Source organism: Blastococcus sp. MG754426 (genome assembly GCF_021699055.1).
GTDB lineage: Bacteria > Actinomycetota > Actinomycetes > Mycobacteriales > Geodermatophilaceae > Blastococcus.
In genome coordinates this window covers 1-57,671 of the sequence record NZ_SSXC01000011.1, presented here as the reverse complement: position 1 = coordinate 57,671, position 57,671 = coordinate 1, and the positions used below count along the sequence as shown (strand labels likewise).

The following is a 57,671-nucleotide window of genomic DNA, read 5'->3' as shown; positions in this document are numbered from 1 at the left end:
GACGTGCTGCCCGGCCCGCTGGCCCCGGTGGGGCGCCGGCTCCTCGGCCGGCCGCGGCGGCTGCCGGTCCCCGTGCCGCTGCTGGTGCCGCAGCACCCGCTGCAGTTCGTGCACCAGGACGACGTCGGGCAGGCGCTGCTCCTGTGCGTGCTCGGCGCCGGCCCGCCCGGCGCCTACAACATCGCCGGCGAGGGCGTCCTGACCGCCGCCGACGTCGCCCGGGAGTTCGGCGCGCTGGCCATCCCGCTGCCGGCCGCGCCGGCGCAGGCCGCCGCCCGCGCCTTCTCCCGGCTGCCGTTCCTGCCGCCCGCGGCGGAGTGGGTGGAGGCGGCGAGCCGGCCGGCGATCATGGACACCACCCGGGCCCGCGAGGAGCTCGGCTGGCGTCCGCGCTACACCGGGCTGGAGGCGCTGCGCGACACGCTCAGGCCCGGGAACCGGTGAGCTCCGCGTCCCGCATCCAGTCGCCCACCTCCGCGACCAGCCGCTCCGGCTCCTGCAGCTGCGGCACGTGCCCGACGCCGGACCACTCCGCGTAGCGCCAGTCCGGGTGCCGCCGGGCGATGTCGCGGGCGGCCGCCACGGGCACCAGCCGGTCGCGGTCGCCGTGGACCAGCAGCACCGGGACGTCGATCGAGGCCATCGCGGCCCGGTACCGGCGCGGATCGGCGAGCACGCGCAGCAGCGAGCGGGCGGCGGCGAGGAACGCGCGGTCCATGCCCTGGACGTCGCGCCGCTCCTCCAGCAGGGACACCGACCGGTCGATGACGTCGGCGGGCACCCGCCCGGGGTCGACGCCGACGAGCTCCAGCATCTCCCGCACGCGGGCCAGGGCCGACGTCCGCTGCCGCCGCCACCACAGGAAGCGCTCGCCGACGAAGGGGATCGCGTACAGCGCGAACATCACCGCGACGCGGGGGTCGAGCGCCCGGCGGGCGCCGGGGACGGCGGGGTCGAGCAGCACCAGACCGCGGACCGCCTCGGGGTGCTCACCGGTCTCGAGGATCGAGATCATGCCGCCCATCGAGTTGCCGACGAGCACCGCCGGCTCCCCCACCACCTCGGTGAGGAAGCGGTGCAGCACCGCGACGTTGGCCGGCACGCTGGCCGTGCGCCCACCGGGCTCGCTGCGGCCGAAACCGGGCAGGTCCAGCGCCAGCACCCGGCCGTGCTCCCGCAGCGCCGGGGCCACGAGGTCCCAGTTGAGGTGCGAACCACCCAGCCCGTGCACCAGCACCACCGGCGGTCCGTCGTCGGCTCCCCCGAAGTCCAGGTAGTGCACCGGGCCCCCGAGGTCGACCGTGCAGCTCCGCCCCGGCGTCGCGTCCTCGCGCATCCTGCTCCCTCCGTCGTCGTCCGTACGGTGGCACGTGGTGCCGGCGGCCGCAGCGCCGCCCCGGCCCGGCAGATCCGGACGAAGGCGTCCGCTATGACCCAGGACACAGTTCGGCAACATGTGCCTGCGCGTCCTGGCCGCCAGGTGTGAGCCGGACCGCATCTTGGTAGTGCCCTTCCACGAACGGACGGCAGCCAGGAGGACGACGTGGCACGACTGCAGGGTGATGGTCCGGCGCTCCCGCTCTACCTGAGCGAGCCGACGCGGGCGTTCGCGGACTACGGCCTCTACCTGGCGGCCCGCCCGCTCGCCCAGCGGCTGCCGAAGGGCGACGGCCACCCCGTGCTGGTCCTCCCCGGCCTGCTCGCCGACGACACCTCGACCCGCGTGCTCCGGGCCACGCTGCGGCGGCTGGGCTACCGGGTGCACGGGTGGGGGCTGGGGCGCAACATCGGCCCCACCGCGGTCTGCGTCAACGGGATGCGCGACAAGCTGGACTACCTGCACAACCGCTACCGCCGCGAGCTCACGGTCATCGGCTGGAGCCTGGGCGGCATCTTCGCCCGCGACCTCGCCCGCCAGTGCCCCGACGCGGTGCGTCAGGTGATCACGCTGGGCAGCCCGTTCCGCATCGAGCGGCACACCCAGACCCGCGCCTCGAAGGCGTTCGACCGGTACGCACACCTGCACGTGGAGCAGCGGGAGTTCCCGCTGGAGCCCGAGGGGTGCCCGCTGCCGGTGCCGGCGACCTCGATCTACTCGCACTACGACGGGATCGTGCACTGGCAGACCTGCCTGAACACCCCGGGCGAGCGCTGCGAGAACATCGCGGTCACCGCGAGCCACCTGGGCATCGGGCACCACCCGGCGGCGCTGTGGGCGATCGCCGACCGGCTGGCCCAGCCCGAGGGCGAGTGGGCCCCGTTCAAGGCGCCGGCGTTCCTGCGCCCGGCCTTCCCGAAGCCCGCCGAGCCCGCCGCGACGGGCCCGGTCGACGCCGCCGCGGCCTGACCGGCGACGGCACGGGTGGGCGCGACAGGGTTCGAACCTGCGACCGCTCGGTTGTAAGCCGAGAGCTCTACCGCTGAGCTACACGCCCCGCGCGCCCTAGGGTAGGAGCCCCGGGCGCCCCGTCTCAGCCCGCGAGGGCAGCGACGGCGTCCTTCCAGCCGGACTGCTCGCGGGCGTCGCCGGGGCCGTTGACCTCGGCGAAGGCGATCGCACCCTCGGCGTCGACCAGGAACGTGCCGCGCAGCGCCATGCCGGCCTTCTCGTTGAACACTCCGTAGGCCTGGGCCACGGTGCCGTGCGGCCAGAAGTCCGAGAGCAGCGGGAAGTCGAAGCCCTCCTGCGCCTTGAACGCCTTGAGGCTGAAGACCGGGTCGGTGCTGATGGCCAGCACCGTCACGCCCGCGTCCGTGTAGTTGGCCAGCTCGTCGCGCAGCTGGCAGAGCTCGCCGGTGCAGATACCGGAGAAGGCGAAGGGGTAGAAGACCAGCAGCACGGGGGTGCCGCGGAGATCGGCCAGGGACACCACCTGCTTGTCCTGGTCCGGGAGGCTGAACTCGGGCGCGCGGTCACCGACGGAGAGGCTCATGCCCCCGATCGTGCCTCAGCGCCGGCTGCGGGCCGCCTTGGGGGTGACCAGCCGGATGCCCGACCAGTCCTTGGCCGCGGAGATGCTGCTGGTCTGCGAGAGCCCGGCCGTGGGGGCGACCTCGGTGACGTCACCCGGCTCGACGTGCCCGGGCCGGCCCGACTTGGGCACCAGCAGCCAGACGACGCCCTCGTCGGCCAGCGAGGTCAGCGCGTCGGTGAGGGCGTCGAACAGGTCGCCGTCGTCCTCCCGCCACCAGAGGACGACGACGTCGGCCACCTCGTCGGTGTCCTCGTCCACCATCTCGCTGCCGGAGGCCTCGACGATCGAGTCGCGCAGGTCCTCGTCGGCGTCCTCGCTCCAGCCGAGCTCCTGCACGACCATGCCCGGCTTGATGCCCAACCGGGCCGCCATGCCGGTGCTGTCGACGCTCATCCCTGCTGCTCCTCCATGGGTCGGCCTGCTGCTGGCCTGGTGTGGGGTGGACGGTGCCCGGCCGGGCCGGCGACCACGCGGGGCCGCGTCACGGACGGACCGTGCGGGCGGTGGACCGACACGCGGCGGCGATCGACACGACCAGCGGGAGAACCACCCGCACCCCGGTCATGTCACCCCTCTCGCTGTCGTCGAGCGCCCGTCGCCCGGCCCTCGCGGCCGTACATCCGGACGGCGCCGTCCTGTCGAGGCACCGCAGGCGGAAGCGTAGGGCATAGCGGGCGGGGCGCAAGCCTGCGCGCACCGAGTGCACCGGTGCGCGGCGCGCGTGTCCGCCCGACACGACTTCGCCCGCAGATGGGGTCGGGACGTGACGCGGACGACGTCGTCGGGAGACGATGGGGGCATGAGCGCACCGCAGCAGCCGGACGGCGACCCCGCCCGCGCAGGACAGGCCCGCGCGGTCATCACCGACGGGCTCCCCAGCCAGCTGGTCGACACCGACCCCGACGAGACGCAGGAGTGGCTGGAGTCCCTCGACGCCGTCGTCGACCACGCCGGCCGCGGACGGGCCCGGTACCTGATGCTCCGGATGCTGCAGCGCAGCCGCGAGCAGCAGGTCGGCGTGCCCGCCCTGCGCAGCACCGACTACATCAACACCATCCCGCCCGAGCGCGAGCCCTGGTTCCCGGGTGACGAGCACGTCGAGCGGCGGATCCGCGCCTACATCCGGTGGAACGCCGCGATCATGGTCCACCGCGCGCAGCGGCCGGGCATCGGCGTCGGCGGGCACATCTCCTCCTACGCGTCGTCGGCCTCGCTCTACGAGGTCGGCTTCAACCACTTCTTCCGCGGCAAGGACCACCCCGGCGGCGGCGACCAGATCTGGTTCCAGGGGCACGCCTCCCCCGGCATCTACGCCCGCGCGTTCCTCGAGGGCCGGCTCAGCGAGGACCAGCTCGACGGTTTCCGCCAGGAGGTCAGCCACCCCGGCGGCGGGCTGTCGTCCTACCCGCACCCGCGGCTGATGCCCGACTTCTGGGAGTTCCCCACCGTCTCGATGGGGCTCGGCCCGCTCAACGCCATCTACCAGGCGCGGTTCAACCGCTACCTGCACGCGCGCGGCATCAAGGACACCTCCGACCAGCACGTGTGGGCGTTCCTCGGCGACGGCGAGATGGACGAGCCCGAGTCGCTGGGCGTCATCGGGCTGGCCGCCCGCGAGGAGCTGGACAACCTCACGTTCGTCGTCAACTGCAACCTGCAGCGGCTCGACGGCCCGGTCCGGGGCAACGGCAAGGTGATCCAGGAGCTGGAGTCGTTCTTCCGCGGGGCCGGCTGGAACGTCGTCAAGGTGATCTGGGGCCGGGAGTGGGACCCGCTGCTGGCCGCCGACCGCGACGGCGCGCTGGTCAACATCATGAACTCCACGCCCGACGGCGACTACCAGACCTACAAGGCCGAGGACGGCGCCTTCGTCCGCGAGCACTTCTTCGGCAAGGACGCGCGCACCCGCAAGCTCGTGGAGAACATGAGCGACAAGGAGATCTGGAACCTCTCCCGGGGTGGGCACGACTACCGCAAGGTCTACGCGGCGTTCAAGGCGGCGGTGGAGCACAAGGGCCAGCCGACCGTCATCCTCGCCAAGACCATCAAGGGCTGGACCCTGGGCAGCCACTTCGAGGGCCGCAACTCCACCCACCAGATGAAGAAGCTGACCGCCGAGGACCTCGCCGCCTTCCGCGACCGGCTCTACCTGGACATCCCCGACTCGGCGCTGGACAAGACCCTGCCGCCGTACTACCGGCCCGACCCGGACTCCGACGAGATGCAGTACATGCTCGAGCGGCGCCGGGCCCTCGGTGGGGCCGTCCCGCGCCGCCGCTCGGAGTTCAAGACGCTCAAGGCGCCCGACGACAAGGCGCTCGACGTCCTGCGCCGCGGCTCGGGCAAGCAGGAGGTGGCGACGACGATGGCGTTCGTCCGCCTGCTCAAGGAGCTGCTCAAGGACAAGGAGCTCGGCCCGCGGTTCGTGCCGATCATCCCCGACGAGGCGCGCACCTTCGGGATGGACTCCCTCTTCCCGACCCAGAAGATCTACAACCCGGCCGGCCAGCGCTACACCTCGGTCGACCGCGAGCTCATGCTCACCTACAAGGAGTCCGAGCAGGGGCAGATCCTGCACGAGGGCATCAACGAGGCCGGTTCGACGGCGTCGTTCACCGCCGTCGGCACCTCGTACGCGACGCACGGCGAGCCGATGATCCCGATCTACATCTTCTACTCGATGTTCGGGTTCCAGCGGACCGGCGACTCGATCTGGGCCGCCGCCGACCAGATGACCCGCGGCTTCATGCTGGGTGCCACGGCCGGGCGGACGACGCTCAACGGCGAGGGGCTGCAGCACGAGGACGGGCACTCGCTGCTGCTCGCGCAGACCAACCCCGCGGTGGTCTCCTACGACCCGGCGTTCTCCTACGAGGTCGCGCACATCACCCGGGACGCGCTGGCCCGCATGTACGGCGAGGACCCGGGCGCCCCGCTGGGCGGCTCCCGCTCCCCCGACGTCATGTACTACCTGACGGTCTACAACGAGCCGTTCAACCAGCCGGCCGAGCCCGAGGACCTCGACGTCCAGGGCCTGCTCGCCGGCATGTACCGCTACGCCGCGGGTCCGGGCACCGAGGGGCCCAAGGCCCAGGTGCTGGCCTCCGGCGTCGCCGTGCCGTGGGCACTGCGGGCGCAGGAGCTGCTGGCGCAGGACTGGGGGGTGAGCGCCGACGTCTGGTCGGTCACCTCGTGGAACGAGCTGCGCCGGCAGGCCGACGAGTGCCAGGAGCACAACCTCCTGCACCCGGAGGAGGAGCCCCGCACCCCGTACGTGACCTCCCGGCTGCAGGAGACGGTCGGCCCGGTGGTCGCGGTGTCGGACTGGATGCGGGCGGTGCCCGACCTGATCGCGCCGTTCGTGCCCGGCGGCATGGCGACCCTCGGCACCGACGGCTTCGGCCTCTCCGACACCCGCCCGGCGCTGCGGCGGCACTTCCACGTCGACGCCGAGTCGATCGTGGTGCGCACGCTCGCCTCGCTGGCCGACGAGGGGCAGGTCGACCGCGCCAAGGTGCGCGAGGCCGTGGAGAAGTACCGGATCCGGGACGTGCAGGCCGCGCCGGCCGACGAGCGGTCCGACCCCAGCCCGGCGACCTGAGACGGGGAGCGGGGCCCGTGACGGGCCCCGCTCCCCGTCTCAGCCCTGCTCGCGGTGGCGGCGGATGACGTCGGCGTAGACCCGGCCGCTGTCCTTGACGGTGCGGCGCTGGGTGTCGTAGTCCACGTGCACGAGCCCGAACCGCTGGGCGTACCCCCGGGCCCACTCGTAGTTGTCCAGCAGCGACCACGCGAAGTAGCCGCGGACGTCGACGCCGTCGTCCATGGCGGTGCGCAGCGCCGCGAGGTGCCGCAGCAGGAAGTCGGTCCGCTCGGGGTCGTGCACGGCCCCGTCGGGCGACACCTCGTCCGCCCATGCCGACCCGTTCTCGGTGATGACCAGCGGCAGTCCGGGCGCCTGCTCCCCGATCCACCGCAGCAGCCGGGTGAACGCCTCGGGGCTCACCCCCCAGCCCATCGTGGTCGTGACGCCCTCGGGGTCCAGCTCGACGACGTCCTCCCCGCCGATGAACGACGTCGGCGGCATGCCCTCGGGGCGGACCCCGGCCCGCACGGTCTCCTCGAAGTAGTAGTTGACGCCCAGCCAGTCCAGCGGCGCACCGATGACCTCGAGGTCGCCGTCCTCCACCGGCAGGGGCGCGCCGGCGGCCGCGAGGTCGGCGACGACGTCCTCGGGGTAGGCGCCGGTGACCAGCGGCACCAGGAACATGCGGTTCTGCTGGCCGTCGAGCCGCCGCGCGGCGTCGACGTCCTCGGGCCGGTCGCTGGCCGGGGACATCGGCGTGAAGTTCAGCGTGATGCCCAGGTGGTCGACGCCGCGCCCGCGCAGGACGCCGGCGGCCAGGCCGTGGCCGAGCAGCAGGTGGTGCACCGCCCGCGAGGCCGAGACGGCGTCCCGGACGCCCGGCGCGTGCGCCCCGGACTGGTGGCCCAGGAGCGCGCTGACCATCGGCTCGTTCAGCGTCGACCAGTGCCGCACCCGGTCACCGAGCGCGTCGTGGACGATCCCGGCGTAGTCGGCGAAGCGGGCCGAGGTGTCTCGGGAGGTCCAGCCGCCGCGGTCCTGCAGCGCCTGGGGCAGGTCCCAGTGGTAGAGCGTCAGCCACGGGTCGATGCCCTGCTCGAGCAGCTCGTCGACCAGGCGGCGGTAGAAGTCCAGGCCCCGCTGCTCCACCCGGCCGGCCCCCTCGGGCAGCACCCGCGGCCAGGCGACGGAGAACCGGTAGGCCGACAGGCCCAGCTCCCTCATCAGCGCGACGTCCTCGGGGTACCGGGTGTAGTGCTCGACGGCGACGTCGCCGGTGTGGCCCTGGAAGGTTCGGCCCGGGGTGTGGCTGAAGGTGTCCCAGATCGAGGGGCCCCGGCCGTCGACGTCGACGGCGCCCTCGATCTGGTAGGCGGCCGTGGCGGCGCCGAAGAAGAACCCGGGCGGGAAGGTGAGCCCTCCGGCGAGCTCCGGACGGCTGTCGGTCCAGGACATGGGCGCGCTGCTCCTTGGCGGTCGATCGGTCCGGGGCGCCGGCCGGCGCGAGTCCGTCCGGGCGTGGTGAGAACGCTCTCACACCTCGTGCGGTGGCCGCACCGGCACTACGGTGACCACCCGGCGGTCGCGAGCCGTCGCCGCCCGTCACCGTGAGGAGCTGACATGACCACCACCGGTCCGCGCCCTCCGACGCCCACGCTCGAGCAGGTGGCCGCGCTCGCCGGGGTCTCGCGCGCCACGGTGTCGCGGGTCATCAACGACTCGCCGCGCGTCAGCCCCGAGGCCCGGGACGCCGTGCACGCCGCGGTCGAGGCGCTGCGCTACGTGCCCAACCGGATGGCCCGCAGCCTCGTCACCCGGCGCACCGACACCATCGCCCTGGTCCTCTCGGAGTCGAACACCCAGATCTTCGCCGACCCCTTCTTCGCGCGGATCGTGCGCGGGCTGTCCGCCCGGCTGGCCGACACCGAGCAGAACCTGGTCCTCCTGGCCGCCCGGGGGCGCCGGGAGCAGGAGAAGGTGGCCCGGTACGTCCGGCAGGGGCACGTCGACGGCGTCATCCTCATCTCCCTGCACCGCGACGACCTCCTGCCCGACCTGCTCGCCCGTTCCCCCGTGCCGCTCGTGCTCTCCGGGCGCCCCTTCGACGGCCGGCCGGTGCCGTACGTCGACGCCGACAACGTCGGCGGGGCCCGGGCCGCCACCAGCCACCTGCTGCGGCTGGGCCGCTCCCGCATCGGCACCGTCTCCGGCCCGCTGGACATGGTGGTCGGCCTCGACCGGCTGACCGGGTACCGCGCCGCCCTGGCCGCCGCCGGCGCGCCGGCCAGTCCCGAACTGGTCGCCGAGGGCGACTTCACCGAGGCGGGGGGCTCCCGCGCCATGACCCGGCTGCTCGGCGACGTGCCCGACCTCGACGCCGTCTTCGTCGCCTCCGACCCGATGGCGGTCGGCGCGCTGCGCGTGCTGCGGGCGGCCGGGCGGCGGGTGCCCGAGGACGTCGCGGTGGTGGGTTTCGACGACGCCGAGGTCGCCGCCACCTGCGACCCGCCGCTCACCACCGTGGCCCAGCCCCTGGACGAGATGACCGGGGGGCTGGTCGACCTGCTGCTCGAGCAGATCGGCTCGGGCGGGTCAGCGGCCGCCGGGTCCCGCGTCTGCGGCACCGCCCTGGTCCGGCGCGCCTCGGCCTAGCCGCGGAGGGCCTGCAGCGCCATCTGCGCGTAGAGGGCGACGCCGGCCGGCAGCGGCTCCTCGTCGAACACGACGAGGTTGGAGTGGTTCGGGGGCGCCGTGGCGGGGTCCACGCCGTGCGGGCGGGCGCCGAGCCACGCCATCACGCCCGGCACCCGCTGCAGCACGTAGGAGAAGTCCTCGGCACCCATGAGCGGCGCCGGCATCAGCACGGCCGCCTCCGGGCCCAGCAGCTCGGCCGCCGTCGTCAGCACGTGCGCGGCCATGCCGGGGTCGTTCATGGTGACCGGGTAGCCCTCGATGTGCTCCCAGTGCAGCTCCATCTCGTGCGCGGCGGCGACGTGCGCGGCCACCCGCTGCACGGAGGTGACGACGTCGGCCCGCCGCTCGGCGGAGAGCGTCCGGATCGTCCCCTCCAGGAACGCGGTGTCGGGGATGACGTTGTTCGTGCTGCCCGCCTCGATGTGCGCGACGGTCACCACCGCCGGGTCGAAGACGTCGACGCGGCGGGTGACCATCGACTGCAGGGCGAGCACGATCTCGGCCGCCACCGGGACCGGGTCGGCGGCCGCGTGCGGCTCGGAGGCGTGCCCCCCGCGGCCGCGCAGCGTCATGCGCCACTGGTCGGCCGCGGCCATCACCGGGCCGGGCCGGAGGTTCACCGTGCCGCTGGGCAGCGTCGACGAGACGTGCAGCGCGAACGCGCCGCTCACCGGCGCCTCGGGGACGGCGTCGAGCAGCCCCTCGTCCAGCATGTAGCGGGCGCCGTGGAAGCCCTCCTCCCCCGGCTGCGCCATGAACACCACCTGACCGGCGAGCTCCTCGCGGCGGTCGGCGAGCAGCCGGGCCGCCCCGACCAGCATCGCGACGTGGGTGTCGTGCCCGCAGGCGTGCATCACCCCGGGCACCTCCGAGGCGAACGGCAGGGCGCTGTCCTCCTGCACCGGCAGCGCGTCCATGTCGCCGCGGAGCAGGAAGGTCGGCCCCGGCCGGGCGCCGCGCAGCACGCCGACGACCGAGCTGGTCGTGGTGCCGGTGCTGACCTCCAGCGGCAGCTCGGCGAACGCATCCAGCACCGCCGCCTGCGTCCTCGGCAGGTGCAGCCCGATCTCCGGGTGCCGGTGCAGCCGCCGGCGCAGCTCGATCGTGCGGTCGGCGTCGGAGTACGCGGCGGCGAGGACCTCGGCGGGGCTGATCGGCATGCCCCCACTCTCACCCACGGGGTCCGGGTCGCGCCCATCGCCCGGTCAGCCCGGTCACCCCGCCCAGCTCGGCCGGCCGGCGTCGAGCCGCCAGGCCAGCACGGTCACCGCACCGGGGGCGCGCACCGGGCCGCCCTCGTGCGGCCGGACACCGTCGTGGCCGGCGACGAGCACCAGGCCGGCGGGTGGCACGAGCTCCTCCCCCGGCGCCGCGCGGCCCACCCACAGCCGCGCGTCGGCCCGCCCGAGCTCCACCCAGCCACCGGGCGACCGGTGGACCGCGTGCGTCGCCGGCTCCGCCGGCGCGGCGCTGCGCAGGTAGCACTGCAGCACCCGGGCCCCCCGGCCGCCGGCCACCTCGTCGTGGGCCAGCCCGGCCCCCGCGCGCAGCACGGCGACGTCGCCGGCGGCCAGGTCCGCACCGGCCCCCCACCGGTGGTGCAGCTCCCCCGCCAGGACGACGGCGACGACGTCGACGGCGCGGTGGTCGTGCCGGCCGTAGCCCTGACCGGGGGCGAGCCGGTCGTCGGCGACCCGCAGCAGCGGGCCCAGCGAGCCGTCGCCGGGGGCGAGCACCACCCGGGACACCGGGTCGCCGGGGCCCTCCGCGGGAACCCCGGCCGGGGGAACGTCCACGGGGCCACTCTCCCCGAAGCCGGGCGGCGTGACACGCTGACCCGGTGAGCCGGGTGAGCAACCACCCGCCGAGCGACGCGACGCTCCGGCGGCTGGAGCGCGCGTCGGGGTCGTTGGCCACGCAGGCCGTCGCGCGCATGGACGAGGACCTGCCCTGGTTCCGGGCCATGCCCGCCGACCAGCGCTCCTGGGTCACCCTCGTGGCCCAGGCGGGGATCGCCTCCCTCGTCGAGTGGTGCCGCCACCCCGGCCGGCCGCCGCGGCTGACCGGCGAGGTGTTCGGCGCGGCACCCCGCGAGCTGGTCCGGGCGGTGGCGCTGAAGCAGACCGTGGACCTGATCAAGGTCACCGTCGAGGTCATGGAGGAGCGGGTCACCTCCGTCGCCGAGCCCGGGGACGAGGAGACGCTGCGGCTGGCCGTGCTGCAGTTCAGCCGCGAGGTCGCCTTCGCCACCGCGCACGTCTACGCGAGCTTCGCGGAGAGCCGGGGCGCGTGGGACGCCCGGCTCGAGGCCCTGGTGGTCGACGCGCTGGTCCGCGGCGAGCGCTCGGAGGAGCTCTCGGGCCGGGCCGCGGCGCTGGGCTGGGCCGCCGGCACCCCGGCGCTGGTCGTGGTCGGCGCGACGCCGACCGGGGTCGACGACCCGCACGGCGCCGTGCGCCGGGCCGCCCGCTCGCTCGACTGCGACGTGCTGGTCGGCGTGCACGCCGACCAGCTGGTGGTCGTCCTGGGCGGCACCGGCGACCTGGAGGCGGTCGCGGAGCGGGTCGCCGACGAGTGCGGGGAGGGCCCGGTCGTCACCGGGCCGGTGGTCGACGGGCTGGGGCGGGCGGCCCACTCCGCCGCGGCGGCGCTCGCCGGCCTGCGGGCGGCGGGCGCGTGGCCCGAGGCGCCGCGCCCCGTCGCCGCCGACGCCCTGCTGGCCGAGCGCGCCCTCGCCGGCGACCCGCTGGCCCGCACCGCGCTGCACGACCAGGTCGCCGCACCGCTGCGCTCGGCCGGCGGTGGCGTGCTCGAGACCGTGCGGGCCGTGCTGAGCACCGGCGGCAACCTGGAGGCGAGCGCCCGGGCGATCTTCGTGCACCCCAACACGGTGCGGTACCGGCTGCGCCGCGCGGCCGAGCTGACCGGGCTCTCGGCGACCGACCCGCGGGGCAGCTGGACGCTCCAGGTGGCCCTCGCGCTCGCCGCGTTGGACCGCGACCGATCCCTCTGGCACTGACCCGGACGTACGGTTCCCACCACGGATCGCCGGACACAGGCCCCCAGAGGGCGCGGGTTTTGGAGGAATCCTACAAAGATCACCGGTGTCCTTTCGTGCCCGGTCGCCGCGCGCGGGACCGGTGATCACTGGCACGGTGAGCAGGTGCTCGCCGTCCTCGCCCCGGGTCAGGGTGCGCAGAAGCCCGGGATGCTGACCGACTGGCTCGACCTCCCCGGCGCCGAACCCTTCTTCCGCTGGGCCGGCGCCATCGCCGGCGCCGACCTGCTGTCGCTGGGCACCACGGGTGACGCCGAGGCGATCAAGGACACCGCGGTCACCCAGCCGCTGGTGGTCGCGATGAGCCTGTTCGTGGCCCGCGAGCTCGGCGGGCTGCCGGGCCCGGTGGCGCACACCCCGCACACCGGGCGCGACGTCGTCATCACCGGCCACAGCGTCGGCGAGCTCACCGCCGCCGCGCTGGCGGGCGTGCTGAGCGTCGAGGCGGCGATCGCGCTGACCGCCGTCCGCGGCCGGGCCATGGCCGCCGCCTGCGCGCAGACGCCCACCGGCATGTCCGCCGTTCTGGGCGGCGACCCCGGCGAGGTGCTCGCCGCCCTGGAGCGGCACGGGCTCACCCCGGCCAACATGAACGGCGGCGGCCAGGTCGTCGCCGCCGGCCCCCTCGACGGGCTGGCCGCGCTCAAGGCCGAGCCGCCGGCCAGGGCGCGGATCATGCCGCTGCCGGTCGCCGGCGCCTTCCACACCGCGTACATGGCGTCGGCCCGCGAGGAGCTCGAGGGCCTCGTCGGCGGGCTCCGCCCGGCCGATCCCAGCCGGCTGCTGCTCTCCAACGCCGACGGCGCGGCCGTCGACTCCGGCACGGAGGTCCTGGCCCGCCTGGTCAGCCAGGTCACCAGCCCGGTGCGCTTCGACTCCTGCCTGGCGACGATGCGCGAGCTCGGCGTCACGGCCGTCATCGAGCTGCCGCCGGCCGGGGCCCTCGCCGGGCTGGCCAAGCGGGAGTGGAAGGGCGCGGGCATCGAGGTGCTCGCCGTCAGCACGCCCGCCGACCTCGACCGCGCCCGCAAGCTGATCGAGGCCGAGCGCGGCCGCAGCGAGGCCGAGCACCTGCCCGACTGGCGCATGGTCGTGGCCCCCGCCCGCGGGACGGTCAGCCCCGCGGAGATCGCCGAGGGCACGCACCTGCCGGCCGGCACCCCGCTGGGCTGCATCCGCGGCCGCCGCGAGGAGGTCAACGTCTCCGCGGGTTACGACGGCGTGCTCGCCGAGTGGCTCGTGCACGACGGGGACCTCGTCGACGCGGGCGACCCCATCGCCCGGCTCTACCCGGAGGTGACCGCGTGACCACGCTGAAGCTCGACCGGGGCGCCCCGGGCGCCCGGATCCTCGGGTTCGGCAGCTACCGCCCCCGTCGACGGGTGACCAACGACGAGCTCGCCGAACGCATGGACACCAACGACGAGTGGATCCAGGCACGGGTCGGCATCGCCGAGCGCCGGTGGGCCGAGCCCGACGAGACGCTGGTGGAGATGTCGGTGGCCGCGGGCGGGAAGGCGCTGGCGGCCAGCGGCCTGGACGCCGGCGAGATCGACCTGGTGCTCCTGGCGACCACCAGCCCGCCGAAGGCGATCCCCGGGCTCGCCCCGCGGATCGCCCACCAGCTCGGGGTGCCCCGCCCCGGCGCCTTCGACGTCAACGCCGGCTGCGCCGGCTGGTGCTACGCGCTGAGCGCCGCCTCCGACGCGATCCGCAGCGGCACCGCCCGCAACGCCCTGGTCATCGGCGGGGAGCGGCTCACCGACTACACCAACCTCGAGGACCGGGCGACGGCGGTGATCTTCGCCGACGGCGCCGGCGCCGCCGTCGTCACCGCGTCCGAGGAGCCCACCATCGGCCCGGCGGTCTGGGGCAGCGACGGCGACCTGCACGAGGCGATCGCGATCCCCCCGGACGAGACCGGCATGAGCATGGCCGGCCAGGCGGTGTACCGGTGGGCGACGACGAAGCTCACCGACACCCTGGTCGAGGCCATGCGCCGCGCCGGCGTCGGGCCCGAGGACATCGACGTGTTCGCGCCGCACCAGGCCAACCTGCGGATCATCGAGCTGATGGCCAAGCGGCTGAAGCTGCCCGAGGGGACCGTCATCGCCCGCGACATCGTGCGCTCCGGCAACACCTCCTCGGCCTCGGTCCCGCTGGCCCTGGACGCCCTGCTGGAGAGCGGCGAGGCGAAGAGCGGTGATGTCGCGCTCCTGCTGGGGTACGGGGCGGGCCTGACCTTCGCCGGGCAGGTCGTCGTGCTGCCGTGACGCCTCCGGCCGGGAGCGCCACCGCTCCCCCCAGAACCCCGGGACACCCGTCCCGGACGTCGACGGCGCCCCCGCCCGGGGACGCCGTCCCATCCGAGAGAGAGGACCCCGCGTTGGCCAGCACCCAGGAGATCCAGGCCGGACTCGCCGAGATCCTGGAGGAGGTGGCGGGCGTGACCCCCGCCGACGCCACTCCGGAGAAGTCCTTCACCGAGGACCTCGACGTCGACTCCCTGTCGATGGTCGAGATCGCGACCGCCGTCGAGGACAAGTTCGGCGTCGCCATCCCCGACGACCAGCTCGCCAACATCAAGACCGTCGGCGACGCCATCAGCTTCATCGAGAGCAACCAGGGCTGAGCCCCGGGTCCCGCCGGCCGGCCGCCGGCGGGACCCGACCCCCGATCCGGCCCGACCGGGCCGTCGTCCGCACGAGGAGAGACCCATGAGCCCGTCCACCACCGACGTCGTCGTCACCGGCCTCGGGGCCACCACGCCCCTCGGCGGGGACGTGGCCGGCACCTGGGACGCCCTGCTCGCCGGCCGCTCGGGCGTCAGCCGGATCACCGAGGAGTGGGTGCAGGAGTTCCCGGCCCAGCTGGTCGCCCGCCTCGCCACCGACCCCGCGGAGCAGATCGACCGCGTCCGCGCCCGCCGCCTGGACCGCAGCCAGCAGGTGGCGGTCGTCGCCGCCGAGCAGGCCTGGGCCGAGTCCGGCGTGGCCGGGTCCGGCGTCGCCCCCGAGCGCATCGCCGTCGTCTTCGGCACCGGCATCGGTGGTGCGCTCACGCTGCTCGGGCAGGACGACGTGCTCGAGCAGAAGGGTCCCAAGCGGGTCTCCCCCTTCACCATCCCGATGCTCATGCCCAACGGGCCCGCCGCCGCCGTCGGCCTGGCCGTCGGGGCCAAGGGTGGCGTGCACGCCCCCGTGAGCGCCTGCGCCTCCGGCGCCGAGGCGATCCGCTGGGGCCTGGACCTGCTGCGCTTCGACCGCGCGGACGTCGTGCTCGTGGGCGGGGCCGAGGCCTGCGTCCACCCGCTCCCCATGGCCGGCTTCGCGGCCATGCGCGCCATGTCCACCCGCAACGACGAGCCCGAGCGCGCCTCCCGCCCGTTCGACAAGGGCCGTGACGGCTTCGTGCTCGGCGAGGGCGCGGCCGCGCTGGTCCTGGAGCGCGCCGACTCGGCCGCCGCCCGCGGTGCCCGGGTGCACGCCCGGCTCGCCGGCGCCGGCGCGACCGCCGACGGCTACGACCTGGTCGCCCCGCACCCCGAGGGCGAGGGCGCCGGCCGCGCCATCGCCGCCGCGCTGCGCGACGCCGGGCTCTCCCCCACCGACATCGGGCACGTCAACGCCCACGCGACCTCCACCCCGGTCGGCGACACCGCCGAGGCCGCCGCGATCCGCTCGTCGCTCGGTGAGCACGTGCTGGTCACCGCCACCAAGAGCCAGACCGGGCACCTGCTCGGCGCTGCCGGGGCGCTGGAGTCGGTGTTCACCATCCTGGCGTTGCGCGAGCAGGTCGTGCCGGCCACGGCGAACCTCGACGACCCCGACGACGACGCCGCCGTCCAGGCCCTCGACATCGTGCGCCGCGAGCCGCGCAAGGCCCAGCTCACCGCGGCCGTCAACGACTCGTTCGGCTTCGGCGGGCACAACATCGCGCTCGTGTTCACCACCGCCTGAACACCGACCCGGAGGTACCCGTGACGACAGTCCAGGCCGCGCCCACCGTGACCGCGCCCGACCCCCGCGATCCGGAGGACCGGCTCCGGCGGTTCTTCGACGCGGGCTCGGTGCAGCTGCTCGGCACGCGCGACACCTCGGGGGTGCTGGCCGCCCGCGGCACGGTCTCGGGGAGCCCCGCCATCGCCTTCTGCACCGACGCCACGGTGATGGGCGGGGCGATGGGCGTCGACGGCTGCCGGCACATCGTCGACGCCATCGACGCCGCCCTGCGCGAGCGGGTGCCGGTCATCGGCATCTGGCACTCCGGCGGAGCGCGGCTGGCCGAGGGCGTCACCGCCCTGCACGCCGTCGGCGAGGTGTTCGCGGCCATGGTGCGGGCCTCCGGCCGGATCCCGCAGATCTCGGTGGTGCTGGGCCCGGCCGCGGGAGGTGCGGCCTACGGTCCGGCGCTGACCGACCTGGTGGTCATGGGGCCGGCCGGCCGGGTGTTCGTCACCGGGCCGGAGGTGGTCCGCTCGGTCACGGGCGAGAACGTCGACATGGAGAGCCTGGGCGGGCCGGACACCCACGGCCGGCGCAGCGGCGTCGTCCACGTGGTCACCGACTCCGAGCCCGCGGCGCTGGAGACCGCGCGGCTGGCCGTCGACCTGCTCGCCGCCCAGGGCAGCTTCGGCCCGGCCGGCGACCAGCCGGGCACCGACCTGGCGGCCCTGCTGCCCGAGCAGACCAACCGGGCCTACGACGTGAAGCCGCTGGTCTCCTCCCTGCTCGACGAGCCGGGGCTGGAGCTGCACCCGCGGTTCGCGCCCAACGTCGTGACCACGCTGGGCCGGCTGGCCGGGCGCACCGTCGGCGTCATCGCGAACAACCCGCTGCGGCTGGGCGGGTGCCTGGACTCGGCGTCCGCGGAGAAGGCGGCGCGGTTCGTGCGGATGTGCGACGCCTTCGGCGTCCCCCTGGTGGTGCTGGTCGACGTGCCCGGCTACCTCCCCGGCGTCGGCCAGGAGTGGGACGGCGTCGTCCGGAGGGGGGCCAAGCTGCTGCACGCCTTCGCCGAGGCGGTGGTGCCGCGCGTGACGCTGGTGACCCGCAAGTCCTACGGCGGCGCCTACATCGCGATGAACTCGCGCTCGCTGGGCGCGACCGCGGTGTTCGCGTGGCCCGGCGCCGAGGTCGCCGTCATGGGCGCCAAGGCGGCCGTCGGCATCCTGCACCGCAAGAAGCTGGCCGCGGCCCCTCCCGGCGAGCGCGAGGCGCTGCACGCCCAGCTGGCCGAGGAGCACGAGCGCATCGCCGGCGGGGTGAACCGGGCACTGCAGATCGGGGTCGTCGACGAGGTGGTGGAGCCGGTGCGCACCCGGCAGCGGCTGGTCGAGGCGCTCGCGACCGCCCCGCACGGTCGCGGGGCCCACGGCAACATCCCGCTCTGACGTGGAAAGGCCGTCCCGGCGCCGCTTCCCCGACGGCGCCCGGACGGCCCGCTCCAGGCTACGACGACCGCACCGCCGGGGCGGGGGTGTCGTGCCCCGATCGTGACCTTCAGACCACCTGGTGCAGCCAGGTCACCGGGCTGCCGTCGCCGGCGTGCCGGTAGACCTCCAGGTCGGCGTCCCACGCCGCGCCGAGCAGCTCGTCGACGCCGTGGCGGAACGCCTCGATCGAGGTGGCCGTGGCGGCCAGGTGCCGCAACTGCTGCTCGGTGACGATGAGGTCGCCGTTGGCGCTGGTGGGCGCGCGGAAGACCCCGTGCCCGGGCACGTAGGACATGCGCTCGCCGTCGTTGCCGTGGCTGGCCTCCTCGGTGACCTCGAACCGCAGCATCGGCCACGCCCGCAGGGCAGCGACGAGCTTGGCGCCGGTGCCGGGCGATCCCGTCCACGCCACTTCGGCACGGTAGGCACCGTGCGCCGCGGGCTGCTCAGCCCACGACAGGGAGACCGGCGCGCCGACGACGCGTTCCAGCGCCCACTCGACGTGCTGGCAGAGCGCCTTCGGGCACGAGTGCACGAAGACGACACCCTGGGTTGACCGTCGCTGCACCGGGCACCTCCATCGACTCGATCGGTCTCGTCTTCCCCTACGGACCCATCGATTCGGTGACGCGCCGTCATCGGCAGTGGCGGAGCAGGGCTCCCGCGACAAGTTTGCACGATGGGGACCCGATCGCGCCAGCCCGGGTGCGACTCCTGGGACGAAAGTGGCGATCCCGCGTCCACCCGGCGTCTTGCTGCTGGTCAGCGGCCAATACCATCCGTCACCGGGCACGTCCAGCGGTGTCAGCGTATTCACAGGTCCGCCCGATCGACGGGTGCCGCTCCGGCCCGGATCGATCCGGAACCGGTCAGGCGGCGTGCGAGGTTCGGTGACGCTGTGTGACCGGCGCCCCGGCTGCGGCGTGGCGCCGGAGGGTGCGACCAGCGCATCCAGCTGACCAGCTGCTCACCCTGCGTCGCCCCTGGGCCACGCGGCGTCGACGGCCAGGCTCAGGCGTCCAGCGCGCACGGGAGGCGATGCCTGCCCGGGGAGCCCACCGGGTAGGGCCGCGGCGTGGGTGCACACCAGGGGATGGCCGAGGCGGGGCGGGACGTCGTCGCCCCGATGGTGCTGGAGGCGTGGGACGTCTTCCTGGCGCAGGCCGAGTCGGTGGAGCTGGACCGCCCCTCACGCCTGCCGGGGTGGCGGGCCCGCGAGATCTGCGTGCACCTGGGCTGCTGGGACGACCACGCCGCCCTGCACGACCTCGTCACGTCGGCGCGCTCCGGTGGCACGGGAACCCCACCGGACCCCGACGCGGTCAACGCCCGGGTCGTCGCCGCCCACCGCGACGCCTCCCGCGAGGAGGTGCTGGCCGGGCTGCGCCGCAACCGTGACGCGACCGCCCGCTACCTGGCCGACGAGCCCGTGGCGCTGGACACCGCGCCGGCGGTCTCCGTCGTGGGCCGGCTGCCGCTGCTCAGCGTCGTCCTCGGGCAGGCCTACGAGCTCGCCGTCCACGGGCTGGACCTGGTCTCCTGCGGTGCGGAGCCGCCACCGGCCTCCGTGCTGCAGTCCGGGCTGGCCGCGCTGACCGACGTCACGGGCGCGCTGGCCGCCTCGAGCGGCATCCCCGGGCGGGTCAGCCTGGTCACCCCGGACGGCGGGTGGGGGTTCACCTCGGCCGGCGGCGGCTGGCAGGTGCGCCGGGTGCCCGCGGGGGTCGTGGAGGGGCCGGCCGTCGAGGCCGCGGCGGACCTGCTGCTCGACGCCGCGTCGGGCCGGGTCAACCCCGTCCCGGCGGCCGCCCGGCGCAGGCTGAAGGTGCACGACGTGCCCGGCCTGCTGCAGCTGGCACCGATCGTGCAGCAGGTGCCGGGCATCCCGGGGGGACCGATCCTCCAGCTCGCCGCGCGCACCGTCGGCGGCGCCGGCGGGGTGCTCGGCCGGCTGTTCGGCCGGGGTTAGGCCCTCGCGCGCGCCGCCCGCCCCCGGCACCACCACGCGGCTCCGGCCGCGACCACGAGGAGCGCGACCGCGAGGAGAGGGACGAGGACGGAGGTGTCGAGCTGGGCGAGCAGCGCGCCGGCCGAGGCGCCCACGCCCACCTGCACCACCGTGCTGGGGACCAGCCCCACGGCGGTGGCCGCGGCGAAGGGCGCCGGCCGCAGGCCCGCGAGGCCCGCCCCGTAGTTGACGGCGACGAAGGGCACGACCGGCACCAGCCGGCTCCCCAGCACCACGACGAACGTCCGGCCATCGGCCAGCCGGTCCAGGCGCGGACCGGCCAGCCGGGCGACCGCCGGCCGCCCCAGCCAGCGGGCGAGCCCGAACGCGAGGAGGGCGGCCAGCAGCCCGCCGGCGAAGGACACCGCCAGCCCCGCGGTGAACCCGAGGACCCCGCCGAGGAGGGCGGAGACCACCGACCGCGGCACCGGCGCCAGCAGCACCAGTGCGACGGCGACCACCAGCACCGGCCAGGCGGCGGCGCCGGCGCCGGCCACGACCGCCCGCAGCTGCTCCGCCGACGGCAGGTCCGACGTCAGCGCCGCCGCCCCGCCGCCGAGCAGCAGGGCGCCGAGCGCCGCTGCCCGCAGCCCTGTCCGATCCGCCGTCCGCACGCCCTGATCCTGCCCCAGGGCGCGCGCCGGACGGGTCAGCTGCAGCTGCCGCCCAGGGAGATGCCGCGCTGCGCCAGCCACGGGACCGGGTTGGCCCGGTCGGCGTAGAGGCCACCCCGGTGGGTCTCGAAGTGCAGGTGCGGCCCGGTCGACTGGCCGCGGTTGCCGACCTCGGCGATCTGCTGCCCGCCGCTGACCACCTGGCCCGGCGACACGAAGAACTGGTTGACGTGGCCGTAGACGGTGATGACCCCGTCGGGGTGCTGGATCGCGACGGCGAGCCCGAAGCCGCTGGCCGGCCCCGCCTGGAGCACCACGCCCGGCTCCGGCGTGTAGATCGGGGTGCCGATCGGCGCGGCGATGTCGACGCCGAGGTGCATGGTGCCCCAGCGCGCGCCGTAGCAGGAGGTGACCCGGCCCTGGGTGAGCGCGGCGCCGCTGCCACCCGGGGCGGCGGCCACCGTCATGACGGCGCGCTCGGCGGCCTGCGCCTCGTCGTACGCGCGGGCGGCGTCCTCGGCGCCCTTCACCTCGAGCAGCCGGATCTCGGCGTCGCGGAGCTGCTGGTCGAGCCCCGCCTTCTCCGCCGTGAGGGCGTCGAACTCGGCCTGCGCCTCACCGAGGAGGCGGTCGGCCTCCGCCTGGGCTTCGCGCGCCTTGCCCGCCGCGGCGTCGCGCTCGGCGACGGCGGCCTTGGCCTCCCGGTCCAGCCGCGCCTCGCGCGCCTCGGCGACCCGCAGCTCCTCGAGCACCCGGGCGCGGTCCTCGCCGAGCAGGTCCAGCGTCGCCGCCTGCTGCAGCAGCTCCCCCGGCCCCTCGGCGTGCAGCACCATCTCGAGCTCGGTGAACGCCTCGTCGCTGCCCATGTAGGCCTCCCGGCCCAGGGTGGCGACGTCCTCCTGGGTGCGCCCGACGGCCTCCCGGACGGCGGCGAGCTCGGCGGCGATCGCGTCGGCGTGCTCCCGGGCGCGGTCCAGCTCGGCCTGCGTGGCGAGGACGGCACCGCTGGCCTCCTCGGCCCGCAGCGTCATCTGCTGCAGCCGCTCCTCGGCCTCGCGGACGCGCTGCTCCAGGCCCTGGACCTCGGCGGCGACGCGGTCGTGCTCGCTCTGGGCCGCGCTGGGGGCCGCCGACGAGGCCGGCGCGCCGAGCAGGGACAGCGACAGCAGTGCGGTGAGGGCGATGGCCGCCCGGCCGGCTGCCCGGCGTGGGCGCCGCAGGACGCCCGTCAGGTGGTGCGTGGTCGCCAAGGCGACGGTCTCCGTTCCTCGGTCCGCCTACCAGGTCAGCTGACGGGTTCGGGCCGGAACGTGCCCTACCTGCCTGCCCGTGGAGGCGCAGGCGGGATTCACCCCAGAGAACGTGGGTCCCCGGTCCCCGCGGCGGTCAGACCGCGGAGTTCGGCGGGGCCCGCCCGAGCCCCCGGGTCGGGGGCGGCATCGGGTGGGCCGCGAGAGACGGTACAAGCCAAACCTGCAGATGTCACAGGGTGGTAACGAACCTTCTCGGTCCACCACTCGGGTACCGGGTCGCGACGCTGCTGGTGGGGTCCCGTCTGGCAGGCTGGTACGTCCGGGGCGGTAGCTCAGCTGGTCAGAGCATGGGACTCATAATCCCTGGGTCGTGGGTTCGAGCCCCACCCGCCCCACCGATATAAGTGCAGGTCAGGGGGTCGGTGCTTGATCGTCGAGCTTGACGACGGGCTCCCGTGCCCACACGGTGCCCACACTACGCACCGTGACGTCTCGTGACTGACGCCTCATGGGCCAGATCCATGCGGTCAGCGAGGGCGCCGAGGTCGTCGTCGAAGAGCCCGGAGTAGACGTCGAGGGTCATCGCTGCCGAGGCGTGACCGAGCATTCGCTGGACCGCCTTGACGTTCGCGCCGCTGGCCACCAGCAAGCTCGCGGCGGTGTGCCGGAGGTCGTGCGGGCTGAGGTCCTCGAGCCCGGCGGCCATGGCCGCCGGGTCGAAGAACCGCCGCCGGAAGTTGCCCGAGCGCAGCACCGCGCCGCCCGGCGAAGTCAGGACGAGGTCGTCCGGGCCCTTGCCCTGACAGCGGCGGGACAGGGGCTCGACGAGGATGCTCGGGATCGGCACGGTGCGCTGCTGGTGCGTCTTGGGCGCTCCGTACTCGACGCTGCCGCCGACCTCCGTGGCGCTCTCGGCGACGGTGAGCCGCTTGCGGAGGAAATCGACCCGGCGGACCCGCAGGGCGGCCATCTCGCCGAACCGTAGGCCGGTGTACGCCAGCAGGCGGACGACGTCGCCGTACTCCCCCGCTGCGTCCGCCAACCGCTCCACCTCCGTGCGGGTGAGGAACCGGGGATCGGCGCGCCGGGCCCTGGGCAGCGGCACGCCCGATGCCGGGTTGCGCGGGATGCGCCCATCACGGACGGCGAGGGTCAGGACGAGTGCGAGGACGCGGTGCGCCTGCCGCACCGTCGCCGGCGCGAGGCCGCCGGCGACGAGTTGGGCCACCCACGCGGCGACCTCGGCATGGGTGACGTCGGCCAGCCGGTGCCGACCCCAGCGCGGCAGGATCTGGACGCGCAGCAGCGACCGGTAGCGGTAGAGCGTGCTGGGCTTCAGCCCGCTCTGTGCGGCGAGCCACTGCTCTGCCCAGACATCGACGGTGACCCGGCCACGCTCCGGCGCCGTCCAGGTCTGCGTGACGATCGCCGACGTCTGCTCGTCGAGCCATCGTTGGGCGTCGACCTTGCGCGTGAATCGCTTCTCGTGCTGCCGCCCACGAGCATCGCGGTACCGCGACCGGTACCGCTTGCTGCCGTCGCTGAGCACGTCCACGGTGATGCTGCCGGCCATCAAATGACCGTGCCCACGACGGCTCCCCGGGTCAACGTCGTCTCGAGTTTCTGGGGAGGCCGGCACGCCTGTGGATGACGCCCGCTCATCGACGGTCGAGGGCCTGGGCGCGCTGTTGCGCGATCCAGGCGTGGAGGTCGTCGGTGCGGTACAGGACGCGGCGGCCGAGGCGGAAGCTGCGGGGGCCGGTGCCCAGGTGGCGCCAGTACCGCAGGGTGGCGACCGGCGCACGGAGGAGGTCGGCCGCTTCGGTGATGGTGAGCAGCTCGGGTTCGCGGCCGGCGGGATGGTAGGTCATGGTCGGCTCCGGTCGTGGTCGGATGGGCTGGGCCCCGTCACCTGTAGAAGGCGCCAAACGAAGCCCATTGGTGACAGCCGACCGCAAGATCCTGCCGGGATTCTCCAGTTGGTCTGCAGTCGTCCGGTGCGACTCATCGCCCGAGGCCGGGGGCGGCGCTGCCCCGGGTGAGGGAGGGCCCGCGGCGCTCGGACTCCGGCCGCGGTACGCCGGGGTCGACGGCGGCCGGTCGCAGGGCTGCCGGGAACTGGCGGCGGCCGGCGTCTCGGGCGCGCCACGCGTTGCGTTCTGCGATGAGCCGATCGGCGGGCTGGTCCAGCAGGGTCGGGTCGGCCAACAGCGCGGCGATGCGTTCCCGCGCGCCGGCCAGCTCGTGTTCGGCGGCCGCGATGTCCCGGTCGACGTCGACCAGCCGCTCGGCGGGGCCCGGAGTGCGGCCGAGCGCACCGACCCGAGTGAACTTGTGGGCGGTCTGGAGCGCGGCGGCTGCGCGCAGCGTGTCGTGCTGTGGCTGCAGGATGTTCACCTGGTCCAGGCAGCGCTGCTCGACCGTCCACGCCTCGCGCAGCTCGGTGAGCACCTGGTCGAGCGGGCGGGGTTGGGCGTAGCGGGCGGCTTCGGCGGCGGCGAGCTGCGCGGCGTGGCCGGGTCCGAGGTCGGCGCGGTCGCGCCCGAACACTGCCATCCACTGCTCCCGCGCCTCGTCGGCGTCGGCGGCGACGAGGTGGGCAGTGTTCGCCGTTCGGCCGCGGGTCATCCCGACGTAGCAGGAGGAGGCGCCGGTCTGGTCGCCGACCACCACGTGCGCTGCCCTGACAGTGTCGCCCTGCACGCCGTACGCGGTCGACGCGTAGGCGAGCTCGACGTGCTCGGTGACGTAGTCCGCGGGCAGTACCCGGGTCCCTGGGCCGGCAGGGGTGACACCGCCGGACCCGTCACCGGGAACGGTGCCGGTGGGGGTGACAGCGGGGGTGACGAGCAGCCCGCCGCGGCGGCCGACGGCGGTGACCAGCCAGACATCGCGGTTGGCGACGTCGAGGTGGCGGTCGTTTCGCCGGGTGGCGATTCGGTCCCCGGCGCCGATCCGTTCCCCGGCACCGGTGACGGCCACCGTTCGGTCGTCGACCCGGCCGGCGGCGACCAGCCGTTCGCGGATGGCGTTGTTGAACTCGGCGGTCTGTTGGCGGGTGTCCACCACCACGGCCACCTGGCGGGCTTCGGCATAGGACTCGGCGGCGGTGGCGGCCAGTTCCTCCTGCAGCGCGGCGGCGTCGGGGTGCAGCTGGATGTGGCCGCGGGCGAGGAGGGCGTCGAAGACGGCGCCGGGGTCCTCGCCGGTGCGCATGGCCAGTGTCAGGTCGGCGTAGCCGGTGTCGGGTGTTGTGTGGCCCTCCTGGTCGGTGCGGGTGAAGCGGTGCACCGCGTCGAGTGTCAGGTGCGCCGCCGGGTCGGCCTGGCCGAGGGCGAGGTCCAGGACGCCGCCGCGGCCGACCGCGGGTAGCTGGTGGCGGTCGCCGAGCAGCGCCACCCGGACCTGGCACTCGTCGGCGACGGTGAGCAGGGCGCGGGCCGTGTCCTGATCGAGCATCCCGGCCTCGTCCACCAGCAGCAGATCCCCGGGCCGCAGCCGTGCCGCCTCGCTCGGCCCGGCGTAGACCCGGCCGGTCGCCGGGTCGACCTCGCCCACGGTGAGCCGGGTCCAACGCCCCTCGTCGTTCCAGCGCCAGCCGTGCCCGAAGGCCAGGGACGCAGCCGAACCGGCGACCGCACCCACCTCGCCGGCGGCCACCTTGGCCGCCTTCCGCGTGGGGGTCACGACCACGAGCCGGCGGCCCTGCGCCTCGAGCAGGTCGCGGGTGGCGGCAAGCGTGGTGGTCTTGCCCGCCCCCGCGGCGCCCTCGACCACCACCAGGGGCCGGTCGCCGGCGAGCGCGGCGACCGCCGCGGCTTGGCCGGCATCCAGCCGGCCGGTGGTGGCCGCGCGCTCGACCGGGAGCGACAGGGCGGTGTCCGGCACGCCGTGCGCGGCGCGGGCGGCGAGCCGGGTGGTCAGGTCGGCCTCGACGTCCAGGACCGCCTGCGAGGTCCAAGCGCGGATGTGCTCGGGCACCCCGTCGCGGTCCAGCAACGGCACGCAGCGGTCCATCGCGCGGGCGGTGAGGTCCTCGGCCAGCTCGATGCGCACCCCGGCCTCGGCGACGACACCCGCGGCGGCGATCAGCCGCTCCACCTCGCCGCGGATGTCGGCGGCGTTCCACGCCGACCGAACCGCCGCCAGCCGGGCCAGCGCGCGCTGCACCAGCTCGTCTCGATCGAGGGCGCCGATCGGGGTGGGCGTCAGGTCAACGGGACCGGCCGGGTCGCGGTAGCCGAGCCCGGACAGCTGCCTCCGCCACCGTTCCTTCTGGTTCGTCCCCGGCTGTGGGGTGACCTTGTCCGGGCGGCCGTCGGCCCAGGCGCGGGCGTCCCACGCGCGGCGCAGCGCTGGGCCGGGGCGTTCACCGGGGTGCGCGGTTGCCCATTCCCGTTCGTAGCGGTCCACATTCCCGGCGATCTGCGCGTTCCGCGCGCTGAACGGGCCGACATAGTCGGCGAGCTCCAGTATTTCTCCAGTAGCGTCCTTCGTGTAGCCGTGCGCGGCGAACGCGGCGTTCAATTCCGGGTCACACGCCATCGCCGCGTGCCCGATGCCGTTGATCGCCCCGAGCGAGTCGCGGACCCCGACGGTGTGCAGGCCACGCCATTTCCCCGCGGCGAACACCCGGGACAGCAGCTGCAGGTGCAGATGCCAGTGCGGATCCTCCGCCCGGGAGGTGTAGTGCCGCACCGTCACCGCCTCCAGCACCTCCAGCGGCACCTGCACCTGCCCGCCCCGCGGCCCGACCCGGGTGGTGGCGTGCTGCGAGAGCCAGGTGATGATCTCCTCGGCGGCGCGGTCCTGCGCCGCCTCGTACGCCCTCGCGATGTCCGGATGCAACGCGGCGGCAAGCGACCAGGTCTTCGGGCCGTTGACCACCACCTCCACGAACCGCACCGCCCGGTCGTCATCGCGCAGCCGCCCCCGCGGCTGGCCGGTCTCAGGGTCGCGGCCGGCGACCCAGGTCTCGTAGGTGTCGCCGGTCAGCGGGACCAGCTCGGCCACGCGGCCGTCGGTGGCCGTGAACCGGCGGGCGAACCCGGTGCCCTCGGCCAGGTAGTAGTCGTCGACCCGACCCCGGTCGGCTTCCACATAGGCGCGGGCCGCCGCCGGGTCACCGACGTACACCTTCATTCCCCCATGCATTTTCAACGCCACCCAATAATGGCCAACACGTCACCCCTAGAAACGCCACTGGGCCCCGCGAAGCGGGGCCCGAGCTACCTCCGAAGGTAGCATTCGTGCCGTCTCTTAGTGAAGACTCAGGGAGCGTGAAAAAGCTTGGGTCGTCGACTTTTCGACAGTAGATGCCAAGTGGTTGAATAACGATGGAAAACGGAGCTGAATCTCGTTATCCATCGTCGGCTCCCGAAGCGTGGGCAGGGAAGTAGTCAGTGGTTGTGGGCCGCTCAAGATGTACGAGTTAGCGCACAGGTGTGCGGATGTCCTACGAACAGCGGCACATGCCCAGAACGCTCACGCGCATTCCGCACGAGCCGCACAGCGGTGTCGCCGGGGCTGGGCGCGGAGTCTTGCAGGGACCGGCGTCTCGTGGCGCCCGCCTTGCGCGTGCCGCCGGCGATGCCCCGTTGCTCTGGGCGGCCAGATCGCGCAGGACTGCGGCGACCTGAGCCTTGGTCACCTCCGCCCCCGCGGCGCGCAATGCTGCAGCCACCCGTCGCGCCCCCTGGCCAGGGTGGAGCCGGATGGCCACCGTGATCCGCTCGCGCAACGCGCGGGGCAGGACCGGCTCGGAGCCGGCGGACTTGGTTACGGGCGTCGCGACGGGCACCGTGGTTGGTGCCCGGCCCCGACCCATGGCGGTCCTTTTGGCCACGCCAGCGACGACTCGCCGGGAAGGGGTGCGGCGGCGCTCCGTAGCCCGCGGTGGGGCGCCGCGGAGGGCCGCAACATCCCAGGGGGCCTGCCGCTCGACGACCTCGTCGTCCAGGGCGTCATCGAGTGACCCCGACTCGCGGTCGGCGAACCACTCACGGATTGATCTGGCCATAGCCACCTTCTGACGGTCTCTGCGCATCCGCTCCGATGTCGCCCGCCTGCAGCACGGCGCTGAGCCCGGATACAGCGGTGTGCCAGGTCCGTAGTTCGGCGGCCGTCGGTGCCAGCTCGTAGGGGTGGTGATGGCAGGCCCGGCTCAGGGCGTGCCAGGTCGCCGCGGCGTCCCGCGCCGTCTCGGCTCCGGGCGATGCCGTCGTGGCGAGCACGAGCAGTTGCGCCCGCATCGACGCCTCTGCCGTGCCCGGCTCGGTGCGGTCCCAGAAGTCACGGAGCTCCTCCTCCAGGGCGGCGCGGATCAGAAAGGCGGCAGTCCGCGGCCACCAGCCGCGGGCGGCCGGGCCCCCGGTGACCAGCAGGTGGTCGGCCTGGGCGAGCAAGTCCTCCGCTTCGCTCACGGGACGGCCGCGGCGGGGCTGGCGGCAAGGAGGTAATCGGCCATCCGCTGCGTCTTCTCCACCAGGTCGACGGCGTCGAACGCTCCCCCACCATGCACGCCCTTGTTGCAGGCCTGGTGCACGTCGCCCGCCCACCGGCCCAGACGCTTGTTGTAGTGCCCCAGGACCTCGCCGCCCCTGCCGGAATCGTCGAAGACGGCGAGCGCCGTGATAGCCGTCAGCGTGCTCACGCCGGTCAGTGCGGCCTCGACGTCGGCGTGCCGGTCGCCGCGGCCGAGCCGCCGCCGTCGCACGGCGTCGTGACAGGCGGCCTCCAGGGCACTCCGGCAGAAGCCGGCGACCACCCGGTTCTTCGCCGCATCGGTGAGGCTGTCGGTACGGGCGACGGCTCGGGCGTCGTCGAGGTAGCGGGTCACGGGGTGGTCGGACTGCGCCAGCTCGACGACGCTGCGTTCGCGGCGAACGACCTCCCAGATGGTCGCCGGGAGTTGGAGCCGGCGGACTGCGTCCGGGAGCCGGTCGTCGTGGGTGAAGACGACGACCTGGTGGGTGCGCGCGGCGCCGGCCAGCACGCGGGCGAGCCCGTCGACCTTCGACGGGTCCATGGCCTGCACGGGGTCGTCGATCACGACGAAGCGGAACGGGCTCTGGTCGAGCATGGCCCGGGGTAGGAAGAGCGCGAGGCCAAGGGCGTGCAGCTCGCCCTGGCTCATCACCCCGAGAGCCGCGCCCGGGTCGCCGTCGACGGTGACGTCGAGCTCGACCCGCCGCCGAGTCTTCGCGCCCTCCAGCCGCACGGGCCCCAGGTCGACGTTGCTCTCCTGGCGCAGCTGCTGCCAGACGTCGGCGGCATGGTCGGCGATCGGCCGTAGGCCCTCATCGCGGAGGTCGTCGGCCTGGCCCTTCAGCCAGTCGCGGGCGGCTTTCAGGTCGGCCCGCAGCTGCGCCTGCGCGGACACCTCGCGGGCCCGCGGCAGGTGCGCGCTCAATCGCTCGGCCAGGGGCTGCCAGGCGTCCTGGCGGCGCCGGAGTTCCGCACCGGCAGCCGCGGCAGCTGCGTTCACCAGCTCGGCAAGGGCTGCGGTGTCGTTGCGCAGGGCGGTCACCGCGGTCGCCGGGTCGTCGGCCCGGGTGGCCGCGGTCCACGCAGACCAGCGGACGTGCAGGTCGGCCCCATCGAGGTCGGGCGGGGACGCCTGTAGCAGCACTGCGGGTGCGGTAGCCGCGAGCGCCTGGACCGCGGCGCGGGCGGTGCGGAGCGTGGCGTAGGCCCGCTCGGCGGCCGCCGCCTGCTCGCGCAGGCGGGTGAGCTGCTCGGCGGTGGCCGCACGCCAGGCGTCGTCGATCCGACCCGGCGCGCCACACACCGGGCAGTCGGCGTCCGCGGTGTGGTCGGCGTGGTCGAGCGCCTGCTGGAGCAGCCCGACCAGACGCCGCGCCTGTTCGCTGTCGCCGCCGGATAGATCCTGTACGGCGCCATTGGCGGCGTCGAGGTCCTCGGCCGCACGGAGGGCCGCGGCAGGGTCCGGAGGGGTCAGGTCGGCCCATCCCTTCAGCACGGCCAGGTCGCCGGCCGGTGCCGGCTCACCTCGGAGCACGTCGGCGACGACGTCGACGTCCGGCATCCGCCCGCCGAGTGCTTCGGCAGCTCGCGCGGCGCGCTCATCGTCGGTAGCGCGCAGCGCGGCCAGCAACTCCTTGCCTTCGGTGGCGCACTCCTTGCGCCGGTTATCCAGCTCGGTGAACGCGCGGTGCAGCCGCTCCTGGGCGTCGGACACCTTCTGCAGCCCGAGGATGCGGAAGAGCGCGTCGTAGAGGTCCGACGGGCGGCCCAGCACGGAGCCCAACTCGGAGTAGGAGAGGAACGGCCGGTAGGCAGTCAATGCGTCGTCCCAGCCCAGCTCGCCGTACTCCCGGCGTGCCCCCTGCCGCTGCGCCCACACCCTCGAGGCGTCCACGTCGTCGGAGTCCCACTCCCGGGCTACCCGCGTCGTGCCGGGCTCGCCGTCCACGTGCAGGTCCACCTGCACCGAGGGCTGCGCGTCGCCGCGATGCAGGTTGCGCCAGCCCTCACGCCACACCGACGAGCGGTCCCGCCAGCGCGCGTTGGTGCCGGTCAGGGCAATCTCGGCCGCCTCGGCGAAGCTCGACTTGCCCGATCCGTTGCGGCCCACGACGAGGGTGAGGCCCGGGCCGGGCTGCAGCTCCAAGCTCGTCTGCGGTCCGATTCCGCGAAAGCCGGTGACGGTGACCGACCGGAGGTAGGTCCCCGGGACGTCGGCCGGCTCGACCGTGCCCACCGCGGCCTTCTCGCCGACCGCCCCGTCGAGGGCCGCCCGGAACTCGTCATCCCCCCAGAACGCGCTGAGGACCAGGAGCTTGGCCGCCTCGGACAGCACGGACTGGTCGACCCGTTGCGAGAGCCGCTCGTGCAGCCCGTCGTCCCCCGTGCTCACGGACATGCTGATCCCTTCCATGTGCGGGTCAACCCGGGTGGCCGACGGACTCCCAGAACGCCGCCTCGCCGATCACCCGCACGCCCAGCGCGCGGGCCTTTCGCGCCTTCCCGGATTGCGACTCGGGATCGGCGCACACAAGCACATCGGTCCTGCCCGAGACCGCGTTCATCGGCTCGAGGCCGGCGGCGCGCGCGGCTTCCACGAACGCTGACCGCGGGCGGGACATCTCTCCGGTGAAGACGATCGTGTCGCCCGGCGACAGGCCCCGCACACTGCGCGGAAGCGACACCCGCGCACCGGACCGGACCATGGTCAGCGCCGTGTCGACGTCGTCGGGCCGCATCCCCAGCAGGACGGCGACCCGGTCGAGGTCGGAACGCTCGGCCTCGGTAACTACGTCGTCGGCGAGCGCGACAGTAGCCAAAGCGTCGAGGTACAACCGGTGTGCGGCCTGTACGTGGCCGGGCCCGCAGCCGAGCTCACCGGCCAGCGTCAGGAGCTGATCCGCCTCGCTCACGCTCACCAGGCGGTCTTCGAGGACCTGATCGAGCACTGCCAGGTATGGCGCCATGGTCGCCGGAGCGGCGGCCAGGTCGGGCAGCGCCGAGACGAGGTTGGGCAGGTAGCTGTCCCGCTCGGAACGCGCCGCCGCCGCTCGGGATCGGGTCACGCTGCGGCAGGGATCCAGGAACGGTCGTCGGCTCACCGACACCTCGGCCAGCAGAGTCGCCCACTCCCGTGTGGACACCCCACCGGAGCGCACGTAGCTGCCGTCGACATCGAAGTCCACCGCCAGGGCGGCGTCGGTCAGCACCTCGTCACCGAGCAGCTCGCGCAGGCGGCAGAGGGCGGTCGCGGTCACGCGGGCGTCCTCCAGTGCCGCGTGCGCGTGCTCGTGCGCGATGGACAGCGCCTCGCAGACGGACGCCAGCGAGCGCATCGAGCGGTCGAAGAACCCGGCGAGCCGCATGGTGCACAGCGCGGGTGACAGCTCGATCGGCAGACCGGCGCGGCCGAACTCACGCGCAAGGAAGCGCAGGTCGAACAGCGCGTTGTGGGCCACGACCACTCGGCCGGACAGCAACGCAGCGAGGTAGGGCGCCACCTCGGCGAACGGAGGAGCGCCGACGACGTCGGAGGCGCGGATACCGTGGATCGAGGTGGCGCCGACGTCCCGGCCCGGGTCGACCACGGTGCAGAACTCGTGCTCCACGCCGCCGGCGTCGTCGAGCAGGACGACGCCGATCTCCACGACGCGATCGACGCTCGGGTACACCCCGGTGGTTTCCAGGTCGACGACGGCGACGCTCATACCGCAGCACCCGGCGTCGCGGCCCCGTCTTGCGGCCAGCCGGGTGGGTAGGCACGGGGCGCCTCACCACCATGCTGGAGCAGGAAGGGGCGTGCCAGACGCAGACCCTCGGTCTTGCCCCAGGCGATGAGCACGTCCGACACCCAGCGGGCAACGGTCAGCGCTCCAGAGGCGACCGGATCCCCGGCGGTCACTGGAGTGGCTGTGGTCGGGACACGTGGCCACCTTGGCCGGACGAGTTGACGACGGGACGACGGCAGCGTCGCCAGGTGTGCGGTGAAGGCTCGATCGAGCGCATCCACCTCGCTCCGCACGGCCGCGGCCAATGCCGCCGCATCAGCCCGCACGCCGAATCGGCCGGCCGCCGCCTCCGTGATCACCAGGAGCCGCCCGGCGATGAGCCCATCGATCCGGTCGTCGTCGGCCGGCAGCACCCAGGCGCCGGCCATCGTCGACTCCAGGCCGTCCCCGACGCTGACGTGCCACACGACCACCCGGTCCTCCACGGGCTGGTCAACTACCGCGATACCGCTCATCCGTCCCCCGTTCAGCGCTACCCGGGCACCGTGTCACACGGAACCGACAAGAAACGAGACCGATCGGCCCGCAGTCGCCACACGAGCCCCACCGGAACCACTCGTTTCGCTACGGACTTGTACCGGGCCACCTCGTGCGTAGCGTCATCGGACGGTCCCGCATCCCGCACGAGCAGGGTTGGCGGAAATCCTTCGGGGGGGTTCAATGTCGGCGCCCGTTCTTCAGGGGCAAGCACTCGCGGCGGTTCAGCACCGCGGATCGCACGTCCAGATCATCGCGAGCGCGGGATCCGGCAAGACCGAGGTCGTCTCGCAGCGGGTGGCCGCCCTCCTCGCGGAGGGCACACCGGCGAGCAGCATCGTGGCCTTCACCTTCACCGAGCGCGCCGCCGCGTCGCTGAAAGAGCGCATCAGCGCGCGGGTGGCAGAGCGACTCGGACCGCAGGCTCTGGACCAGCTCGGCGGACTGTACGTGGGCACCATCCACGCGTACTGCTTCCGTTTATTGCAGACCTACGTGCCGCGCTACGAGACCTTCGACGTCCTGGACGAGAACCAGCTGACCGCCTTCCTCGTCCGCGAGGCGACCCGCCTCCACATCAAGGACCTCGAAGGCAGCCTGTTCAAGTCGATCCGCGCGTTCTTGGAGAACCTCGACGTCGTGGAGAACGAGCTGCTGCGCCCGGATGCGCTCGACGACCCGTTCCGGAGCGTGCTGGAGCGCTACTACGCCTCGCTGGAGAAGTATCGGCTCCTCACCTACGGCCAACAGATCGCGCGCGCCGTCGCCGAGCTGAGCCGCCCCGACGTCCGCGACACCGTTCTGGCCGACCTGCGGCATCTGATCGTCGACGAGTACCAGGACGTCAACCCCGCCCAGGAAGCGCTCATCCGGCGCCTGGCCGGCCCGGGCGTGAGCCTGGTCGTCGTGGGTGACGACGACCAGGCCATCTACGGCTGGCGCGGATCCGACGTCGGCAACATCACCTCGTTCGCGCAGCGCTACGGCAACGTCGCCACGTTCTCCATCACGGAGAACCGGCGCAGCCGACCGACCATCGTGGGCACCGCGGATGTCTTCGCCCAGTCCATCCCGGGCCGCCTGCCCAAGGTCATGACCGCCACCCGCTCGCCTGGGGACGTTGAGGTGGTCAAGTGGTTCGAGGACATGGAGGAGGACGAGGCGGCCGAGATCGCCGAGGCGATCCGACGCCTGCACGACAAGGGTCTGGCGTACCGGGACATCGCGATCCTGGTGCGCAGCCGGACGAGCCATCCCCGACTGCTTGCCGCGCTCGAAGATGCTCGCGTGCCCGTCCAGCCGGCCGGTCGCACCGGCCTGTTCGACCGGCCGGAAGCAGAGGTCCTGGGCAAGACGTACTGCTGGCTGGTCGACCACGACTACCGATCGGCCGGCTACGGCGCCCAGTCGCAGACCGTCACCGAGGACAGCCTCGTCGCCGACTACGCGACGGCCTTCACGCTTCCTCAGGCGGTGACGGCCGAGGTCCGCAGCCTCCTGCAGCAGTGGAAGAGTGCCGTGCACCAGGAGGCCCGCCAGGTCGACCTGGTCCGCGACTTCTACGAGCTCCTCGACGTGCTCGGCTGCAAGCATTGGAATCACGACGATCCGTACGCCATCACGCGGCTCGGCTCGCTCGCTCGCTTCACCACGCTGCTCGCTGACTACGAGTCGGTTCGCCGGCGGGCCCGCCCGGACGACGCGACGCCCGGTGAACAGGTCGGGGGGCAGGATCGGGGCCTCTGGTACTACAAGAATCTCGCCATTCACATCACGAACTACGCGAACGGCGAGTACGAGGGCTTCGACGGGGAGCCAGACGTCGACACCGATGCCGTGGACCTGACGACGGTGCACTCCGCGAAGGGTCTCGAGTGGCCGGTCGTCTTCGTCCCGTCACTGACGAAGGGCCGTTTCCCGTCCCGCCGGACCGGCAAGGCCCGACCGTGGCTGATCGACCGGTCGCTGTTCGATGCCGACCGCTACGAGGGCTCGGACGCCGATGAGCGGCGCCTCTTCTACGTGGCGATGACCCGCGCCCGCGACTGGCTCTCGCTGTCTCGCCACGAGCGCGTGACGAAGAACAACGTGGCTCCCTCCCCGTACTGGGATGAGATCCCTGGCCCCCTGCTCACCACTCCCCCGCTCGCGGTACCGACGCTGCCCTCCGCGGCGGCGGATGGCGGCGCGTTGCTCCAGGTGACCTTCAGCGAGCTGGCCGCCTATGACGTCTGCGGGCTGGCCTACCGGCTTCGCAGCGTGCTCGGCTTCCAGCCGACGCTGGCCCCGGAGCTCGGATACGGCAAGGCGGTCCACCACGTCATGCGAACGATCGCCGAGCACACCAAGGCGACGGGCACGGCGCCCGATCCCGCGACCGTCGACCGGATCCTGGACGACGAGCTGTTCCTTCCGGCGGCCAACAAGGTCGCCCATCGGGAGATGAAGGACGCGGCCCGGCGCCTGGTCAACCGCTACATCGCCGACCACGAGTCCGATCTGCAGCGCGTGTGGATGACCGAACGCCCCTTCGAGCTGCATCTCGGGGACGCCGTGGTGTCCGGCCGGGCCGACGTGATCCTCGACCGGGAGGGCGGCGTGACCACCGGTCTGGCCATCGTCGACTACAAGACGTCTACCGGGGCGGTAGGCAGCCACGACCTGCAGTTGCAGGTCTATGCGGACGCCGGGCGACGCGAGGGCCTCGACGTCCGCGGCGCCTATGTGCACGACCTCAAGAAGGGTGCTCGCGAGCCGGTCGACGTGGCGTCCGCCGCGATCACTGCGGCCGAGATGACGGTGGGCACTGTCCTGCACGGGATGCGTCAACGTCAGTACACGCCCAAGCCGGGGACTGCGTGCCGCAGCTGCGACGTCAAGTCGCTTTGTCGCGTGGCGCAGTGACTTCCGCAGCTGGGCACGGGGCCCCGCCGTCGCGTCACCTGTTCTTGGCGACCTTGACTCCACCCATCGCAAGGGCCAGGAATCGGCCGTAGGTCGGGTCGCCCGCGTCGCTCAGCTCGACCGACCGATTGACCGTGTCATGCGCGAGGTCGGCTATAGAGAGCGCCACGGCAGTGGAGACGTCGAACGTGTCATCGTAGTCGGCGCGCTCTCGTGCTACTTGCACGTCGAGGAACGCTCGGGCGATACGGACGACGCGCTCGTCCAGCGAGCCGAGCGCCACACGGAGCGCCTGGTTGCCCCCTCCGGTGGCCGCAACCGCCAGGCTGGCGAGGTCTGTGTGCGTGACCCAGCGGACCACGGCGGCCTCCGCGGCGCCCCAGTCCGCCGAACCGAGCAGCCTCTGCGTGGCGCGGAACGAGAGTTCGTGGAAGACGGCGTAGTAGGCGCTGCTGATGGACCGGCGCAGCCTGATCGGCGTCGGCTGCCCTGCCGCACCGCGCCCGGCCAACTCGTCGGCGAGGTCGAGCAGCTCCGCGGCGGAGAGTGGTCGGGTGACGGTCACTCCCGGTTTCCGGCGGGTGTGCCTTGCGGGTCGACTGGCGCTCCGGTGCCCTCAACGGAGGCCGCTCCGCCTGCCGATACGTAGGAGATCTTGAACGCCTGATCTTCGCCCAGACGCCGGGTGACGACCTCTCGCACTCCCCGGCGCAGCTCGTAGAACGCTTCCAGCGGCCAGGTGTCGCCCTTCGGCGGCACCAACCTCACCTCGATGAGCAAGTAGCGTCCGTCGGGATCCTCGCGTTCCTCGAAGTCGACGCTTCGGACGTCGACGTCGGGGGTCGCCAACGCGCGAACGGCGGCGCTGATCGCTTCCCGCTGTTCAACTGCGACTGTCGGCACAACTACTCCTTAAGGGACGGCGCGAAGGGAACGAGATCTCGACAGCCATCACCGCTACACCTCGAAGACCTTCATGACCTCGTCGCCGTAGTCGTTGATGACCTTGACAGCGATCCGGCCGGTCTCAGGCTTGTCGAACGGCCGGGACTCCGTGCGGTAGAGCGACTCCCACGCGTCCGGCTCGATCTCAGCCTTCAGCGCTGCCTTAAGACGCTTGTACGGGTCGTTGCCGCCGGTGAAGTAACAGTGGCGGACGAAGAACGACTCCTCGTTGTAGTTGGTGTCGATCATCCAGAGGGCGATCTGGCTGGTGTCGTCGCTGCGAATCTCACCGGTGGTGGGGTCGAAGACGTCCACGCCCTTCAGGTCGACGACGACCTGGCCACCGTCCGTGGAACGCAGCTCGATGTCGGGCTCACCGAAGACGGTGAAGAGGTTTCCCGCGCCGGTCTTGGCTAGGTCCTCACCCATCAGCAGGTCGACGTTCATCCGGACGAGCAGCACGCGGATCCGACCAACGGTGCGCTCCCCCGCTACCGAGGCGAAGCCCTGATCGGTGCTCTCGACCGTCACCCCGTCGGCCTCTGTAACCTCGGTCGCCTGCGCGTCGAACGCGAAGCCGAGGACACACAGCAGATCCACGTCGCCGGCCCTGATCGCCTCGCGGGCAGCCGACTTGATGAACGTCGGTGAGACGGTCCCGTACTGCGGGCCGATCGCGACGCCTACCCTGCTCGGCGCCGCTTCTTCGCCCTCCGCGCCCTCGGCGCGCTGGCCGATCGCCTGGATGTAGATGCCCGCGTACGGCTCCATCCCCGCGAAGTGAATGCGCTCCTTGCGCCTGCCGTTCTGGATGCCGGCCTTCGCGAGGTTGTCCAGGATTGACTCCTCGAAGGTCGGCGCTGAGGCGTCAGCGGCAGCGGTCTGCTCGCTGATCGTCTCCCGATGCTCCACATCGTCGGGTCCACCGGCGAACGCCAACGACCGGTGCGGGGAAAGGCTCTCGACAGTGAAGGGTCCCGTCACACGAACCTTGGATTTGTCCTCGTACGGCTTGTCGTAAAGGACCTCGAAGTCGGCATGCCGCTTAATCGCCGCATCGATCTCATCACCAGACATGCCCTCGCGGATATCGGGGTTATTCGCGATGGACTTCAAGGTGACCCGCTGAACGCGCTCGAACACGAAACCATGACGGATATCCCCGTGGACCTCCGCAGGTGGCAGCGGCTTGCCGCTGGCCTGCTCCTCCTTCGCACGTCCTTCCACGGAGTCCGCAATGAAGTAGTACGGGAACTTGGCAGACATCAGGCGCTGACGCGCGAGAGCGAGGGCCACTCGAGACGTATCGATGGTGATCCACCGGCGCCCCCACTGCTCCCCGACATAGGCAGTCGTCCCGGATCCGCAAGTAGGGTCCAAGACGAGGTCCCCTGGATCCGTGCACATCAACATGCATCGCTCAATAACCTTGGTGCCAGTTTGAACGACATACCACTGCTCCTCCCCGTAACCGCCTCTAGCCGTATCCGTCCAGAGGTTGGTGCGAGGGAAGTATGGGAAGTCGTCTGTGTACCGTCGAAACGCGAGCGTCTTTCCGTAAGCTTCGAGGCGGTCCGCCATCGAGAGGCGGCTCATGCCTACAGCATTTGTCTTCCAGCCGCCGCGCCCAGGCGTGTAATGCACGCCCCCATGCGTCACGGGAAAGCGAGCTGAGTCAGGGCTGGAGCTGGAAGTCAAAGGGGAACGCCTATAGACCCGCTCACCGTGGGCCAGGGGCACTGTGCCGAGCTTCTCCTCCTTAGTTATCCGGCGACTTTGACCCCTACGATTCAAGACATAGTCATAGTTGACCCAGTCGAAGCCGGGACGCTGTTCATGCAGCTGCCGGTACTTGACTCTGTCGAGGGACTTCGCGTACCAGAGGATGTAATCCGAGACAGACGCCAGCACATCGGTCCCGCCAGACGGGCTGCCGGCGGTATGCGTCTTTCGGACCGTAACCATCGTTACGAAGTTCTCACTACCGAAAACTTCGTCCATGAGGCTTCGGACGAGATGGACATTTTCGTCACCGATTTGAACAAAGCAGGACCCGCTGTCCGTCAATAGTTCCCGCGCGCAGGACAGGCGGTCTTTGAGGTACGAAAGGTACGAATGGATCCCGAGTTCCCATGTGTCCCGGAACGCTTTGATCTGCTCCGACTCTCGAGCGGCGTCCTGGAGCTTGCCGTCTTTTACGTCGCGCTTCCTGGCGGACACTTGCCAGTTTGAGCCGAACTTGATGCCGTAGGGCGGGTCGATGTAGATCATCTGTACTTGACCGCGGAGGGCCTCGCGATCGGCGAGCGATGCCATAACTTGCAGGGAGTCGCCCAGGACCATGCGGTTCGACCAGTTGGCCTGGTGCTGGTAGTACTCGATCATGTCGAGCTCGTCGAGGCCGTCGAAGCTCTCGAAGAGCGACAGCTCGGGCTCAGACTCACCTGCCGCGGCGGTCTTGCGCAGGTTCTCCACCAGTACCCGAGGGTCGATCTTCTCCTGGATGTAGATCGGCGGAGCGTCGACGACGAGATCTGTTCCGGCGTCCGGGTCGCCGTCCGGGTACTTGCCCTTCCAGATCAGCTGCGGATCCAGGCTCGGATCGCGGTCCAGCGCGACCGTACGGATGGCCTCGAGCTCCGGCGTCCCGAAGTCCTCGACCGCATCGGCGGTTGGCAGGTTGATCCGGGTGTCCCGGTGCTCAATCGCCTCGACCGGCGTCGGAGTTTTCGGACCGTTCGGGTTACGCACCACGTGTGACCTCGTCGTAGTCGAGCAAATCGGGATCGCCGACGATCGGCGCGTCGGCGTACAGCAGGTCGATGGCCTCGGAGAGTCGTTCCCGGACGCCCAGCATGGTGGTGATCTCGACGTAGCCCCACCGCCCGAAGCCGCCGTGGTTGTTCACCGCGACGCACCACTGGTCGCGGGCGGTGTCGGCCTTGGCTTTGGTCGGCCCGGGGCTCTTCTGGCTGCCGGAGACCTCGACGACCAGCGTCCGCACCACGTCGTCCTCGCGCGGCTTGAGACGGACGAGGAAGTCCGGGACGTAGGAGTGCGTCCGGCCCTGGTGCACATACGGGATCACGAACCCCAGGTGGTCGTTCTTGACGTACGCCACGACGTCGCGGTGCAGCTCGCACTCGGCGGCCAGCAGTTGCTCCCAGGTGTTGCCGTCTTTTCCGTCCAATGTGACGTGGCTGACCTCGGACTTCTCCGTCGCCACCACGGCCTTCCGCGTCGGGAAGGCGATGTCGGCCGTCGAGCCGACCGGGTCGAAGCGCCGGATCATCGGGCGCAGCCGCTCCCGGCGGCTGCCGGCCTGGACGGCGATTGCCCGGTGGATGGCCTCCGCGGCCTCGGCCTGGCCCTCCATCGAGGTGAGCAAATGCCCAATTGCGTAGCCGGGGGCGATGTCGACGCACTGCTCCAGCCACTGCCGCGCGATCGTCACCAGCTGGGGGAACAGCCAGGGGCGCGGGTCCTCCCCCAGCGCGGTTAGGTGAGTTCGCAGGAGCCGGGCCGCCAGGCGGTAGGCGACCTCCTGCCGGCGCCGGCCCTGCGCCTCGTCGTCGGTGACCGTCTCGCCCTCACCGACCACGCCTTCGACGTCCGTGCGGGTCGGGACCGTGCTGGGTCCGATGGGGAACCGCTGCGCCGTCGCAGGGTCGAACATGAGCTGCTCGTCGGGAATCTCGACCCGGTAGCCGTCGAGCTTGGGGAACTCGATCCGCAGGTGTTCCCGGCCGGGCAGCGACTCGACCATGATCGCCGGCGGCCGCGGCAAGGGATCGGGCCCGGGCCTGTCGCTAGGGATGAACGCGAACGGGATGCCGTAGACGTTGGCGTACTCGGGCTCAAACCTGCCGTCCTCGCCCAGCGCGTAGGACCGCCGGCGGAGCCCGCGCCCGACCACCTGCTCGCAGAGCAGCTGGCTGCCGAAGGCGCGGATGCCGAGGATGTGGGTGACCGTGTTGGCGTCCCAGCCCTCGGTGAGCATGGCGACGCTGACCACGCAGCGGATGCCCTCGCCGAGCTTGCCTTTCTTGCCGACCGTGTTCATCACCTCGCGGAGCAGGTCCTCGTCGGTGAGCGAGTCGGCGTCCGCACCCTGATTGCGGCGGCGGAAGTCGGCCTTGAACGCTTCGATCTCGGCTGCCGCGGCCTGCTTAAAGTCGGCCTTCATCGCCTCGCCCGACTCCAGCTGTGCGGAGTCGACGAGGATGGTGCGTGGCCGGTCCAGGAAGCGGCCGTCCTCGACGTTGCTGAATCGGGCGAGCTCCCCGGGAACGAGTACGCCGCCGTCGGTCTCCGTGCCGGCGATGTAGTCGTAGACCAGCTTGGAGACGACTGTGTTGGGGCAGACGACGATGAAGACGGGCGGGGGCTCGCCGTGTTGAGCGAGCGTCCGCTCCCAGTGCTCGAAGGCCCTCGTGTAGCTGCGGTAGAGGCTCTTCAGCGCGCCCTCGAGCTCGGCCGGCGGCACCCACCCGTGCAGCGCCTCGGTGGAGGACAGCTTCTTCTTCGGAAGGTGCGTGCCCACGTAGTCCCAGAGCCGCAGGTAGGTGACCAAGTCACCGGTCGCGTCGTCGTCCACCGGGGTACGCGGGATCTTCACGATGCCCGACTCGATGGCGTCCATCAGCGAGAAGTCGCTGACCACCCACGGGAAGATGTAGCCCTCTGAGTAGCCGGAGCCACCGAGGTAGAAGGGCGTCGCCGACAGGTCGAAGATAGTCTTGATGCCGACCTTGCGCTGGATGGCCTGGAGACCCTTGAACCAGACCCGCGCCGTCTCCAGGTCATCCTTGGTCTGGGATGCGGGAGCACCCTTGACGGCGGGGATCGGCTTGTCCTGGTAGCAGTGGTGCGCCTCGTCGTTGAAGACCACGATCTGCTCGTTGCGGCCGGCGAAGTCACGCAGCACTCGGGCGACCATGGCGTCCGGCGTCTCTGTGAACGGGTCGTCGGTCTTTCCCGCGAGCAGGATCTTCTTCGTGTTGGCGGCGACGCCCTTGATCTCCTTCGCGTCGCGCAGCAGGAAGGAGTGGTAGTTCGTGATCACAATCTGGGCCTGCTGCACGGCTGCGCGCAGGTCCGACGGCAGCAGGTCGCGCTCGTCGTAGTAGTTGCCGGGGTGCCCGGGCTGCAGCACCTGGAGCCGGTCTCGGATGGTGATACCGGGCGCCACGATCAGGAAGCGCTTAGCGAAGCGGGTGCCCCGCGGCTGCAGCACCTTGTTGGCCGTCTGCCAGGCGATCAGCATCGCCATGACGACCGTCTTGCCGGTGCCGGTCGCCATCTTGAGGGCCACCCGCGGCAGCCCGGAGTTGTGGTCGGCGTTGGCCTCGTCGAGCTGGCGGCGCCAGTCTTTGTACCCGTGTCGGCCGGCCACCTCGGCGAGGAAGATCGCGGTCTCGGCGGCCTCCCGTTGGGCGAACAGGACGCGGTTCTCGCGGGTCGGGTCGGCCCAGTGCTCCAGCAGCTTGCGGCTGGTCGGCGTCACCCGCTCGTAGCCGCGGTGCCGCCAGATCTCGACGTCTCGGCGGAGACTGTTGACCAGACTGTTGCGCTCCCGGCGCTCGCCGGTGAGGTCGTAGTCGATCGTTTCTTCGACGAAACCGGCCTGGTTCTGCTGGCCCTTGCGGGCCGCGGGGATGGGGATGAACGACTCGCTCGGACGGCGTCCCTCCTTGACCGTGTTCGTCCGACCCTGCCGTCCCATCTCGTAATGCCGCGACGGCGGGTCGTACGGACCGTTGAGGATCGGGCTCGCGGCGAGTGTCTCCGTCACGCGCGACCACGTCCCCTCGTCATTTCGAACCCTCGGCGTTCCGACGTCACCCTAGGTCTTCGGCCGCCGCACGGGCAGTCAATGGGTGGCCAGGACGATCGGCTCCATCGTCTGCTCCATCTCAGCTGCACGTACGAGCGGCAGGGACGGCCAGCCGCTCCAGCCCCGCGCCCGCACGTGCCCCACCTTGGCGGCCAGTTCGGGAATTTGGGCGACAGCGTCCGCGTACGCCTCGACACGCTCCGGATGCCTCGTCGAGTACTCGGGAAGGATGTAGTAGAGCCAGCCGGCCGTCGTCGCGTCGCCAACGTTGACGTTCCACACCGGGGTGTCCTTGCCGTCGACCGGGTACCAGCCGGTCACCCCGGCGGTGCTCCCGATCCCCCAGGAAAACCGGCCTCCGCGCGTCTTGACGTCGTCGATGAGCCGCCGGACGAGCGCCATCTCCGCTTCCGAACGCGCCTCCGCGCCGGCGTCGAGCAGCGTCTGTTCCGTCCACGGCGCCCGCTTGCTTCGGCGCTGCTTGGCCTCCACCGCTGCCGCCGTACGACCGCGGACCTGCGGCACGTAAACGACCTGCCCCTCCGGTGCCGTGTACTGCGGCATCTCGATGCCCAGCACTTCCACGTCGCGCATCTGCTCGTTCAGGAACTCGATGATGCGCACCAGGCCGGGCGCCAGCCGGTCGGCCAGGAAAATGAGCCGGATCTTGCCGACCCGCAGGTTGTCCTCGACCGTCGTCCAGAACGCCTCGACGTCCTCCACACCCAGCTGTTCCTGGAGGAACGTGCCCGGGTCCGTGCCACCGGCCGTCTGCGCGACGGCATCCCGCAGGTCGTTCTGCCAGGCGGCCAGTCCGTTGGCCGCGTAGTCGAGCATCTGGGCGACGACCTCCCGCCGCGCCCGAGTGTCCGACGCCCGCTTGACCTCCACGAGCACGGGCACGCCGGACTGGTCGAGGAACAGGTGGTCAAGGGACAGCCCGACGCTATCCGCGGCTGCCACCGGCATCTCGCGCCGGACGAGCAGCAGTTTCGCGCTCTCCCCCGCTGTACCGACACCGGCGACCAGCTCCGGGAACTGCGCAAGCACCTGCTGGAGCACGTCCTCGCTGCTGTAGTCCGCTTTGCGGAGTGCCGTCAGCTGTCCGCCGACCGCGAGAAAAATGGCGTCGTCGCTCATGCCGCCCATCACACCCGTCTGCCGTACCTGACGACGACAGGACACGGCGAAGTCTTGAGGGGCTCAAGCGGCCGTTCGGCCTCGCTGGAACGCCCACAACGCGTGCTCCAGCACCGTCGGGCTCCTCTTCAGCGCGGCCGCGGCGCTCAGGACGACATCACGGGCCACCGTCGGCGTCACCCGGCGGTGAACCGCGTTGCTCACCGCCTGCACCACCCAGCGGTCGGCCTTGACCCCGGGCCGGCCGAGAAGCATCCCGAAGTACTCCCAGGTCACCCAGCCAAGCCCGCGCACCGAGGTATACGCCCGCTTCTGACGGGGATCGGCTGGCTCCACGTCGTCGGCGGAAACCACCCCGACGTCAACCAGCGCAGCAGCCGCACGCACGATCGCATCTGCCTTGGGCACGCCGGCTGTCTTCTGCTCTCCGACCGCGCGTTGAAGCCATCCCGCGTCAATCTGGGCGAGCACGCGGAGGTCGTCCAGCGACCCCTTCCCCCGCAGCGCTCGGTATGCAGCGACCGCCCGGTGGACGCCGGTCGGGGCCAGTAGGACATCGTCCTGAGCACTACCCGGCCGGCCGTAGCGCGCGCGAATTGACATGACGGCGTCGACCAACGCGACCTCCGCCTCCCCTGGCCGGCCGCCCGGCCACTCGACCCAGTTCTCGCCCAGGTGTGTCGCCACGTAGACCCCAAGCGCAGCGACGTCGTCGTCGAGCAAGTCTCAACCTCCGCCGGTAGAACGCAACCGCGCCGCATCCGCTCGCACAGCCTCGGGCAACGGATGCCCGGTTGCCGGACTGGCCGAGCGCGGTACATCGGGGCTTCCGTCGGGCCTCCTTCTCACTTCACTCTCAGCGCAGACGACGACGGTTCGCCGTCTGACGACCGGTGTTACGGGCGCAGTTTGTTCCAGTCGATCTCGAAGCCCGCGTGGTCGAGTTCGCGGAGCAGCTTGGCCTTCCAGCCGCCCCCGGAGTCGATGTCGATGTAGTGGATGCCACCCGCGTCGGAGGGCAATTCGACCCCCTCCTCAACGAGCACGGCGACGCGATTGCGTCCGAGCACACCCCAGAAGTAGCCGAGCTCGAGGACGACGTTCTGTCGGGCGCGAGGCTTCATCTCGCCCCCGCGGAGGCCGCCCTCGTCGTCGCCGGTCAGCAGGATGATGGCGTATCCGGCTGAGGACCCGTGCCGCTCGATCTGCTCGATCACGGTCCGGCCGCCAGTGACTTGTTCGTGCAGCACGATCGCAGGCCGGCCGGTGGTCCGCTCGACGAGCAAGAGCGTCTGGCTCTCGATCTTCGTGTCGCGGCCGTGGACGACGAAAATGGACTCAGCCGACTCGATCTCGTCGGGGCCGACCTGCGTGGACTGGACCGTGCCGCCGTCGACACTATTCGTCGCCGTGGTCTTCTCAAGGCCGTACTTCTCCGCAGGGTCTGCCGGCGCGGCGTAGGGAGGGCGCCATGCAGGGGCGTGCCGCCCTGTGGAAGGCGCGGGAGCCAACCGAACATCGGCATTGTTGCCATCGATGTAGTCGCGCGCGAGTTCGTCGACCTGCTCGCCGGGGAGCCCGCCGACGATTTTTCGTAGCGTCCTTCGCTTCGACACGGGGCTGAAGTCCCGCCACCCTGCGGGCAGCCGTTCCGCTCCGACGGACTGAAGCACCCCATGCACTTCGAGGTAGTCCTTCTCGAGCAGGCTTGTCACCAGGTCGTCGACAAGGCCCTCTTCGCTGCTTCCGGAACGCACCCTCCAAGCCTACGGTCGTCCCACGACGGCCTCCGCTGGTAAAGCGAGACGGACGGTGGACAGCGCGCCGACGGGCGGCTGGCTCACTCGCGAACAGGACGTGGTGAGCCGGCGATCGTGGCTTCCGGCGGCCTGTGCTATGGCGGCGAGCATGAGAACACCAGCACGGCGTTCGAGGCCGCCGGCGAGAGGTCGCCGAGGTCGACGAGCCGGCCAGGGCGGGCACCCGCTCGCCGCACCAACGGCGCTCGTGGCGGTCGAGCAGCTACCAGCGCCGCAGCCGGTGGAGCACTCCTGGCCGCTTCGCACAACCGGCCCCCTCTTGGCTGCAGCGGGTCGGGGAAAGGGTGGGCCGAAGGCCCATCCCGTAGGGACGCGCAGCGCCCTTCCGGCGACCCGCTGGAGCCGACACACTCGGCCGGGGTGAAGCGGCCTTGGGTCCCAGCACTTTCCGGACGCTGAATAGGAGCGCCCGGCGAGCGCGCATCGCGGATATCACCGCGGCCGAGGACGTCTCGCCGCCGTAGACAGCGCGAAGCCCGGCCGCTCACCGTCCGGAGAGGAGCCGGGCTCACTTCCTGAAGCTCAGCGCGACGGCGGCTTCCGCTGGGATGCGCTGCCCCGGTACCCCTGCCTGGTATGCGTACCGGCCGTGCCCACACCGTGCCCACACGGTGCCCACAAAAGGGCCGTTTCGGACCATCGACGGCCATCGGTCGCCAACGGTGAAACTGCAGGTCAAAAGGCAAATGACCGATGATCATGCAGGTCAGCGAAGGGCCCTGAGATACCTCATAATCCCTGGGTCGTGGGTTCGAGCCCCACCCGCCCCACCGCGCGACCGGCGCCGGCCACCGGCCGGGGTGTGCCGGGGTGTGCCGGAGATCATGCGCGTCCCGCGTCGTGGAGGAGAGCGGCGGCGCGGGGGTGCCACGCCGCGCCGCCGGCGGCGACCGCCCGGACGTGGCCGGGGAGGTCGGCCGGGTCGTCGTCCTTGAGCAGGTAGCCGGCCGCGTCGATCGCCCGCGCCCGCCGCACGCTGGCCGAGCTGAGGCCCCCGGTGAGGAACACGATGCGCACCTCCGGGTGCGAGGTGCGGACCACGCTTGCCGCGGTCAGGCCGTCCACGACCGGCATCTGCAGGTCCAGCAGCAGCACGTCGGGGTGCAGCTGCCGGACGGCATCGGCGACCTCGCTCCCGTCCGCGCACTGCCCCACGACGGAGATGCCACCGGCTGCCTGCAGCAGGTCGGTGAGCGCGTCCCGCACGAAGGGGTGGTCGTCCACCACCACGACCCGGATCTCGGTCACCGCTCCCCCGCCCTCCGCGCGGCCCGGTCCCCCGCCCTGCGCGGGAGGTCGGCCACGACTGACACGCGGTGAGACCCGGTGCATGACGCGGCCGCACGAAGCGACCGTGCGCCCCCCGTCCCCGGGGGCGGGGCGCGGTGCTCGGGACGGGCCGCCCCACCCCGCGTCATGCCGTCCCCGTCGCCGCGTCCTCACCTGCGCACGGGGCAGACATGGATGCGAGGTGGGCCATGACCACGGATCCGAGGGACGGGATCCCCCACCGCCGGGAGGAGCTCCTCCGGTGCGCCCGGACCCGGCAGGCGGCCGGGCAGCTGGCGACCGCGGAGCTCCTCGAACGCCGCGCCGACCGCACGACCAGCCCCGTGCTGGCCTCCCTGCTGCGCGAGCGCGCCGGGCGGCGGCGGTCCCTCGGGGAGCGGCTGCTCGCGGACCCGTCCGGGGGCGGGCGCGCGCGAGGGGAGGCGGTGCCCGCCCGCCGGCGGTAGCGTCCGGCCATGCCAGCCGCGGGGCCCGCTGGCTCCGCCGAGGAGCGACCGGGATCGGTGGAGATCACGGCGCTCGTGCCGCTCGTCCGGCGGATCGTCGCGTCCCGGGTCCGGGACGCCGCCACGGTGGACGACCTGGTGCAGGAGACGCTGGCCCGCGTGCTGGCCGCGGCCGGCCGGATCGAGCCGGGGATGCTGGAGCCCTACGCCATCGTGACCGCGCGCAACGTCGTCACCTCGCTGTGGCGGGAGCAGGACCGGCAGCGGCGCAACCAGCACCGCGTCGTCGACCTGCACCCCTCCGAGGCGCCCGACGCCGACGTGCTGGCCCGGGAGGACCGTGACGCCGTGAGCGCGGCGCTGCGCCGGCTGGGGGAGCGTGAGCGCGCCACCCTGCTGGCCCACGAGGTGGCGGGGCAGGACACCCGCTCGCTCGCCGCCGAGCTGGGGTCCACCGCCGGTGCGGTGGCGGCCCAGCTCAACCGCACCCGGGCGCGGCTGCGCGTCGAGTACCTGCTGGCCCTGGAGGCGACCGACCCGCCGACGGACCGCTGCCGACCGGTGCTGCTCGCGCTCTCCTCCGGCGACCGGCGCCGGCAGCGGGAGGTCGACGCCGCCCGGCACCTGCTCGAGTGCGGGTTCTGCGCAGGGCTGAGCCAGCCGCTGGTGGACCGCGGCCGGTCGCGGGACGACGAGATCCACGTCGCCGTCCGGGCCGACGCCGACGTCGTGGCCGCCCGGCAGGCCGCCCGGGAGGCGGGCGCCCGCCTGGGCTTCCCGCCGACCGACCTCACCGCGATCGCCACCGCCGTGTCGGAGGTGACCCGCAACGTCGTGAAGTTCGCCGAGGCCGGGGAGGCGGTGATCGAACTGCTCGAGGAGCCGAGGCGGGGCATCCGCGTCGTCGTGCGCGACGTCGGCCCGGGCATCCCCGACGTGGCGCAGGCCCTGCAGGACGGCTTCAGCACCTACGCGGGCCTGGGCCTGGGCCTGCCGGGCGCCCGGCGCCTGATGGACGAGTTCACGGTCGTGTCGGAGGTCGGTCGCGGCACCACCGTGACCATGACGAAGTGGTGGGGTGAGCGATGACCAGCAACGAGGACGGCCGCGCGACGGGGCGCGGACCGGCGGAGAAGTCCCGGGACGCCGACGTGCTGCTCCCGGAACTGGTCGCGCACCTCCGCGAGCACCGCACCCGGCTGCGCCAGGAGTGGACCACCCGCATCGGCGACGCGCACCTGCTCCAGGCCATGACCAGCCAGGAGGTCGCGGCGGAGACCACGTCGGTCTACGACAACTACGTCGAGGTGCTCGAGACCGGCAGCGTGGAGGCGCTGCAGCACTACGCGCGCGACCTCTCGGAGCGCATCATCCCGAGGGGCGTGGAGACGCACGAGGTCGTGGGCATCGTCCTGCTCCTGAGGGACGTCCTGGCGCGCTCGCTGTTCGAGAAGTACCAGCGCGACTTCGCCCTGCTCAACCGCGTGCTGGACGCCTACGAGCCGGCCGCCAACCGCATCGCCAACACCGTGGCGGTGAGCTTCGTCGACGAGCGCGAGCGGGTCATCCGGCAGCAGCAGGACGCGATCCTCGAGCTGTCGACGCCGGTGCTGCCCGTCCGGGAGCGGCTGCTCATCCTGCCCATCATCGGGGTGCTCGACAGCGAGCGCGCCAAGCAGCTCACGGTGCAGCTCCTCAACGGCATCCGCACGCACCGGGCCAAGGTCGTCGTCATCGACATCACCGGTGTCCCCGCGATCGACCAGACGGTGGCCAACCACCTCGTGCAGACCGTCGACGCCTCCCGCCTCATGGGCGCCAACGTGATCATCACCGGGTTGTCACCGGACATCGCCCGGACCCTGGTGACCATCGGCGTCGACCTGAGCAAGATGGACACCGTCGGGGACCTGCAAGGGGGGCTGGAGGAGGCCGAGCGGATGCTCGGGTACGCGTCGGCGCACCCCGACGGGGCGATGGGGCCATGAGCTCCGGGCCACGGCTGTTCTCCATCCTCAAGCAGGGCCCGACGCTGATCGCCTCGATCCACACCGCGCTGGACGACTCCCAGCTCGAGCGCTTCCGCGAGGACCTCGTCGACCGCATCGGACGCGACCGCGCCCGCGGGGTGATCATCGACCTCGCGGCGCTGGACGTCCTCGACTCCTTCGCCACGCGGGTGCTGCGGGACATCGCGGAGATGGCGCGGCTGCGGGGCGCGCAGACGGTGGTCGTCGGCATCCAGCCCGAGGTCGCGTTCGTGATCGTCCGGCTCGGCATGGACACCGGTTCCCTGGTGACGGCGCTCGACCTCGAGGAGGGGCTGGAGCACCTCGCGGGCGCCACCCTGCCGACGGCGGGGCCCCACCGGTGACGCCCGTCGAGGACCTGCGCCGGGACCACCGCGCTGCCCTGCTGCGCCACCTCGGCCACCGGCAGGAGTCATCGCTGCACGCCGGGTACGAGCTGGGGCGCAAGGCGCTGGCCGGGGGCATCAGCCTGCTCGAGGTGGTCCGCGTCCACCACGACGTCCTCGTCGAGGTGCTGCGGACCACCTCCCCCGACGAGGTGCCGGCGGTCGCCGAGGCCGCGTCGGACTTCCTGCTCGAGGTCGTCGCCAGCTACGACATGTCGCAGCGCCGCTCACCGGGCGGGCGGGGACCGCGGTCGGGACCGCCCCCGGTCACCCGGTGAGCAGCAGCCAGAGCGGCACGGTGACCAGCGCCGCGGTGGTCGCCACCGAGATGTGCGCGGACACGAAGCCGCCGTTGCCGCCCATCCGCGCCGCCAGGACGTAGGACGCGGTGGCCGGGGGGACCACCGCGAACGCCAGCACCACCGCCCGCTGGTCGCCCTCCACCCCGAGGAGCACCACCAGGGCCAGGGCGGTCGCCGGCACCACGAGCAGCTTGACCGCCGCCAGGAAGCCGGAGAGCAGCCAGCCGCTCCGGTCCATCCCCCGCAGGCGGAGCGCCGCACCGACGGTCAGCAGCCCCAGCGGCACCGCCGCGGCCGCGATCCGGCCGAGCGTGGCGTCGACCGGGTCCGGCAGCGCGAGGCCCGCGACGTTGCCGAGCAGGCCCACGACGGTCGCGACGATGAGCGGGTTGCGGACCACGGCACCGAGCGCGCCGAGCACCGCCCCGCGACCGCTCGTCGTGGCGGTGCCGTTGGCGAGGGCCACCACCGCGAGCACGTTGACCGCGGGCACCGTGACGCCCAGCAGCACCCCCATGAGCGCGAGCGCGGCCGGACCGCGGTCGTCGACCAGGGCCAGGGCGAGGAAGGTGTTGAAGCGGAACGCCGTCTGCCAGCCCGAGGCGGCGGTCACCCGGTCGACGCCGGGGAACCAGCGCACGAGCGCGCCCACCAGCGCGCCGGCGGCGAGAGCCCCGAGAGCCGCCAGCAGGGCGCTGCCGGTGCCGCCCGCGGCGAGGTCGGCCGCCAGCGTGGTCCGCACGAGGAGGGCGGGGAACAGCACGAAGTAGACGAGGCGCTCGAGGTCGACCCAGAAGCCCGGCGCCCGCCAGGCCCAGCGGCGCAGCACCACGCCCAGGACGATGAGCGAGAACTCCGGCAGCACCACCGCCGCCGCCGCCACGCGGGCAGCCTAGCCAGCGCTCACCCCCGGCCGATCGCGTAGACGTGGGCCACGACGGTCACGTCCTCGCCCGGCCCGGCGAGGAAGGGCGCCGCGCTCGCGCGGAAGGCCGCGAGCGAGGGACCGTCGGTGCGGTCGACGGCCCGGGCGCCGGGCAGGTAGCTGCCCTGGAGCCCGTGCGCGGTGGCGACGGCCCCGGTCGGCCGGGCGAAGGTCACGGTGGTCACGTTCGGGTCGTCGTCGTTGCCGCGGCCGTCGAGGTGGGCGACGACGTCGTGCGCGTTCTCCAGCGCCAGCACCTGGACCCGCGCCGGGACCTCCACCCGGCCGATCGGCGCGCCGGCGGCCAGCACACCGCGGACGTCGTAGGGGAAGTCGGGCGTCCCGGCGTCGTGGGCGGCCTGCGCGGCCACCATCCCGCCCTGGCTGTGCCCGACGAGCAGCACCGGGTCCGCGGGGCCCGCGCCGGACCGCCGCAGCGCCTCGGCGATCGCCCGCTGCCGCGTCGTGACCTCCCCGCCGAGCACGCGCAGGTTGGTGCCCAGGTCGTTGCTGGCCGGGTTCACCTCACCTCCCGGCAGGGCCCAGTCGCCGGTGCCGGGGATGTCCACGACGTAGGCGGTCGTGCCGTCGGCGCGGGTGAGCACCCGGACCCCGATGTGGTCGCGGTCGGCGCCGGACCCCGCCGACCGCAGGTGCAGCGCCGCGAGCAGATCCGCCGTGCCCCGGGGCGGTCGCACGGCGGCGGGGCGCCGGTCGTCGGGGCGGCGGGCCACGACGGGCGCCCCGTCCGGCCAGAGCCGGCCCAGCCGGGCGGCGGCGGACCGGACGTCGCCCCCACCGAGCCACGGGGAGAGCAGCCCCCCGGTGCCCACCGCCGCCCGCGACGCCGTGCCGGGGGCGGCGTTGACGACGTGGCCCACCACGCCCGGGTGCTCGGTCAGCCAGCGCTCGGGGTCGCCGGCCAGGTCGCGCGCCGCCACCACGGCGCCCGCCGGGTCGGTCACCACCTGCCCCGCCCCGGCGAGCAGCAGCCCGCCCACCGCGGCCTCCGGGACGAACCCGGCCGCCCAGTGCAGGTCGTCGAGCAGCGCGGCGAGGGCGGCGTCCGCGGCCGCGTACGCCTCGGCCGCCGCCCGCAGGGTCGCCGCCCGCGCGGTGAGGGTCACCGCGAGCGCCGTGAGGCCGCCCGGCCCGTCGAGCGCGGTCAGCAGCGCCGCCTGGAACCGCGCGACGGCGACCGGGTCGAGCAGCGCCGAGGCGAGCAGGTCGGGATCGGCGAGCACCGCGTGGCAGGCCGCGCCGGTGGCCGCCAGCGCCTCGACGAGGGCGAGGCTGCTCCCGGCCAGGGCGGCGAGGTCGGCGAGGTCGGCCTCCACGCCGCCCGCGCCGCCGCGGACCGCGATCCCGGTGACCGGTGCGCCGGTCACCAGAGGCCGGCCCGGCTCAACCGGGCCGAGAGCGCCCGCCAGGCGTCCGCGCCCGCCTCGGGCAGCTCCCCGACGACGTCGTCCAGCAGGTCGCCGCCCCGGGCCGCCTGCCGGGCGAGCCACGAGCGGACCGCCTGCTCCGCACGGTCGATCGCCGCCAGCCGGGCGCGGACCTCGTCGGCGTGCCGGCGCAGCAGGCCGGCCACCCCCTCGAGGGCGTCGGCCGCGGCCTGCACCTCCGCGCAGTCGCGGGCCAGCTGACGGCGGTGGGCCGTGGCCGCGTCGGAGACCCAGCGGGTGCGCGCCCCCGCGAGGCGGTGCTCCTCCCCCGCCGCCCGCACCGCCCGTGCGCGCTGCGCCAGCTCCGCGGCCAGCTCGTCCAGGCCCTCCGGATCCCCGTACGCACCCACCGCAGCCTCCTCCCGGTCCCCGGACCAGGGCGGAGCCTAGGAGCGCCGGACGCCTCCTCGCGGCGCTCGGGCGGGGGCTGTGGGAAGCGGTCGGGGCTGTTGATGGATGCTGACCCGGTGACCGGCGCCCCCGTCCCCCGAGCCCTCGTGCAGACCGTCCTCGACATCCCGCTGCACCGGTTCCTCGGTGTCGGGCTGCGCGACGAGGCCGACCCGGCGGCCGGCATCCGGTTCCCGGTGGGCCCGGCCGCGCAAAACCCGGCCGGGATGCTGCACGGCGGCGTCGTCTACGCCCTGCTCGACGTCGCCTCGTTCCTCGCGCTGCTCCCGCACCTGGGCGAGGGCGAGCACGCCGTCACCCACGACGTCTCGGCATCGCTGCTGCGGCCGGTGGGCGCCGGGGCCGAGGTGGAGGTCACCGCCACCGTGCTGCGGCGCGGCCGCGCGGTCGCGTTCATGCGGGCGGAGGCCACCGTGGACGGCGTGCTGGTGGCCACCGGCCAGGTCACCAAGACCGTCGTCGCCCCCCGCTGAGCCGCCTCACCACAGGGAGATCGACCGGCGGAAGATCCCGGCGAGGTCGTCCTCGGTGACCGCCCGCGGACAGGTGGCCAGCAGCCGCTGCTGCTTCATCGCGCCGTCGACCAGCTCGGGGATGTCCCCCTCGCCGAACCCGACCGCGCCCACCCCGTTGGGGATGTCGATGTCGCGCATCAGGTCGGCCAGCACCGTGGGCAGGAACTCGGCGGCGTCCGACGGGCGGTCGGCGCCGGGCGCGAGCAGCTCCGCGGCGCGGACGTGCCGCTCCGGCGATGCCTCGAAGGTGAAGCGGAACGCCTCGGGTGCGGTCAGCGCCACCGACATCCCGTGCGGCACCATCGGCTCGCCGGCCGGGTAGTCCTTGGGGTGGAAGTCCTTCACCTGCCCGGCGATCGGGTAGGCGTTGGCGTGCGGGATGTGCACGCCCGCGTTGCCGAAGCCCATGCCGGCGAAGGTGGCGGCGATCGCCATGTCCGAACGGGCCTGCGCGTCCTCCCCGTTCCGGACGGCGGTGCGGAAGGAGCCGGCCAGCAGGCTCATCGCCTTCTCCGACCACATGTCCGAGATGGGGTTGGAGCCGCAGTAGGGCACCCGCTGGTCGGGGCTCTTGCGGTCGTAGGTCGTGTACCAGCGGGCGGTGTAGCTCTCCAGCGCGTGGCAGAGGATGTCCATGCCGGAGGCCGCCGTGACCCCGGGCGGCTGGCTCAGCGTGAGGTCGGGGTCGATGACGGCGAGGGTGGGCCGCAGCCAGGCGTGGCTGATGCCGGTCTTCACCCGCTGGGCGATCACGTCCATCACGCAGATCGTGGTGCTCTCCGAGCCGGTGCCGGTCGTCGTCGGGACGGCGACCAGGGGCTTGAGCGGCTGCGACGGTGCCTGCCCCTTCCCGACCGGCACGTTGACGTAGTCCATGAGCTCGCCGGGGTTGGTGGTGAGCAGGTTGATCGCCTTCGCGGTGTCGATGCTCGACCCCCCGCCGACGGCGACGAAGGCGTCCCACGGGCCCGAGGAGCGGGCCTCGTCGATGGCCTCGACCAGGCTCACGTCGGTCGGCTCCACGTGCACGCCGTCGAACACCCGGGCCTCGATGCCGAACTGCGCCATCTGGTCGGCCACCCGCTGCGGGTGCCCGGTGGCCGCCACGCCGGGGTCGGTGACGACCAGCACCCGGCGCACGCCGTACCGGCTGAGGTCGAAGCCGATCTCGTCGGAGGCCCCGTTGCCGAACTTCAGCTGCGGCGCCCCGTAGGTGAAGACGGACTCCGGGTTGCCGGGCACGGTGCTGCTGGTCATCGGTCTCTCCCCTGGACTGCTCAGGTGCGACGGCGGTGCGCGGTTGCACCGAATGTTGCACACCGGTTGTGGCTCCCACCACACCGGCGCAACACTCCGTGGACTGCCCCGCCCGCCCGACGGGCGGGCCTCCGACCAGCCCGGGAGGCACCCGTGACCGACACCCCCGCGACCGCCCCGTACCTCGGCGACCTGCTCAAGGACGCGCCCACCAACTGGGGCAAGTGGGGGCCCGACGACGAGGTCGGGGCGCTGAACTACCTGGGCCCGGAGCAGGTGCTCGCCGCGGTGAAGCTGGTGCGCTCGGGCAAGGTCTTCACGCTGCAGCGGCTCATCGGCGACCCGAAGGGCGACCCGGTCTGGCCCGGTCGCACCCCCGCCGTCCGCACCCAGGTGCTCGACGAGAGCGACTGGGACGAGGGCGGCAAGGGCGCGCAGTACCCCGGCGGCCTGCACTACGCCGACGACAAGATCGACGCCTACCTGCAGGGCTCGACGCAGTACGACGCGCTGGGCCACCTCTGGTACGACGGCAAGATCTGGAACGGCTACGACGCCCGCACGACCGTCGGCGGGCTGGAGAAGGCCAGCGTGGAGCCGATCGCCCAGCGCGGCGTCGTCGGGCGGGCCGTGCTGCTGGACATGGCGCGCTTCCGCGGGAAGCCCACCCTCGACAAGGGCGAGACCTTCACCCACGAGGACCTCGTCGCCTGCGCCGAGGCCCAGGGCACGCCCATCGAGAAGCGGGACATCCTGGTCGTGCGCACCAACTTCCTGCAGCTGTTCCACGAGCAGGGCGAGGCCTTCTACGAGGGCTTCAACGAGCCCGGCCTGGTCTACTCCCCCGAGCTGGTGCAGTGGTTCCAGGACATGGAGATCCCCAACCTGGTCACCGACACGATCGCCAACGAGGTCACCTTCGACCCGAACAACGGGGTGGCGCTGGTGCTGCACAACGCGCTGATGCGCAACCTCGGCGTCACGCTCACCGAGATCGCCGACCTGGAGCAGCTGGCCGCCGACTGCGCCGAGGACGGGCAGTACGCCTTCCTCTACGTCGCGGCCCCGCTGAAGGTCGCCAAGGCCGCGGGCACCCCCGTCAACCCCGTCGTCATCAAGTAGCGCCGTGAGCGGCTACGACGACCGGCCGTGGCTGGCGCTCTACGGCGACCAGCCGGCCGACTACGCCATCGAGCACGAGACCGCGCTGGACATGTTCCGGGCGGGCGTCGAGCGCGACCCCGACGGCGTGGCGCTGCGGTACTTCGACGGGACGATCACCCGCCGGGAGCTCGACGAGCTCAGCGACGCCCTCGCCGTCGGGCTGCTCGCCCGGGGATTCGGCCCGGGCGACCGGCTGGCGGTCTACCTGCAGAACGTGCCGCAGTTCGTGATCGCCATGGTCGCCGCCTGGAAGGCCGGCGGAATCATGGTGTCGATCAACCCGATGAGCCGGGCCCGCGAGCTCTCCTACCTGCTCGAGGACTCCGGGGCCACCGTGCTGCTGTCCCTGGAGACGCTGTACGACCAGGTGGCGCGGGAGGTGGTCCCCGGGACCGGCGTGCGCCTGGTGCTCACCACCAGCGAGCTGGAGTTCCAGACCCGCGACGACGAGCGGTTGTTCGCCGGCGTCACCCGGCAGCGGCACGAGGGGACCACGGACTTCGCGGAGTTCGTCGCCGTCCACCGGGGGCAGGCGCCGCCGCCGGTCGGCCTGCGCTCGGACGACGTGGCGTTCCTGACCTACACCTCGGGCACCACCGGCGTGCCCAAGGGGGCGATGAACACCCACCGGAACGTGGTGTTCACCGCCCAGGTCTACCGGGACTGGGTGCACGCGGGCCGGGACGGCGCGATCTTCGGCGTCGCCCCGCTGTTCCACATCACCGGGCTGATCGGGCACATCGCCGTCAGCCTGCTGGTGCCGGCGCCGCTCGTGCTGGCCTACCGGTTCGAGCCCCAGGTCGTGCTGGACGCCTTCGCCGAGCACCGCCCGGCCTTCACCATCGGGGCGATCACGGCCTTCACCGCGCTGCTCAACGCGCCGGGGTTCAGCAAGGACCACTTCGCCTCGTTCACCTCGATCTACTCCGGCGGGGCGGCGATCTCGCCCACCGCCGAGCAGAACTTCCTGGCGGCCACCGGCAAGCAGGTGCACAACGCCTACGGCCTCACCGAGACCACCTCGCCGATGACGGTGACCCCGTTCGGGTCGCCGTCCCCGGTGGACCCCGTGTCGGGCGCGCTGTCGGTCGGCGTCCCCGCGCCGAACACGGTGGTGCGCATCCAGGACGACGAGGGGCGCGACCTGCCGATCGGCGAGATCGGCGAGATCGTCGCCGAGGGGCCGCAGGTGGTCGCCGGCTACTGGGGCAAGCCCGCGGAGACCGCGGCCGGCCTGCCCGGCGGAGCGCTCAAGAGCGGCGACGTCGGGTTCATGAACGCCGAGGGCTGGGTGTTCATCGTCGACCGCAAGAAGGACATGATCAACGCCTCGGGATACAAGGTCTGGCCACGCGAGGTGGAGGACGTGCTGGCCGAGCACCCGGCGGTCCGCGAGTCGGCGGTGGTCGGTGTCCCCGACGAGAAGCGCGGGGAGACCGTCAAGGCGTTCGTCAGCCTCAAGCCGGGGTCGAGCACCACCCCGGAGGAGCTCATCGCGCACTGCAAGGAGCGCATGGCGGCCTACAAGTACCCGCGCAGCGTGGAACTGGTCGAGGAGCTGCCCAAGACGGTGACCGGGAAGATCCTCCGCCGGGAGCTGCGCGGGCGGTAGCGCGGCGGGTCGGCCAGGCCGGGGGGCCCGGCCGACCCCCAACGTTGGGTGGACGGACCGGTTCCGGCTCCCGGTCCCCTCCGCGAACCGGTCCCACCGGTTAGCGTTCAACCGCTCCTCCCCGGACGTTCCCCCGGCTGGCCGACCCTGGCGGTGATGACGATGACCACCTCGCCCCCGCCCACGCCGGCGGCCGGTCCGGGGGGCGACCCCCAGCCGGTCCCGCCTGCCCGCGGTGACGGTCCGGCACGGCGGCCGTCACCGGTCCCGCGCGACCCCTCCGCCGCCCGGCCGCCGGCGGCGCCGCTGCGCCGCCGCGCGGCGCCGGTACGGCCGGTACCCCCGCCGCCCGCACCGCTGGCGCGCTACCACGCCCAGCTGCTGGCCCGCCGCCGGTTGCGGGCGCTCGCCGCCGTGACCGGCGGGCTGGGCTCCGCCGCCCTGCTCGCGCTGGGCAGCGCGACCGTGCCGACCGCCGGCGCCGTCCCGGCGGCCGCCGACGACGTGCTGGACCCGCGGGCCTGGGTCCTGCCCGAGGACGCCGGCATGGGGCCGCTGGTCATCCCGACGATCGGTGCCCTGCCCGCCGGCGCCGAGGACTGGTTCCTCCCGGGTGCCCCCGCGGCGGCCGTCACGTCCCTGCGCCAGGCGGCCCGTCCGGCCGCACGCGACCTCGACGCCGACCTCGAGGCCGAGCTCGGCCTCGTGAGCGACCCCGGTCCTTCGGCCGCACCGGCGTCACGCACCACCGCCCCGTCGCCGCCCACGACGATCGAGGGCGGATCGGGGGACCCGGCCGTCCCACCGCCGACCCGCCCGGCACCGCCCTCCGGGGCGACGCTCCCTGCTCCCGCCCCGGCCCCGACC

48 protein-coding genes, 2 tRNA genes, 1 pseudogene and 1 riboswitch (1 of these 52 running past the window's edge) are annotated in these 57,671 nt (G+C 72.9%); of the genes and pseudogenes, 22 read left to right on the top strand and 29 right to left on the bottom strand.

The genetic code is table 11. The features are described from left to right. Window positions 1-444: the final stretch of an NAD-dependent epimerase/dehydratase family protein gene (locus E9549_RS06560; RefSeq protein ID WP_236825741.1), read on the top strand. It extends 585 nt beyond the left edge of the window; only the last 444 of its 1,029 coding nucleotides appear in the window; its start codon lies off the left edge, out of view; the stop codon is at window positions 442-444. On the opposite strand, the gene E9549_RS06555 is transcribed toward E9549_RS06560, so the two are convergent. Then, complete coding sequence (locus E9549_RS06555; protein ID WP_236825740.1) at window positions 425-1,336, bottom strand: alpha/beta fold hydrolase; 912 nt, start codon at window positions 1,334-1,336, stop codon at window positions 425-427. The genes E9549_RS06560 and E9549_RS06555 overlap by 20 nt on opposite strands. A gap of 207 nt (window positions 1,337-1,543) precedes the next feature. On the opposite strand from E9549_RS06555, the gene E9549_RS06550 reads away from it, so the two are divergent. Next, window positions 1,544-2,347 (top strand): triacylglycerol lipase, encoded by an 804-nt coding sequence (locus tag E9549_RS06550; RefSeq protein ID WP_236825739.1) that lies wholly within the window; start codon window positions 1,544-1,546, stop codon window positions 2,345-2,347. 16 nt (window positions 2,348-2,363) lie between these two features. Here E9549_RS06550 and E9549_RS06545 read toward each other — a convergent pair. The 3 genes from E9549_RS06545 to E9549_RS06535 all read right to left on the bottom strand — a co-directional run bounded on the left by E9549_RS06545 (window position 2,364) and on the right by E9549_RS06535 (window position 3,368). Then, window positions 2,364-2,435: transfer RNA gene (locus E9549_RS06545), tRNA-Val, on the bottom strand. A gap of 36 nt (window positions 2,436-2,471) precedes the next feature. Then, window positions 2,472-2,933, bottom strand: a complete 462-nt coding sequence (locus E9549_RS06540) for a peroxiredoxin (RefSeq protein WP_236825738.1) — start codon at window positions 2,931-2,933, stop codon at window positions 2,472-2,474. Window positions 2,934-2,948: 15 nt separating this feature from the next. Then, entirely contained in the window at window positions 2,949-3,368 is a 420-nt protein-coding gene (locus E9549_RS06535) for a DUF3052 domain-containing protein (RefSeq protein WP_091934642.1), read from the bottom strand. Between the two features lie 406 nt (window positions 3,369-3,774). Between E9549_RS06535 and aceE the strand changes: the two genes are divergently transcribed. Beyond that, on the top strand, window positions 3,775-6,576 hold the full coding sequence (aceE, locus tag E9549_RS06530; protein WP_236825737.1) for a pyruvate dehydrogenase (acetyl-transferring), homodimeric type: 2,802 nt from the start codon (window positions 3,775-3,777) through the stop codon (window positions 6,574-6,576). Between the two features lie 39 nt (window positions 6,577-6,615). On the opposite strand, the gene E9549_RS06525 is transcribed toward aceE, so the two are convergent. Then, window positions 6,616-8,016, bottom strand: a complete 1,401-nt coding sequence (locus E9549_RS06525) for a GH1 family beta-glucosidase (RefSeq protein ID WP_236825736.1) — start codon at window positions 8,014-8,016, stop codon at window positions 6,616-6,618. A 165-nt stretch (window positions 8,017-8,181) separates the two neighbouring features. On the opposite strand from E9549_RS06525, the gene E9549_RS06520 reads away from it, so the two are divergent. Continuing rightward, a complete protein-coding gene (locus E9549_RS06520; protein ID WP_236825735.1) occupies window positions 8,182-9,213 on the top strand; it encodes a LacI family DNA-binding transcriptional regulator in 1,032 nt (343 codons plus the stop codon). Here the strand turns inward: E9549_RS06520 and E9549_RS06515 are convergent. Next, the gene (locus E9549_RS06515; protein WP_236825734.1) at window positions 9,210-10,415 is read right to left on the bottom strand and encodes a M20 family metallopeptidase; all 1,206 of its coding nucleotides are present in this window, start codon (window positions 10,413-10,415) and stop codon (window positions 9,210-9,212) included. The genes E9549_RS06520 and E9549_RS06515 overlap by 4 nt on opposite strands. 54 nt (window positions 10,416-10,469) lie before the next feature. Further along, window positions 10,470-11,051 (bottom strand): pirin family protein, encoded by a 582-nt coding sequence (locus E9549_RS06510; RefSeq protein ID WP_236825733.1) that lies wholly within the window; start codon window positions 11,049-11,051, stop codon window positions 10,470-10,472. Between the two features lie 44 nt (window positions 11,052-11,095). On the opposite strand from E9549_RS06510, the gene E9549_RS06505 reads away from it, so the two are divergent. The 6 genes from E9549_RS06505 (at window position 11,096) to E9549_RS06480 (ending at window position 17,705) form a co-directional block, all read left to right on the top strand. Further along, window positions 11,096-12,274, top strand: a complete 1,179-nt coding sequence (locus E9549_RS06505) for a CdaR family transcriptional regulator (protein ID WP_236825732.1) — start codon at window positions 11,096-11,098, stop codon at window positions 12,272-12,274. Window positions 12,275-12,418: 144 nt separating this feature from the next. Continuing rightward, window positions 12,419-13,621, top strand: a complete 1,203-nt coding sequence (locus E9549_RS06500; RefSeq protein WP_236825731.1) for an acyltransferase domain-containing protein — start codon at window positions 12,419-12,421, stop codon at window positions 13,619-13,621. Then, window positions 13,618-14,586, top strand: a complete 969-nt coding sequence (locus E9549_RS06495) for a beta-ketoacyl-ACP synthase III (RefSeq protein ID WP_236825730.1) — start codon at window positions 13,618-13,620, stop codon at window positions 14,584-14,586. Before E9549_RS06500 ends, E9549_RS06495 begins: the two co-directional genes overlap by 4 nt. Before the next feature lie 113 nt (window positions 14,587-14,699). Next, window positions 14,700-14,945, top strand: a complete 246-nt coding sequence (locus E9549_RS06490; protein ID WP_236825729.1) for an acyl carrier protein — start codon at window positions 14,700-14,702, stop codon at window positions 14,943-14,945. Between the two features lie 85 nt (window positions 14,946-15,030). Beyond that, entirely contained in the window at window positions 15,031-16,272 is a 1,242-nt protein-coding gene (locus tag E9549_RS06485) for a beta-ketoacyl synthase (RefSeq protein WP_236825728.1), read from the top strand. A gap of 20 nt (window positions 16,273-16,292) precedes the next feature. Further along, on the top strand, window positions 16,293-17,705 hold the full coding sequence (locus tag E9549_RS06480) for a carboxyl transferase domain-containing protein (protein ID WP_236825727.1): 1,413 nt from the start codon (window positions 16,293-16,295) through the stop codon (window positions 17,703-17,705). Window positions 17,706-17,814: 109 nt separating this feature from the next. On the opposite strand, the gene E9549_RS06475 is transcribed toward E9549_RS06480, so the two are convergent. Beyond that, entirely contained in the window at window positions 17,815-18,315 is a 501-nt protein-coding gene (locus E9549_RS06475) for a DUF3145 domain-containing protein (protein ID WP_091934603.1), read from the bottom strand. A 507-nt stretch (window positions 18,316-18,822) separates the two neighbouring features. Between E9549_RS06475 and E9549_RS06470 the strand changes: the two genes are divergently transcribed. Beyond that, the gene (locus E9549_RS06470) at window positions 18,823-19,716 is read left to right on the top strand and encodes a maleylpyruvate isomerase N-terminal domain-containing protein (protein WP_236825726.1); all 894 of its coding nucleotides are present in this window, start codon (window positions 18,823-18,825) and stop codon (window positions 19,714-19,716) included. Here the strand turns inward: E9549_RS06470 and E9549_RS06465 are convergent. Together E9549_RS06465 and E9549_RS06460 are read right to left on the bottom strand one after the other, a co-directional pair. Then, the gene (locus tag E9549_RS06465; RefSeq protein ID WP_236825725.1) at window positions 19,713-20,369 is read right to left on the bottom strand and encodes a TVP38/TMEM64 family protein; all 657 of its coding nucleotides are present in this window, start codon (window positions 20,367-20,369) and stop codon (window positions 19,713-19,715) included. The two genes, E9549_RS06470 and E9549_RS06465, sit on opposite strands and share 4 nt — an antisense overlap. A gap of 35 nt (window positions 20,370-20,404) precedes the next feature. Next, the gene (locus tag E9549_RS06460) at window positions 20,405-21,619 is read right to left on the bottom strand and encodes a M23 family metallopeptidase (protein ID WP_236825724.1); all 1,215 of its coding nucleotides are present in this window, start codon (window positions 21,617-21,619) and stop codon (window positions 20,405-20,407) included. A gap of 24 nt (window positions 21,620-21,643) precedes the next feature. Then, window positions 21,644-21,775: riboswitch (cyclic di-AMP (ydaO/yuaA leader) on the bottom strand. A 168-nt stretch (window positions 21,776-21,943) separates the two neighbouring features. Here E9549_RS06460 and E9549_RS06455 point away from each other — a divergent pair. Then, window positions 21,944-22,017 (top strand) — tRNA-Ile (locus E9549_RS06455). 80 nt (window positions 22,018-22,097) lie between these two features. Here E9549_RS06455 and E9549_RS06450 read toward each other — a convergent pair. From E9549_RS06450 to E9549_RS06420, 7 genes are all read right to left on the bottom strand, one after another. Next, window positions 22,098-23,195 (bottom strand): site-specific integrase, encoded by a 1,098-nt coding sequence (locus E9549_RS06450; RefSeq protein ID WP_236825723.1) that lies wholly within the window; start codon window positions 23,193-23,195, stop codon window positions 22,098-22,100. An 85-nt stretch (window positions 23,196-23,280) separates the two neighbouring features. After that, window positions 23,281-23,493, bottom strand: a complete 213-nt coding sequence (locus tag E9549_RS06445) for an AlpA family transcriptional regulator (protein WP_236825722.1) — start codon at window positions 23,491-23,493, stop codon at window positions 23,281-23,283. Between the two features lie 133 nt (window positions 23,494-23,626). Then, the gene (mobF, locus tag E9549_RS06440; protein ID WP_236825721.1) at window positions 23,627-26,764 is read right to left on the bottom strand and encodes a MobF family relaxase; all 3,138 of its coding nucleotides are present in this window, start codon (window positions 26,762-26,764) and stop codon (window positions 23,627-23,629) included. Window positions 26,765-27,621: 857 nt separating this feature from the next. After that, the gene (locus E9549_RS06435) at window positions 27,622-28,044 is read right to left on the bottom strand and encodes a hypothetical protein (RefSeq protein ID WP_236825720.1); all 423 of its coding nucleotides are present in this window, start codon (window positions 28,042-28,044) and stop codon (window positions 27,622-27,624) included. Then, window positions 28,041-30,506: an ATP-binding protein gene (locus E9549_RS06430; RefSeq protein WP_236825719.1), complete on the bottom strand. Its 2,466-nt coding sequence runs from the start codon at window positions 30,504-30,506 to the stop codon at window positions 28,041-28,043. The genes E9549_RS06435 and E9549_RS06430 overlap by 4 nt, the downstream gene beginning before the upstream one ends. A gap of 22 nt (window positions 30,507-30,528) precedes the next feature. Continuing rightward, on the bottom strand, window positions 30,529-31,815 hold the full coding sequence (locus tag E9549_RS06425; RefSeq protein ID WP_236825718.1) for a 3'-5' exonuclease: 1,287 nt from the start codon (window positions 31,813-31,815) through the stop codon (window positions 30,529-30,531). Further along, entirely contained in the window at window positions 31,812-32,351 is a 540-nt protein-coding gene (locus E9549_RS06420) for a hypothetical protein (RefSeq protein ID WP_236825717.1), read from the bottom strand. The genes E9549_RS06425 and E9549_RS06420 overlap by 4 nt, the downstream gene beginning before the upstream one ends. Before the next feature lie 205 nt (window positions 32,352-32,556). Between E9549_RS06420 and E9549_RS06415 the strand changes: the two genes are divergently transcribed. Continuing rightward, window positions 32,557-35,277: an ATP-dependent DNA helicase gene (locus E9549_RS06415; protein WP_236825716.1), complete on the top strand. Its 2,721-nt coding sequence runs from the start codon at window positions 32,557-32,559 to the stop codon at window positions 35,275-35,277. A 34-nt stretch (window positions 35,278-35,311) separates the two neighbouring features. Here E9549_RS06415 and E9549_RS06410 read toward each other — a convergent pair whose 3' ends face one another. The 8 genes from E9549_RS06410 to E9549_RS06375 form a co-directional block, all read right to left on the bottom strand. Continuing rightward, on the bottom strand, window positions 35,312-35,842 hold the full coding sequence (locus E9549_RS06410) for a hypothetical protein (RefSeq protein ID WP_236825715.1): 531 nt from the start codon (window positions 35,840-35,842) through the stop codon (window positions 35,312-35,314). Beyond that, window positions 35,839-36,180, bottom strand: coding sequence for a hypothetical protein (locus tag E9549_RS06405; protein WP_236825714.1), 342 nt, complete (start codon window positions 36,178-36,180; stop codon window positions 35,839-35,841). Before E9549_RS06405 ends, E9549_RS06410 begins: the two co-directional genes overlap by 4 nt. Before the next feature lie 54 nt (window positions 36,181-36,234). Continuing rightward, window positions 36,235-38,973: a site-specific DNA-methyltransferase gene (locus E9549_RS06400; protein WP_236825713.1), complete on the bottom strand. Its 2,739-nt coding sequence runs from the start codon at window positions 38,971-38,973 to the stop codon at window positions 36,235-36,237. Beyond that, complete coding sequence (locus E9549_RS06395) at window positions 38,966-42,016, bottom strand: BPTD_3080 family restriction endonuclease (protein WP_236825712.1); 3,051 nt, start codon at window positions 42,014-42,016, stop codon at window positions 38,966-38,968. The genes E9549_RS06400 and E9549_RS06395 overlap by 8 nt, the downstream gene beginning before the upstream one ends. Before the next feature lie 78 nt (window positions 42,017-42,094). Beyond that, window positions 42,095-43,198: a hypothetical protein gene (locus E9549_RS06390; protein ID WP_236825711.1), complete on the bottom strand. Its 1,104-nt coding sequence runs from the start codon at window positions 43,196-43,198 to the stop codon at window positions 42,095-42,097. Window positions 43,199-43,261: 63 nt separating this feature from the next. Next, window positions 43,262-43,921 (bottom strand): hypothetical protein, encoded by a 660-nt coding sequence (locus tag E9549_RS06385; protein WP_236825710.1) that lies wholly within the window; start codon window positions 43,919-43,921, stop codon window positions 43,262-43,264. Window positions 43,922-44,094: 173 nt separating this feature from the next. Next, window positions 44,095-44,955, bottom strand: a complete 861-nt coding sequence (locus E9549_RS06380; protein ID WP_236825709.1) for a TIR domain-containing protein — start codon at window positions 44,953-44,955, stop codon at window positions 44,095-44,097. 885 nt (window positions 44,956-45,840) lie between these two features. Continuing rightward, the gene (locus E9549_RS06375) at window positions 45,841-46,266 is read right to left on the bottom strand and encodes a response regulator transcription factor (RefSeq protein ID WP_236825708.1); all 426 of its coding nucleotides are present in this window, start codon (window positions 46,264-46,266) and stop codon (window positions 45,841-45,843) included. A gap of 230 nt (window positions 46,267-46,496) precedes the next feature. Between E9549_RS06375 and E9549_RS06370 the strand changes: the two genes are divergently transcribed. From E9549_RS06370 to E9549_RS06350, 5 genes are read left to right on the top strand one after another with little or no spacing between them, the layout of a single operon-like run. Next, on the top strand, window positions 46,497-46,754 hold the full coding sequence (locus E9549_RS06370; RefSeq protein WP_236825707.1) for a hypothetical protein: 258 nt from the start codon (window positions 46,497-46,499) through the stop codon (window positions 46,752-46,754). Window positions 46,755-46,763: 9 nt separating this feature from the next. Further along, window positions 46,764-47,843, top strand: coding sequence for a sigma-70 family RNA polymerase sigma factor (locus E9549_RS06365; RefSeq protein WP_236825706.1), 1,080 nt, complete (start codon window positions 46,764-46,766; stop codon window positions 47,841-47,843). Then, window positions 47,840-48,742, top strand: a complete 903-nt coding sequence (locus E9549_RS06360; RefSeq protein WP_236825705.1) for an STAS domain-containing protein — start codon at window positions 47,840-47,842, stop codon at window positions 48,740-48,742. Before E9549_RS06365 ends, E9549_RS06360 begins: the two co-directional genes overlap by 4 nt. Continuing rightward, window positions 48,739-49,128, top strand: coding sequence for an STAS domain-containing protein (locus E9549_RS06355; RefSeq protein ID WP_236825704.1), 390 nt, complete (start codon window positions 48,739-48,741; stop codon window positions 49,126-49,128). The genes E9549_RS06360 and E9549_RS06355 overlap by 4 nt, the downstream gene beginning before the upstream one ends. Continuing rightward, window positions 49,125-49,448, top strand: coding sequence for a phosphatase RsbU N-terminal domain-containing protein (locus E9549_RS06350; RefSeq protein ID WP_236825703.1), 324 nt, complete (start codon window positions 49,125-49,127; stop codon window positions 49,446-49,448). Before E9549_RS06355 ends, E9549_RS06350 begins: the two co-directional genes overlap by 4 nt. Here E9549_RS06350 and E9549_RS24070 read toward each other — a convergent pair. Genes E9549_RS24070 through E9549_RS06335 form a run of 3 tightly spaced genes read right to left on the bottom strand, consistent with a single transcriptional unit; the run spans window position 49,438 to window position 52,195 of the window. Next, the gene (locus E9549_RS24070) at window positions 49,438-50,355 is read right to left on the bottom strand and encodes an AEC family transporter (RefSeq protein WP_236825702.1); all 918 of its coding nucleotides are present in this window, start codon (window positions 50,353-50,355) and stop codon (window positions 49,438-49,440) included. The genes E9549_RS06350 and E9549_RS24070 overlap by 11 nt on opposite strands. Before the next feature lie 20 nt (window positions 50,356-50,375). Continuing rightward, a complete protein-coding gene (locus E9549_RS06340) occupies window positions 50,376-51,785 on the bottom strand; it encodes a hypothetical protein (protein WP_236825701.1) in 1,410 nt (469 codons plus the stop codon). Beyond that, window positions 51,782-52,195 carry a hypothetical protein gene (locus E9549_RS06335; RefSeq protein WP_236825700.1) on the bottom strand — a complete coding sequence of 138 codons (414 nt, stop codon included), beginning with the start codon at window positions 52,193-52,195 and terminating at the stop codon, window positions 51,782-51,784. Before E9549_RS06335 ends, E9549_RS06340 begins: the two co-directional genes overlap by 4 nt. 117 nt (window positions 52,196-52,312) lie before the next feature. Here E9549_RS06335 and E9549_RS06330 point away from each other — a divergent pair, with 117 nt between their 5' ends. After that, on the top strand, window positions 52,313-52,729 hold the full coding sequence (locus tag E9549_RS06330) for a PaaI family thioesterase (RefSeq protein WP_236825699.1): 417 nt from the start codon (window positions 52,313-52,315) through the stop codon (window positions 52,727-52,729). A gap of 6 nt (window positions 52,730-52,735) precedes the next feature. Here the strand turns inward: E9549_RS06330 and E9549_RS06325 are convergent, their stop codons facing one another. Further along, a complete protein-coding gene (locus E9549_RS06325) occupies window positions 52,736-54,028 on the bottom strand; it encodes a hydroxyacid-oxoacid transhydrogenase (RefSeq protein ID WP_236825698.1) in 1,293 nt (430 codons plus the stop codon). 153 nt (window positions 54,029-54,181) lie between these two features. Here E9549_RS06325 and E9549_RS06320 point away from each other — a divergent pair, with 153 nt between their 5' ends. From E9549_RS06320 to E9549_RS06310, 3 genes and pseudogenes are all read left to right on the top strand, one after another. Further along, window positions 54,182-55,150 (top strand): cyclase family protein, encoded by a 969-nt coding sequence (locus E9549_RS06320; protein WP_236825697.1) that lies wholly within the window; start codon window positions 54,182-54,184, stop codon window positions 55,148-55,150. A 4-nt stretch (window positions 55,151-55,154) separates the two neighbouring features. After that, complete coding sequence (locus tag E9549_RS06315) at window positions 55,155-56,804, top strand: AMP-binding protein (protein ID WP_236825696.1); 1,650 nt, start codon at window positions 55,155-55,157, stop codon at window positions 56,802-56,804. Between the two features lie 156 nt (window positions 56,805-56,960). Continuing rightward, window positions 56,961-57,671 (top strand): annotated as a pseudogene (locus tag E9549_RS06310) (hypothetical protein); the annotation flags it as partial.

Excerpts from the sequence above, each read along its gene's own strand:
- E9549_RS06555 (WP_236825740.1), bottom strand. The coding sequence starts at position 1,336 with ATGCGCGAGGACGCGACGCCGGGGCGGAGCTGCACGGTCGACCTCGGG.
- E9549_RS06540 (WP_236825738.1), bottom strand. The coding sequence starts at position 2,933 with ATGAGCCTCTCCGTCGGTGACCGCGCGCCCGAGTTCAGCCTCCCGGAC.
- E9549_RS06535 (WP_091934642.1), bottom strand. The coding sequence starts at position 3,368 with ATGAGCGTCGACAGCACCGGCATGGCGGCCCGGTTGGGCATCAAGCCG.
- aceE (WP_236825737.1), top strand. The coding sequence starts at position 3,775 with ATGAGCGCACCGCAGCAGCCGGACGGCGACCCCGCCCGCGCAGGACAG.
- E9549_RS06525 (WP_236825736.1), bottom strand. The coding sequence starts at position 8,016 with ATGTCCTGGACCGACAGCCGTCCGGAGCTCGCCGGAGGGCTCACCTTC.
- E9549_RS06520 (WP_236825735.1), top strand. The coding sequence starts at position 8,182 with ATGACCACCACCGGTCCGCGCCCTCCGACGCCCACGCTCGAGCAGGTG.
- E9549_RS06515 (WP_236825734.1), bottom strand. The coding sequence starts at position 10,415 with ATGCCGATCAGCCCCGCCGAGGTCCTCGCCGCCGCGTACTCCGACGCC.
- E9549_RS06485 (WP_236825728.1), top strand. The coding sequence starts at position 15,031 with ATGAGCCCGTCCACCACCGACGTCGTCGTCACCGGCCTCGGGGCCACC.
- E9549_RS06450 (WP_236825723.1), bottom strand. The coding sequence starts at position 23,195 with ATGGCCGGCAGCATCACCGTGGACGTGCTCAGCGACGGCAGCAAGCGG.
- E9549_RS06445 (WP_236825722.1), bottom strand. The coding sequence starts at position 23,493 with ATGACCTACCATCCCGCCGGCCGCGAACCCGAGCTGCTCACCATCACC.
- mobF (WP_236825721.1), bottom strand. The coding sequence starts at position 26,764 with ATGAAGGTGTACGTCGGTGACCCGGCGGCGGCCCGCGCCTATGTGGAA.
- E9549_RS06430 (WP_236825719.1), bottom strand. The coding sequence starts at position 30,506 with ATGTCCGTGAGCACGGGGGACGACGGGCTGCACGAGCGGCTCTCGCAA.
- E9549_RS06425 (WP_236825718.1), bottom strand. The coding sequence starts at position 31,815 with ATGAGCGTCGCCGTCGTCGACCTGGAAACCACCGGGGTGTACCCGAGC.
- E9549_RS06420 (WP_236825717.1), bottom strand. The coding sequence starts at position 32,351 with ATGAGCGGTATCGCGGTAGTTGACCAGCCCGTGGAGGACCGGGTGGTC.
- E9549_RS06415 (WP_236825716.1), top strand. The coding sequence starts at position 32,557 with ATGTCGGCGCCCGTTCTTCAGGGGCAAGCACTCGCGGCGGTTCAGCAC.
- E9549_RS06390 (WP_236825711.1), bottom strand. The coding sequence starts at position 43,198 with ATGAGCGACGACGCCATTTTTCTCGCGGTCGGCGGACAGCTGACGGCA.
- E9549_RS06370 (WP_236825707.1), top strand. The coding sequence starts at position 46,497 with ATGACCACGGATCCGAGGGACGGGATCCCCCACCGCCGGGAGGAGCTC.
- E9549_RS06365 (WP_236825706.1), top strand. The coding sequence starts at position 46,764 with ATGCCAGCCGCGGGGCCCGCTGGCTCCGCCGAGGAGCGACCGGGATCG.
- E9549_RS06360 (WP_236825705.1), top strand. The coding sequence starts at position 47,840 with ATGACCAGCAACGAGGACGGCCGCGCGACGGGGCGCGGACCGGCGGAG.
- E9549_RS06355 (WP_236825704.1), top strand. The coding sequence starts at position 48,739 with ATGAGCTCCGGGCCACGGCTGTTCTCCATCCTCAAGCAGGGCCCGACG.
- E9549_RS06325 (WP_236825698.1), bottom strand. The coding sequence starts at position 54,028 with ATGACCAGCAGCACCGTGCCCGGCAACCCGGAGTCCGTCTTCACCTAC.